The 54,546-nt window shown below is 56.9% G+C and carries 62 protein-coding genes and 2 tRNA genes; 38 read left to right on the forward strand and 26 right to left on the reverse strand.

Annotation, left to right across the window (positions count from 1 at the left end; genetic code table 11):
* Window positions 1-160: 160 nt before the first annotated feature.
* The 17 genes from BN874_RS14465 (at window position 161) to BN874_RS14545 (ending at window position 12,237) form a co-directional block, all read left to right on the forward strand.
* Window positions 161-1,399 carry a TonB-dependent receptor domain-containing protein gene (locus BN874_RS14465; protein ID WP_230314451.1) on the forward strand — a complete coding sequence of 413 codons (1,239 nt, stop codon included), beginning with the start codon at window positions 161-163 and terminating at the stop codon, window positions 1,397-1,399.
* A gap of 26 nt (window positions 1,400-1,425) precedes the next feature.
* On the forward strand, window positions 1,426-1,662 hold the full coding sequence (locus BN874_RS14470; protein WP_034434766.1) for a hypothetical protein: 237 nt from the start codon (window positions 1,426-1,428) through the stop codon (window positions 1,660-1,662).
* A gap of 124 nt (window positions 1,663-1,786) precedes the next feature.
* Complete coding sequence (locus tag BN874_RS14475) at window positions 1,787-2,056, forward strand: PIN domain-containing protein (RefSeq protein ID WP_154724958.1); 270 nt, start codon at window positions 1,787-1,789, stop codon at window positions 2,054-2,056.
* Window positions 2,049-2,255, forward strand: coding sequence for a hypothetical protein (locus BN874_RS14480; protein ID WP_034434768.1), 207 nt, complete (start codon window positions 2,049-2,051; stop codon window positions 2,253-2,255). The genes BN874_RS14475 and BN874_RS14480 overlap by 8 nt, the downstream gene beginning before the upstream one ends.
* 84 nt (window positions 2,256-2,339) lie before the next feature.
* On the forward strand, window positions 2,340-2,585 hold the full coding sequence (locus BN874_RS14485) for a hypothetical protein (protein ID WP_034434770.1): 246 nt from the start codon (window positions 2,340-2,342) through the stop codon (window positions 2,583-2,585).
* The gene (locus BN874_RS14490; protein ID WP_034434772.1) at window positions 2,582-2,794 is read left to right on the forward strand and encodes a type II toxin-antitoxin system HicB family antitoxin; all 213 of its coding nucleotides are present in this window, start codon (window positions 2,582-2,584) and stop codon (window positions 2,792-2,794) included. Before BN874_RS14485 ends, BN874_RS14490 begins: the two co-directional genes overlap by 4 nt.
* A gap of 48 nt (window positions 2,795-2,842) precedes the next feature.
* The gene (locus BN874_RS22750; protein WP_051497878.1) at window positions 2,843-4,963 is read left to right on the forward strand and encodes a CHASE2 domain-containing protein; all 2,121 of its coding nucleotides are present in this window, start codon (window positions 2,843-2,845) and stop codon (window positions 4,961-4,963) included.
* Between the two features lie 145 nt (window positions 4,964-5,108).
* Window positions 5,109-5,300 (forward strand): phosphatidylglycerophosphatase A family protein, encoded by a 192-nt coding sequence (locus BN874_RS14500; protein WP_034434774.1) that lies wholly within the window; start codon window positions 5,109-5,111, stop codon window positions 5,298-5,300.
* Between the two features lie 125 nt (window positions 5,301-5,425).
* Window positions 5,426-5,689, forward strand: a complete 264-nt coding sequence (gene rpsP / locus BN874_RS14505; protein ID WP_034434776.1) for a 30S ribosomal protein S16 — start codon at window positions 5,426-5,428, stop codon at window positions 5,687-5,689.
* A gap of 27 nt (window positions 5,690-5,716) precedes the next feature.
* Window positions 5,717-6,220 (forward strand): ribosome maturation factor RimM, encoded by a 504-nt coding sequence (gene rimM / locus BN874_RS14510; protein WP_034434778.1) that lies wholly within the window; start codon window positions 5,717-5,719, stop codon window positions 6,218-6,220.
* Between the two features lie 62 nt (window positions 6,221-6,282).
* Window positions 6,283-7,074, forward strand: coding sequence for a tRNA (guanosine(37)-N1)-methyltransferase TrmD (gene trmD / locus BN874_RS14515; protein WP_051497879.1), 792 nt, complete (start codon window positions 6,283-6,285; stop codon window positions 7,072-7,074).
* A gap of 4 nt (window positions 7,075-7,078) precedes the next feature.
* A complete protein-coding gene (rplS, locus tag BN874_RS14520; protein WP_034434781.1) occupies window positions 7,079-7,432 on the forward strand; it encodes a 50S ribosomal protein L19 in 354 nt (117 codons plus the stop codon).
* Window positions 7,433-7,512: 80 nt separating this feature from the next.
* A complete protein-coding gene (gene cysQ / locus BN874_RS14525; protein ID WP_034434783.1) occupies window positions 7,513-8,328 on the forward strand; it encodes a 3'(2'),5'-bisphosphate nucleotidase CysQ in 816 nt (271 codons plus the stop codon).
* Between the two features lie 49 nt (window positions 8,329-8,377).
* Complete coding sequence (locus tag BN874_RS14530) at window positions 8,378-8,875, forward strand: methylated-DNA--[protein]-cysteine S-methyltransferase (protein WP_195912199.1); 498 nt, start codon at window positions 8,378-8,380, stop codon at window positions 8,873-8,875.
* Entirely contained in the window at window positions 8,875-11,646 is a 2,772-nt protein-coding gene (locus BN874_RS14535; protein ID WP_034434785.1) for a class I SAM-dependent DNA methyltransferase, read from the forward strand. Before BN874_RS14530 ends, BN874_RS14535 begins: the two co-directional genes overlap by 1 nt.
* Before the next feature lie 46 nt (window positions 11,647-11,692).
* Window positions 11,693-11,935 (forward strand): type II toxin-antitoxin system ParD family antitoxin, encoded by a 243-nt coding sequence (locus BN874_RS14540; protein ID WP_034434872.1) that lies wholly within the window; start codon window positions 11,693-11,695, stop codon window positions 11,933-11,935.
* A complete protein-coding gene (locus BN874_RS14545; RefSeq protein ID WP_034434787.1) occupies window positions 11,935-12,237 on the forward strand; it encodes a type II toxin-antitoxin system RelE/ParE family toxin in 303 nt (100 codons plus the stop codon). The genes BN874_RS14540 and BN874_RS14545 overlap by 1 nt, the downstream gene beginning before the upstream one ends.
* A gap of 79 nt (window positions 12,238-12,316) precedes the next feature.
* Here BN874_RS14545 and BN874_RS14550 read toward each other — a convergent pair whose 3' ends face one another.
* Entirely contained in the window at window positions 12,317-12,931 is a 615-nt protein-coding gene (locus BN874_RS14550) for a Uma2 family endonuclease (RefSeq protein ID WP_034434790.1), read from the reverse strand.
* Between the two features lie 141 nt (window positions 12,932-13,072).
* On the opposite strand from BN874_RS14550, the gene htpG reads away from it, so the two are divergent.
* The 5 genes from htpG to BN874_RS14575 all read left to right on the forward strand — a co-directional run bounded on the left by htpG (window position 13,073) and on the right by BN874_RS14575 (window position 17,542).
* Entirely contained in the window at window positions 13,073-14,977 is a 1,905-nt protein-coding gene (gene htpG, locus BN874_RS14555; protein ID WP_034434793.1) for a molecular chaperone HtpG, read from the forward strand.
* A 148-nt stretch (window positions 14,978-15,125) separates the two neighbouring features.
* The gene (locus BN874_RS14560) at window positions 15,126-15,557 is read left to right on the forward strand and encodes a CBS domain-containing protein (protein WP_081756418.1); all 432 of its coding nucleotides are present in this window, start codon (window positions 15,126-15,128) and stop codon (window positions 15,555-15,557) included.
* A gap of 57 nt (window positions 15,558-15,614) precedes the next feature.
* Complete coding sequence (locus BN874_RS14565) at window positions 15,615-16,055, forward strand: YcgN family cysteine cluster protein (RefSeq protein ID WP_034434795.1); 441 nt, start codon at window positions 15,615-15,617, stop codon at window positions 16,053-16,055.
* Complete coding sequence (locus tag BN874_RS14570) at window positions 16,052-16,747, forward strand: MBL fold metallo-hydrolase (RefSeq protein WP_051497880.1); 696 nt, start codon at window positions 16,052-16,054, stop codon at window positions 16,745-16,747. The genes BN874_RS14565 and BN874_RS14570 overlap by 4 nt, the downstream gene beginning before the upstream one ends.
* Window positions 16,748-16,762: 15 nt before the next feature.
* The gene (locus BN874_RS14575) at window positions 16,763-17,542 is read left to right on the forward strand and encodes a class II glutamine amidotransferase (RefSeq protein WP_034434798.1); all 780 of its coding nucleotides are present in this window, start codon (window positions 16,763-16,765) and stop codon (window positions 17,540-17,542) included.
* Here the strand turns inward: BN874_RS14575 and BN874_RS14580 are convergent.
* On the reverse strand, window positions 17,539-18,126 hold the full coding sequence (locus tag BN874_RS14580; protein WP_051497881.1) for a C40 family peptidase: 588 nt from the start codon (window positions 18,124-18,126) through the stop codon (window positions 17,539-17,541). The genes BN874_RS14575 and BN874_RS14580 overlap by 4 nt on opposite strands.
* 130 nt (window positions 18,127-18,256) lie before the next feature.
* Between BN874_RS14580 and BN874_RS14585 the strand changes: the two genes are divergently transcribed.
* The 10 genes from BN874_RS14585 (at window position 18,257) to folE2 (ending at window position 26,017) form a co-directional block, all read left to right on the forward strand.
* The gene (locus tag BN874_RS14585) at window positions 18,257-18,736 is read left to right on the forward strand and encodes an FKBP-type peptidyl-prolyl cis-trans isomerase (protein ID WP_034434882.1); all 480 of its coding nucleotides are present in this window, start codon (window positions 18,257-18,259) and stop codon (window positions 18,734-18,736) included.
* 108 nt (window positions 18,737-18,844) lie between these two features.
* Window positions 18,845-19,558 carry a septum site-determining protein MinC gene (gene minC / locus BN874_RS14590; RefSeq protein WP_051497882.1) on the forward strand — a complete coding sequence of 238 codons (714 nt, stop codon included), beginning with the start codon at window positions 18,845-18,847 and terminating at the stop codon, window positions 19,556-19,558.
* Window positions 19,559-19,604: 46 nt separating this feature from the next.
* Window positions 19,605-20,417, forward strand: a complete 813-nt coding sequence (gene minD / locus BN874_RS14595) for a septum site-determining protein MinD (protein WP_034434800.1) — start codon at window positions 19,605-19,607, stop codon at window positions 20,415-20,417.
* A gap of 3 nt (window positions 20,418-20,420) precedes the next feature.
* Window positions 20,421-20,702, forward strand: coding sequence for a cell division topological specificity factor MinE (gene minE / locus BN874_RS14600; RefSeq protein WP_034434803.1), 282 nt, complete (start codon window positions 20,421-20,423; stop codon window positions 20,700-20,702).
* 1 nt (window position 20,703) lies between these two features.
* The gene (locus tag BN874_RS14605) at window positions 20,704-21,135 is read left to right on the forward strand and encodes an RNA-binding S4 domain-containing protein (RefSeq protein WP_051497883.1); all 432 of its coding nucleotides are present in this window, start codon (window positions 20,704-20,706) and stop codon (window positions 21,133-21,135) included.
* 148 nt (window positions 21,136-21,283) lie between these two features.
* The gene (locus BN874_RS14610) at window positions 21,284-21,766 is read left to right on the forward strand and encodes a phasin family protein (RefSeq protein WP_051497884.1); all 483 of its coding nucleotides are present in this window, start codon (window positions 21,284-21,286) and stop codon (window positions 21,764-21,766) included.
* A gap of 174 nt (window positions 21,767-21,940) precedes the next feature.
* On the forward strand, window positions 21,941-22,183 hold the full coding sequence (locus BN874_RS14615; RefSeq protein WP_034434805.1) for an exodeoxyribonuclease VII small subunit: 243 nt from the start codon (window positions 21,941-21,943) through the stop codon (window positions 22,181-22,183).
* 5 nt (window positions 22,184-22,188) lie between these two features.
* The gene (gene ispA / locus BN874_RS14620; protein WP_034434806.1) at window positions 22,189-23,076 is read left to right on the forward strand and encodes a (2E,6E)-farnesyl diphosphate synthase; all 888 of its coding nucleotides are present in this window, start codon (window positions 22,189-22,191) and stop codon (window positions 23,074-23,076) included.
* Window positions 23,077-23,144: 68 nt separating this feature from the next.
* Window positions 23,145-25,037 (forward strand): 1-deoxy-D-xylulose-5-phosphate synthase, encoded by a 1,893-nt coding sequence (dxs, locus tag BN874_RS14625; RefSeq protein WP_034434808.1) that lies wholly within the window; start codon window positions 23,145-23,147, stop codon window positions 25,035-25,037.
* Between the two features lie 146 nt (window positions 25,038-25,183).
* On the forward strand, window positions 25,184-26,017 hold the full coding sequence (gene folE2 / locus BN874_RS14630; RefSeq protein ID WP_034434891.1) for a GTP cyclohydrolase FolE2: 834 nt from the start codon (window positions 25,184-25,186) through the stop codon (window positions 26,015-26,017).
* Between the two features lie 81 nt (window positions 26,018-26,098).
* On the opposite strand, the gene BN874_RS14635 is transcribed toward folE2, so the two are convergent.
* The 8 genes from BN874_RS14635 to BN874_RS14670 form a co-directional block, all read right to left on the reverse strand.
* Window positions 26,099-26,173: transfer RNA gene (locus tag BN874_RS14635), tRNA-Val, on the reverse strand.
* A 62-nt stretch (window positions 26,174-26,235) separates the two neighbouring features.
* The gene (locus BN874_RS14640) at window positions 26,236-27,045 is read right to left on the reverse strand and encodes a S1C family serine protease (protein ID WP_195912200.1); all 810 of its coding nucleotides are present in this window, start codon (window positions 27,043-27,045) and stop codon (window positions 26,236-26,238) included.
* Between the two features lie 13 nt (window positions 27,046-27,058).
* Window positions 27,059-27,538 (reverse strand): transcription elongation factor GreA, encoded by a 480-nt coding sequence (gene greA / locus BN874_RS14645; protein WP_034434810.1) that lies wholly within the window; start codon window positions 27,536-27,538, stop codon window positions 27,059-27,061.
* Window positions 27,535-30,759 (reverse strand): carbamoyl-phosphate synthase large subunit, encoded by a 3,225-nt coding sequence (gene carB / locus BN874_RS14650; RefSeq protein WP_034434812.1) that lies wholly within the window; start codon window positions 30,757-30,759, stop codon window positions 27,535-27,537. The genes greA and carB overlap by 4 nt, the downstream gene beginning before the upstream one ends.
* Before the next feature lie 33 nt (window positions 30,760-30,792).
* Window positions 30,793-31,932: a glutamine-hydrolyzing carbamoyl-phosphate synthase small subunit gene (gene carA, locus BN874_RS14655; RefSeq protein WP_034434814.1), complete on the reverse strand. Its 1,140-nt coding sequence runs from the start codon at window positions 31,930-31,932 to the stop codon at window positions 30,793-30,795.
* Between the two features lie 150 nt (window positions 31,933-32,082).
* On the reverse strand, window positions 32,083-32,886 hold the full coding sequence (gene dapB, locus BN874_RS14660; protein WP_034434816.1) for a 4-hydroxy-tetrahydrodipicolinate reductase: 804 nt from the start codon (window positions 32,884-32,886) through the stop codon (window positions 32,083-32,085).
* A 140-nt stretch (window positions 32,887-33,026) separates the two neighbouring features.
* Window positions 33,027-33,100 (reverse strand) — tRNA-Gly (locus tag BN874_RS14665).
* A gap of 116 nt (window positions 33,101-33,216) precedes the next feature.
* Window positions 33,217-33,549 (reverse strand): H-NS histone family protein, encoded by a 333-nt coding sequence (locus BN874_RS14670; protein WP_154724959.1) that lies wholly within the window; start codon window positions 33,547-33,549, stop codon window positions 33,217-33,219.
* 228 nt (window positions 33,550-33,777) lie between these two features.
* Here BN874_RS14670 and trmB point away from each other — a divergent pair, with 228 nt between their 5' ends.
* Together trmB and BN874_RS22755 are read left to right on the forward strand one after the other, a co-directional pair.
* Complete coding sequence (gene trmB, locus BN874_RS14675) at window positions 33,778-34,488, forward strand: tRNA (guanosine(46)-N7)-methyltransferase TrmB (RefSeq protein WP_051497886.1); 711 nt, start codon at window positions 33,778-33,780, stop codon at window positions 34,486-34,488.
* A 66-nt stretch (window positions 34,489-34,554) separates the two neighbouring features.
* Complete coding sequence (locus BN874_RS22755; RefSeq protein WP_051497887.1) at window positions 34,555-35,925, forward strand: D-alanyl-D-alanine carboxypeptidase; 1,371 nt, start codon at window positions 34,555-34,557, stop codon at window positions 35,923-35,925.
* Window positions 35,926-36,088: 163 nt separating this feature from the next.
* Here the strand turns inward: BN874_RS22755 and BN874_RS14685 are convergent, their stop codons facing one another.
* From BN874_RS14685 to BN874_RS14720, 8 genes are all read right to left on the reverse strand, one after another.
* Window positions 36,089-36,385 (reverse strand): hypothetical protein, encoded by a 297-nt coding sequence (locus tag BN874_RS14685; RefSeq protein WP_034434819.1) that lies wholly within the window; start codon window positions 36,383-36,385, stop codon window positions 36,089-36,091.
* 27 nt (window positions 36,386-36,412) lie between these two features.
* Entirely contained in the window at window positions 36,413-36,676 is a 264-nt protein-coding gene (locus BN874_RS14690) for a hypothetical protein (protein WP_034434821.1), read from the reverse strand.
* Between the two features lie 583 nt (window positions 36,677-37,259).
* Window positions 37,260-37,847: a chemotaxis protein CheB gene (locus BN874_RS14695; RefSeq protein ID WP_034434823.1), complete on the reverse strand. Its 588-nt coding sequence runs from the start codon at window positions 37,845-37,847 to the stop codon at window positions 37,260-37,262.
* Window positions 37,848-38,173: 326 nt separating this feature from the next.
* Complete coding sequence (locus BN874_RS14700) at window positions 38,174-38,431, reverse strand: hypothetical protein (protein ID WP_034434825.1); 258 nt, start codon at window positions 38,429-38,431, stop codon at window positions 38,174-38,176.
* 125 nt (window positions 38,432-38,556) lie between these two features.
* On the reverse strand, window positions 38,557-39,771 hold the full coding sequence (locus tag BN874_RS14705; protein WP_034434828.1) for an ABC transporter permease: 1,215 nt from the start codon (window positions 39,769-39,771) through the stop codon (window positions 38,557-38,559).
* The gene (locus BN874_RS14710) at window positions 39,771-40,529 is read right to left on the reverse strand and encodes an ABC transporter ATP-binding protein (protein WP_034434830.1); all 759 of its coding nucleotides are present in this window, start codon (window positions 40,527-40,529) and stop codon (window positions 39,771-39,773) included. Before BN874_RS14710 ends, BN874_RS14705 begins: the two co-directional genes overlap by 1 nt.
* A complete protein-coding gene (locus BN874_RS14715) occupies window positions 40,526-41,845 on the reverse strand; it encodes an efflux RND transporter periplasmic adaptor subunit (protein ID WP_051497888.1) in 1,320 nt (439 codons plus the stop codon). The genes BN874_RS14710 and BN874_RS14715 overlap by 4 nt, the downstream gene beginning before the upstream one ends.
* Window positions 41,842-43,329: an efflux transporter outer membrane subunit gene (locus BN874_RS14720; protein WP_081756419.1), complete on the reverse strand. Its 1,488-nt coding sequence runs from the start codon at window positions 43,327-43,329 to the stop codon at window positions 41,842-41,844. Before BN874_RS14720 ends, BN874_RS14715 begins: the two co-directional genes overlap by 4 nt.
* A 345-nt stretch (window positions 43,330-43,674) precedes the next feature.
* Here BN874_RS14720 and BN874_RS14725 point away from each other — a divergent pair, with 345 nt between their 5' ends.
* On the forward strand, window positions 43,675-43,938 hold the full coding sequence (locus tag BN874_RS14725; protein ID WP_034434832.1) for a hypothetical protein: 264 nt from the start codon (window positions 43,675-43,677) through the stop codon (window positions 43,936-43,938).
* A 31-nt stretch (window positions 43,939-43,969) separates the two neighbouring features.
* Window positions 43,970-44,128 carry a DUF3309 family protein gene (locus BN874_RS23780; protein WP_034434835.1) on the forward strand — a complete coding sequence of 53 codons (159 nt, stop codon included), beginning with the start codon at window positions 43,970-43,972 and terminating at the stop codon, window positions 44,126-44,128.
* A gap of 205 nt (window positions 44,129-44,333) precedes the next feature.
* Here BN874_RS23780 and BN874_RS14735 read toward each other — a convergent pair whose 3' ends face one another.
* Entirely contained in the window at window positions 44,334-44,621 is a 288-nt protein-coding gene (locus BN874_RS14735) for an encapsulin-associated ferritin-like protein (protein ID WP_034434837.1), read from the reverse strand.
* A 303-nt stretch (window positions 44,622-44,924) separates the two neighbouring features.
* Here BN874_RS14735 and BN874_RS25795 point away from each other — a divergent pair, with 303 nt between their 5' ends.
* Together BN874_RS25795 and clcA are read left to right on the forward strand one after the other, a co-directional pair.
* The gene (locus BN874_RS25795; RefSeq protein WP_230314452.1) at window positions 44,925-45,005 is read left to right on the forward strand and encodes a hypothetical protein; all 81 of its coding nucleotides are present in this window, start codon (window positions 44,925-44,927) and stop codon (window positions 45,003-45,005) included.
* Window positions 45,006-45,127: 122 nt separating this feature from the next.
* Entirely contained in the window at window positions 45,128-46,738 is a 1,611-nt protein-coding gene (clcA, locus tag BN874_RS14740) for a H(+)/Cl(-) exchange transporter ClcA (protein ID WP_195912201.1), read from the forward strand.
* Between the two features lie 73 nt (window positions 46,739-46,811).
* On the opposite strand, the gene BN874_RS14745 is transcribed toward clcA, so the two are convergent.
* From BN874_RS14745 to BN874_RS14770, 7 genes are all read right to left on the reverse strand, one after another.
* Window positions 46,812-47,546 carry an amino acid ABC transporter ATP-binding protein gene (locus tag BN874_RS14745; RefSeq protein WP_034434839.1) on the reverse strand — a complete coding sequence of 245 codons (735 nt, stop codon included), beginning with the start codon at window positions 47,544-47,546 and terminating at the stop codon, window positions 46,812-46,814.
* Window positions 47,539-48,495, reverse strand: a complete 957-nt coding sequence (locus BN874_RS14750; RefSeq protein ID WP_034434841.1) for an amino acid ABC transporter permease — start codon at window positions 48,493-48,495, stop codon at window positions 47,539-47,541. The genes BN874_RS14745 and BN874_RS14750 overlap by 8 nt, the downstream gene beginning before the upstream one ends.
* 7 nt (window positions 48,496-48,502) lie before the next feature.
* Window positions 48,503-49,306 (reverse strand): transporter substrate-binding domain-containing protein, encoded by an 804-nt coding sequence (locus BN874_RS14755; protein ID WP_034434842.1) that lies wholly within the window; start codon window positions 49,304-49,306, stop codon window positions 48,503-48,505.
* Between the two features lie 125 nt (window positions 49,307-49,431).
* Window positions 49,432-49,587, reverse strand: coding sequence for a hypothetical protein (locus BN874_RS25170; RefSeq protein WP_195912202.1), 156 nt, complete (start codon window positions 49,585-49,587; stop codon window positions 49,432-49,434).
* A 15-nt stretch (window positions 49,588-49,602) separates the two neighbouring features.
* Window positions 49,603-50,826, reverse strand: coding sequence for an aspartate aminotransferase family protein (locus tag BN874_RS14760; RefSeq protein WP_034434843.1), 1,224 nt, complete (start codon window positions 50,824-50,826; stop codon window positions 49,603-49,605).
* A 57-nt stretch (window positions 50,827-50,883) separates the two neighbouring features.
* Complete coding sequence (locus BN874_RS14765; protein WP_034434845.1) at window positions 50,884-52,767, reverse strand: SWIM zinc finger family protein; 1,884 nt, start codon at window positions 52,765-52,767, stop codon at window positions 50,884-50,886.
* A gap of 15 nt (window positions 52,768-52,782) precedes the next feature.
* Window positions 52,783-54,372: an aldehyde dehydrogenase family protein gene (locus BN874_RS14770; RefSeq protein ID WP_034434848.1), complete on the reverse strand. Its 1,590-nt coding sequence runs from the start codon at window positions 54,370-54,372 to the stop codon at window positions 52,783-52,785.
* Window positions 54,373-54,546: the final 174 nt, after the last annotated feature.

Raw genomic sequence — 54,546 nt, forward strand, 5'->3', positions numbered from 1 at the left:
CTGAAATCATTAATCGACCTATTAAAAAGTGGGTCTAAATAAGGAGAGCGGGAATTGCTGCTTTTCCTACAGTTTGGGGCAGTTTCATTACCAGAGTGACGGGTTCCGCCCTAATAACGATGTTCAGCATGACCTCTATGATCTGTTTGTCCAAGCCGCCGTGACCCCAGAATTGAATCTCCAGGCGGAATATCGTCATCGAGAAACCGATCAGGGTGATTTAAGCTTAAACTTTGATGGCCGCTTTGCCCCCCAGGATCGAAATGGTGTTGATCAAAAAACGGCCCGGATTGGCGCTCGCTATTCGCCATCGCCACAAAACAGCATCATCGCTTCGTTCATCGATGCGGAACGAGATCAGTTACTGGATTTTTTTAATAACGGTAATGAAGCACAAATTCTTTCTAAAGCCCAAAGTCATCAGATAGAAGCCCAGTGGCTTTATAAAGGTAATCGCTTTAATACAATCACCGGATTGAGTATTTATAGGACTCAAACGGATGATTATTACTTTGGCAATCTGTTTCTGGACTTTCCAACTAAGCAAGATAATTATTACGGCTACACCAATATCAATTTTCCTGAAAATATCACCTGGACCTTGGGTCTTAGCGCTGAGTCCTATGATCTGCAAAACTTCAGCTTGAATCAATTGAACCCAAAGCTTGGGTTGCGATGGAGCATCACCGATCAACTGGTTCTGCGCGCCGCCGCGTTTGAAGTGATCAAGCGGGATCTAGTCGTTAATCAAACCATTGAACCCACCCAACTTGCCGGTTTCAATCAATTTTTTGATGATGCTAACGGAACCGACTCTAAAAACTATGGGATTGGCCTTGACGCGCACTTGAGCCAGAAGGTTTGGGGGGGCATTGAGCTTTCAAGGCGTGATTTGGAAATCCCGATTGGGATTGGCGGGCCTTTTGAGATTGAGGAGGATCAGGAGGATTTGTATCGTGCCTATCTATACTGGTTGCCGAGTCGCAACTGGTCGGTAACGGTGGAGTATCTTTATGAGGGATTCAAGATGCTGGACGGTCAATATCGTCGGACGAGCTTTCCAACCCAACTTGAAACCACCACCGTGCCCCTCAATGTCCGCTACTTCAGTCCGTTGGGATTTTTTGCTGGGGCGGGCGTTACTTACGTTGATCAGCGGGTGAATTATGACCCAGAGGCCACCGCGACCGCTTCCGGCAGCGATGATTTCTTTTTGTTTGATGCGACCGTGGGCTATCGCCTTCCCAAGCGCTATGGAATTATTGCACTTGAAGCCAGAAATCTGCTTGATCAGCAGTTTCAATTTCAGGACTACAGTTTTCAGACGGCGAATAACAGCACGGATCCGCGTTTTCTTCCTGAACGAACCTTTCTGGCTCGAATCATTCTCAACTTTTAATCCTATATGCAGAGGAGTATGAAACAATGGCAACATTCAAAACGACCACTACGCTTGAACTCGAAGAAGATACACCCTTCGAGAACCTGACCCAGATTGGCTCAAATACCGTTCTGATGATTGTGTCGGATGGAGTAGGAAATAAACTGTTTCTAAAATTGAATACGGATGCAATCAAGGAAAATCAAACCATTATTTGCAATACGGAAGCTGATCTGTGTTTGAAATTAATCAATGGAGTATGGATGTGGGTGCCTTGTTAAACGGGCACGGGTAAGGCTCTGCATTGCATACCCTACTCGGCTTTGTGTCTCGCGGCTGGTCTGGCAGGAATGTGCAGCGGGTGATCCCGCTGCTGCGGAAAGACGGCTAAGTGTACTCGAAGGTTTGAGTCTTTTGGTTTTAAGCGAGCAGGCGGTGGCGATTGCAAAAGATTTAGTGACTGAGAATATCTTGCCAAGGAAAGCAGTTGAAGATGCGCTGCATATTGCTGCCGCTACTGTCCACGGTATGGATTTCTTATTGACATGGAATTGCAAACATATTGCTAATCCTATTATTCAGGAGAGTATCGCTGCTTATTTAGCACCGAAAGGGTTGTTTCTACCTTTCATTTGTACACCGGAAGAATTGCTTGGAGCCGATAACGATGAATGACGAAATTATTGATGAGGTCCGTGCTATCCGTGAAGCTCATGCAGCCCGATTCAATTACGATTTGAAAGCCATTTTTACGGATATCCAGCGCGGCGAGGCAGAACTGGAAAAGCAGGGATTTAAGCTGATCATCCCTCCCACCCATCCTGCCGACTTGCCTGAATCTTCATTAAAACGGATTCGTTTTACTCGCGGCTGAATCAATACCTTTAATTGTTTTCTTTGTTCCATGAGTTAAAGTTTTGCCAAAATAAAAATGCAAGAACATGGAGCAAGATTAGCTATGACACGGCGCGATAAAAGATTAGCGGCTATCCGCCGTAACCCAAAGGCAGTTCGGTTTGATGATGCATGTGTAGCAGCAGAATCTATTGGATTCTGCTGGAAAGGGGGAGAGGGTTCGCATCGGGTTTATGCTAAAGAGAATGAACCTGTGATTCTTAATTTCCAGAATCGTCAGGGTCTACTGGCTGAATATCAGGCTAAACAATTGATCGCCCTGTTGGATAAGTACAGGGAGGAAACATGAATGACTATCATTACCCGCTAGAAGTGTTTTGGGATGAGGGAAGCCATGCGTTCATCTGTATTGCGCCGGACTTGCCGGGATGTAGTGCAATAGGCGATTCGCCACAAGAAGCCGTTCAGGAAATGGAAATTGCCATGCGGCTATGGTTAGACGCGGCTCAATCCATGGGACGCCCGCTACCCGTTGCAAGATTGCGAATTGCCGCTTGAATTTAACTGAAGCGATTGCCGGCTCTCATTACTCCATGAGTTGACGCCTTGCCGAACTTCAAAGCTCCCTTGATCCTGCCGGCAACCCTTGTTGCGGTCGTGGTCTTTGGGCTGATGCTCCTTATCGCTAATCTGTCCTTTTTTTCCTTCATGGAACTCAAAGGACTCGATCTGCTATTCACCTTGCGCGGGACTTTATCTGCGCCTGAGTCCATAGTCATTGTCGCCATTGATGAAACCTCGATGGCTGAAATCGGAAAACAATGGCCGTGGCCGCGCAGTCTTCATGCCCAATTGATTCGGCAACTCAATCAGGCCGGGGCTAAAGTCATTGGCTTCGACATTCTCTTTTCCGAACCCTCGGAGCCAGACCAGGATCAGGTTTTTGCCCGCACCCTGCATGACGCCAAAAACGTGGCATTGGTCAGCGCCTTGTCAGTGGTCAATGATTCGCTGTTCCGCCACACCGTTCGGATCGATCCGGTGCCGGCTTTTCGCGAGGTCGCTACGGTGGGCGGCCCCTTTGTCAGTATTGATGGTGATGGCATTGTGCGGCGGGCGCGGCTGCTGGCCCCGGATATGCCGTCCTTTGCGCTGCAAATCGTCCGGCGCTATCTGGAGTCGCTCACGCCGGCCAGCGTAGCTGCCCCGCACTCCAAGCGCTTCAATCAAAAAGAGTTATTGCAGCAGGACGTGCTGATTCATTACTTAGGGCCACCGAAAACCATCAAAACAGTGTCGTACTATCAGGCGCTTGACTATGAACGGATGCTGCCGCCCGGCCTTTTTTCGGGCAAAATCGTATTGGTAGGCCGAGCGCTGGAAGCGATCCCCGAACCGCAACGGCTGGCGGGTGATACCTTTCTCACCCCGTTCTCCTGGATCGCCGAAGAGCCTTCGGCAGGCGTCGAAATTCAGGCCACCCTGATCCATAATTTGCTGGAAGGGCATTTTGTGACCGAACTCAGTCAGTCGGGGAAGTTCATGTTGTTGCTGCCGCTGCTATTCGCCACCAGCGTGCTGCTGATCCGGCTCAAGCCGCTGATGGGTTTGATCGCTATTACCGGTTTAGCCGGTTTGTTGTTTGCAATTGCGTGGGAGGTCTTTGTGCAAACCAGTTTATGGCTTCCTGTTTCTTCAGGCATCACCGCATTGATTCTGGTCTATAGCGGCCATCTGCTGACTCGATCATTGCTGGCCGAGCGCGAACGCCGCCGCTTACTGGAAGAGATTAACCGCGATCTGGAAGCTAAAATCGCAGCGCGCACCCAAGATCTTTCCGCCGCTAATCAGGAACTTTATCAGCGCCACCAGCAGATTGAAGCGGCCTACCAGGAATTGGCGCGCACTCAGGATCAACTGGTTCACTCGGAGAAGATGGCCTCATTAGGTTTATTAGTGGCGGGCGTCGCCCATGAGTTGAACAACCCGATCAGTTATGTCCATAGCAATCTGGAATTTATCGAAGACTATACCGAACGTCTGGTAGGGATTATCGAAGCGTATTCAACCGATGCGGGACAATCGTATGATCAGGCTCATTGTCGCGGCGATGAAAAGAAACAAGCCGTCCGCTTTGAAACAACGTTAAAAACCTTGCGTGAATTGATTGCCAGTTGCAAAGAGGGCGCGGAACGAGTGAAAAAAATCGTGCTGGATTTGCGGGTTTTTTCGCGCACCGATGATGTTGGTTTGGTACGGGCTGATTTGCGCGAAGGCATTGAATCCACTTTGAATCTGCTCACTAAGGAATATCAGGATCGGATTACCATTCACCGCGATTACGGCTATCTGCCACTGGTGGAATGCTATCCGGGCCAAGTTAATCAGGTGTTTATGAATGTGCTGCAAAACGCCGCGCAAGCGATCCCCCATCAAGGCGATGTCTGGATTACCACCGAGTCGGACAGCGGATGGGTTCGGATCATCATTAAGGATAACGGCATTGGCATTACGGAAGAGAACTTGACCCACATCTTCGATCCCTTTTTTACCACTAAGTCAGTGGGTGCGGGAACGGGATTAGGACTCAGCATTAGTTATGGGATTATCGAAAAGCAGGGTGGGAAAATTTCGGTGATGAGCAAAGTCGGCGAAGGAGCTGAATTTACTATTGAATTACCAGTAACTCCTCAGATCACGCGATTTACCGGTGGTCCTGCAAGGTAGCGATACAAAAATGGTCCTTCGAGGGTTTCTTGTGGAGGCTAGGCGAACTTGAGAATTATCGTGACCAGGCCCCACAAAAAACCGGAAACCGACCGCCGCATTCCTGCCGAACGGCTCGACCTGATCGAAACCAAAGGTCGGAAATATGAGTGCCGCGCCGCCGGATGGGCGGTGGATCGCGGTCGGTTTTGTGCTGTTCCGGCGGTTCGATATTCTCAAACCGTGGCCCATTCAGCAGGCCGATCAGCGGGTGGGTGGAGGGTTCGGGATTCTGTTCGATGACCTGCTGGCGGCGGTTTACACCTGGATAGTGCTGCAAAGTCTGGCGTATTGCTGAGAGATCGGCTGCGCCAGCGGTTTCAAATCTGCAAATTTTCCGGTAGCATCTCGCGTTTCGTTCGGCTGCCTTAAATGGGGTCGCCTTATTTCTGTCCGAATTCGTTATGAGGTATTTGCAAGCGCATGGTTACCATCCGTCTGTCTCGCGGCGGCGCTAAGAAGCGCCCCTTCTACACCGTAGTCGTTACCGACAGCCGCAACCGGCGTGACGGTCGCTGTATCGAACGGGTTGGCTTCTTCAACCCCATTGCCAGTGGCAAGGATGTCCGGCTGAGCCTGGATCAGGAACGCCTGCAATACTGGATCGGACATGGCGCACAGACCTCCGAGCGGGTGGCCAGCCTGATGAAGGAACATTCCCGCCAGCAGCCAGTTCAGGTTCAATAGCGCCCAGCGGGCAAACGAATCGCCGCGATGATGAGCGACTGGGTGGTGCTGGGGCGAGTGTCCGGCCTGTTCGGAGTGAATGGCTGGGTGCGGGTGTTTTCCCATACCGCCCCGCGTGAAGGCATCACTCACTATGACCCGGTATTTCTGAACCAGAAGGGTGAATGGCGCGAGCGCAAGATTGAAGCCGGTCGCACCCATAACGCAGGAGTGGTGTTGAAGTTCGCCGGTTGTGATGACCGCGATCAAGCCATCGCCCTGCTCCAATCCGAGATTGCGGTGCGCCGGGCCCAACTGCCGCCGCCCAGTCCCGGTGAATATTACTGGACCGATCTGGAAGGGTTGCGGGTGGTGACGCTGGACGGGGTGGAATTGGGCATCGTAGCCTCTCTGTTCGCCACCGGCGCTAACGATGTGATGGTGGTGAAAGGGGAACGGGAGCGGTTGCTGCCGTTCGTGAAGGGTTCAGTGATCGTTGAGATCAATCTCGAACAACGCCTGCTGCGAGTGGACTGGGACCCGGATTTCTGAGCGTCAGCTTCTATCCCCCCAACCCTTCTTGCGGTGGGTAAGAGCCGCTAAGGATCGCCGTCGTGCGCGTGGATGTTGTCACCCTGTTTCCCGAAATGGTCGAAACCCTGTTGCGCTTTGGAGTCACTGGTCGCGCCGTAGAGCGTGGTCTGCTGCAAGTGGCAAGCTGGAATCCCCGCGATCAGGCCCACGACCGCCACCGCACCGTGGACGACCGGCCTTACGGCGGCGGGCCGGGGATGGTGATGAAAGTGCAGCCGTTGCGCGATACCTTGCGCTGGGTGCGACAGGCGGCGGGGCCATGCGGCAAAACGATTTATTTGAGTCCGCAGGGTAGGCCGCTGACTCAGTGCGGAGTACGGGAACTGGCACAACAGCCGCGCCTGATCCTGCTGGCAGGTCGCTATGAAGGGATTGATGAGCGGCTGATTGAGGCGGAAGTGGACGAAGAATGGTCCATCGGCGATTACGTTCTCAGCGGCGGTGAATTAGCGGCGCTGGTGGTGATTGATGCGGTGGCGCGGTTGCTGCCGGGAGCGCTGAACGACCATGAATCCGCTGAACAGGATTCGTTCATGGACGGTCTGCTGGACTGTCCGCATTACACCCGCCCGGAACAGCTCGATGGGCAACCGACGCCGGCAGTGTTGTTGAGCGGTGATCACGCGGCGATTGCGCGTTGGCGGCGGCGCGAGTCGTTGGGGCGAACCTGGCTGCGCCGCCCGGAATTGCTGGCGCGGCGCGGGTTGAAAGCCCAGGATCAGGCGCTGTTGGATGAATTTATTCGCGAATATCAACAGAAAACGGGGAACGCCGGCGTCGCCGGACATCACCCAGAGCAACGTGGAGCGTAGTGCAATGAGCAAACTGATTGAAGAATTCGAGCGGGAACAAATGAACCGCGAAATCCCGACCTTTGGTCCTGGCGATACCGTGGTGGTGCGGGTCAAGGTGAAAGAGGGCAACCGCGAACGCTTGCAGGCTTTTGAGGGTGTGGTGATCGCCAAGCGCAATCGCGGCCTGAACTCGGCGTTCACCGTGCGCAAAATTTCCCACGGCGAAGGAGTGGAGCGGGTGTTCCAGTCCTATAGTCTGGCGATTGCTGATATTACGGTGAAACGCCGGGGCGATGTGCGCCGCGCCAAGCTGTATTATCTGCGCGGTCTGGAAGGCAAGGCGGCGCGGATCAAGGAGAAGCGCGCCCATTCCTGAGCGGGGTGGCGGTATGATCAGCAGGGTGATCCTCTATTCAGGGTCGCCCTTTTTTATTGGGGATCGCAGCGAGGCATGAGATGAGCGATGAATGGTGGGCATGGCTGGAACCGGTGCGGATTCTAGCGGTGGAGGCCAGCGCACAGATTCTGGGAATTTACGCGACGGCGTTCGGGGTGACGGTCAAGGACGATGACAGCCCGCTGACCGCTGCCGATTTAGCGGCACATCAGGTCATCGTTGCGGGGCTGCAACGGCTGACGCCGGAGATCCCGGTATTGTCCGAGGAATCGGCCAGCATTCCCTTTGCCGAGCGCTCGCAATGGCAGCGCTACTGGCTGGTCGATCCACTGGATGGCACCAAGGAATTTGTCCAGCGTAACGGCCAGTTCACCGTCAATATCGCCTTGATCGAGAATCACCAACCGGTGCTGGGCGTGGTACGGGTGCCGGTGACCGGGCTGTGCTACTCCGCCGTGCGCGGCTATGGCGCGTTTCGCGAGGAACCCGGCCAGCTACCGCAACCGATCACAGTGCAGCCGTTGCAACCTGATACGCCAGTGCGGGTAGTCGGCAGCCGGTCGCATGGTGGGCCGGGTCTGCAAGCTTTCGTTGCCAAGCTGGGCGCCTATGAACTGGTTACTACCGGCAGTTCGCTCAAGTTTTGCCAGGTGGCGGAAGGCACAGCGGACGTGTATCCACGGCTCAGCCCGACTTCAGAATGGGATACGGCTGCTGCCCACGCGATTGTTGAAGTGGCCGGCGGTCGGGTGGTATCCGCAGAAACCGGCGAATCACTGCGTTACAACACCCGCGAGTCGTTGCTGAATCCGCATTTTATCGTTTACGGCGATGCCGGCCGCGACTGGTTGAGTTGTGTTCCGCGCCAGGGTTAAAAAAGTGCCCCTCGCCCGGTGGGAGAGGGGCTGGGGTGAGGGTGGTTTTATGGTGATAACAAATACTTATCAGGCGGTTATTACTACGCCAGTAGGCCGGATCGGCCTGCGTATGGTTGGGGAAGCGGTGAGTGCGCTGGATTATCTGCCTGCCGCTGCGCCCGAACAACCGGCGACAGATGCCGCGACCGAGACGGTTGTGTCGCAGTTGCAAGTCTACTTTCGCGATCCGGGCTACCGGTTCTCGATGCCGTTGGCAACAACCGGGACGGCCTTTCAGCAGCGGGTGTGGGCGGCGTTGCAGGCGATCCCGCCCGGAACGGTGCTGAGGTATGGAGAACTGGCGCGGCAGTTGGAAACCGCCGCCCGTGCTATCGGTGGTGCTTGCCGTACTAATCCGCTGCCGATCCTGATCCCCTGTCATCGGGTGGTGAGTCGGCAAGGTTTGGGAGGCTATGCGGGTGCAGTGACCGGCGATCCGCTGGCGCTCAAGCGCTGGCTGTTGCAGCATGAAGGTGTAGATGTGGCAAGCAAAAAGGTGAATTGATGCCGCTGTCGTGGAATGAGATCAAAGACCGTGCTCTGAAATTTTCCAAAGTTTGGGCGAATGAAACTTCAGAGAAGGCGGAGGCCAAAACCTTCTGGGATGAGTTTTTCAACATCTTCGGCATGTCGCGCAAGCGGGTAGCGACCTTTGAAGCGAAGGTCAAGAAGCCAGGCGGTCAGGACGGCTACATTGATCTGCTCTGGAAAGGCATCCTGCTGATTGAGCATAAATCACGCGGCAAGGATTTGGATCGGGCGTATACCCAGGCTAAGGACTATTTCCCCGGTATTAAAGATCGGGATTTGCCGCGCTATATTCTGGTGTCCGATTTTGCCCACTTTCGCCTGTACGATTTGGAAGACGGCACCCAGCATGAATTCCCGCTGGAGGACCTATACCGGCAGGTGCGGTTGTTCGGCTTTATCGCCGGTTATCAGACCACGGCTTATAAAGAACAGGACCCGGTTAATATCCAAGCTGCCGAGCGGATGGGGCGACTGCATGACAAGCTCAAAGAGATTGGCTATGAAGGCCACCCCTTAGAGCTTTATCTGGTTCGGTTACTGTTTTGCTTGTTTGCCGAAGACACCAGCATTTTCGAGCGTCGCCAATTTCAAGACCTGATCGAACAGCGCAGCAGCGAGGACGGCGCCGACCTTGCGCAATGGTTGTGTAGCCTGTTCCAAATGTTGAATGCCCCGCAGGAGAAGCGCCTGAAGAAGCTGGACGAGCAGCTTGTAGCGTTCCCCTATGTCAATGGCAGCCTGTTTGCCGAGTTATTGCCACACGCCGCCTTTGATAACTGTATGCGTCAGCTTTTGCTGGATTGTTGCGCGCTGGACTGGAGCCGGATTTCTCCCGCTATTTTTGGCAGCCTGTTTCAGTCGGTGATGGAGAGTACGCTACGGCGGAACCTGGGCGCGCACTACACCAGCGAAAAGAACATCCTCAAGCTGATCCAGCCGCTGTTTCTGGATGAACTGCGGGCGGAATTCGAGCGCTTGAAAAGTCAGCCACGCAAACTGGCCGAATTTCACCAACGCCTGGCCCAACTTAAATTTCTCGACCCAGCCTGCGGCTGTGGCAATTTTCTGGTCATTGCCTATCGGGAGTTGCGCTTACTGGAATTGGACGTATTGCGCGCGTTGCATGGGGAACAGAAAACTCTTGGCGTTGAGGCGTTCGCCATCCTTTGCGACGTGGATCAGTTTTTCGGCATTGAGATCGAGGAATTCCCCGCCCAAATCGCCCAAACCGCTTTATGGCTGATGGACCACCAGATGAATCTGCGAGTGTCGGAGGAATTTGGCCGCTACTTTGTCCGCCTGCCCCTGCGCAAAGCCGCCACCATTGTTCACGGCAACGCGCTCCGTACCGACTGGCGGGAAATCGTTAAGCCGGAGACGTTAAGTTACATTCTGGGCAATCCGCCGTTTGGCGGTTCAAAGTTTTTGCTGGATAGCCAACGCGCCGACGTTGACCGTGTTTTTCATGACATTTCAAGCGCCGGACTGCTGGATTTTGTTTCTGCATGGTATCGGAAAGCCGCCGATTACATGGCAGGCAATCCGGCGATCAAAACTGCTTTTGTGTCCACCAACTCGATCACCCAAGGCGAACAGGTGAGCGTGTTGTGGTCTGATATGCTCAAGCGAGGCATCAAAATCCACTTTGCACACCGCACCTTTCAATGGTACAGCGAGGCGCGAGGCAAAGCCGCCGTGCATTGCGTGATTATCGGTTTTGCCCTGCATGACGCCGAGAATAAGCGGATTTTCGACTATGAGAAACCACAGGCCGAGCCGCATGAAATCAAGGTCAGTAGAATCAATCCCTATCTGTTAGATGCGCCTGATATTTTGGTTCAGGCCAGAAGCACCCCGCTTTGTGGCAGCCCAATCATGATCAACGGCAGCATACCTGCGGATGGTGGAAACCTGATACTCAGTCCAGATGAAAAAGCCAGCCTTCTCGCCAAGGAGCCGCAAGCCCAACAATGGATTCGTCCCTTTATCGGAGCGGATGATTTTATCAACCGATTAGAGCGTTATTGCTTATGGCTGGCGGACTGCCCGCCCGACCAGTTACGGCAAATGCCGCTTATTTTGCAACGTATTGAAGCCGTGCGCGTGATGCGCCTTGCGAGTCAAAAAGCTGCAACTCAGGAGAAAGCCAAAAGTGCGTCTTTGTTCACTGAAATCCGGCAACCAAACAGCGGTAATTATCTCGCTTTTCCTCGAACATCGTCAGAAAACCGCGCTTATATCCCTATTGGTTTTGTACCAGCCAGCACGATAGCGGCTAATGATATTCAAATGATTCCAGAAGCCGGAATCTACGAGTTTGGCATTCTTACCAGTTCTATGCACATGGCATGGCTTCGGGCTACTTGTGGCCGTCTTAAAAGTGATTACCGTTATTCTGCAAAACTCACTTACAACACTTTCCCGTGGCCACAAGCCCAGACTAAAAAACAGAAACAAGCCATCGAGGATTCGGCGCAAGCGGTTCTGGACGCACGGGCGAAGTTCCCGAATGCCTCGCTTGCTGACCTTTACGACCCGTTGACCATGCCAGAGGCGTTGAGCAAGGCCCATCACAAGCTGGACGCGGCGGTAGATGCGGCCTATGCCAAACGGAAATTCACCGGCGATAGCGACCGGATGGCGTTCCTGTTTGAGCTTTACCAGCAGATCACCAGTCCGCTCGAATCCGGGAAGGTGCCGCGCCGGAAACGGGTGAAAGCTGATATTGAAAATACCAGCAAGTAGTTTACTTTGTTACTTTAAGAGCTTCAGCAGGAGGATACCGATGCAGATGCAGAAAAACACCAGTGTTACGCTTGACGCGCACTTCGAGAATTTCATCGGGCAGCAGGTTTCGGAAGGCCGCTTTGGTTCGGCGAGTGAGGCGATTCAAGCAGGCTTGCGACTTCTCGAAGAGCGGGAAATCAAACTGGCCGCTTTGCGACAGGCGCTCAAGGCAGGAGCGGAGAGCGGAAAAACCGATTATTCCCTCAAGGGGTTGCTGGATGAGCTTGATAAAGAAGGTCCCAACTAATGGCCGGTTTCCATCTCACCCAAGCCGCCAAGGCGGATTTGAAAGCCATTGGCCGATACACTGAGAAAAAATGGGGTCGGCTGTTGCGGAATACCTATCTGACGATGTTGGATCAGTGTTTTTATGACCTGGCGGATGAATTCCTGAAAGGTCAGGACTGGAACGAAATCTGCCCCGGTTACCGAAAACACAGCGCGGGAAGACACCTCGTTTTCTATCGCCAGATACCCGCTGACGCCGTTGAGATTGTCCGAATCCTTCATGACCGCATGGATGTAGAACGGCAAATCTCGGAATCCTAAAGCCGGTTTCTTCCCGGCCACCTGAGCTTTTCAAACCTTGCCGGGTTTATTGCGGTGTAGTAGACGGATCACCATCCGCTCAATCCGCATCCTCCTTGGGTAAGCGCCAATCGCCGTCATCTTCGCCTGCCGGGAGTACAACATCTTCATACAGCGCCTCAAAGGTCGTGCTGAAGTCCAGACTCAATAATTCCACTGTTTCGCCTGAACCGTAAGCCCGCAATACCCAGCGGTCGTGTTCATCGCGGCGGAAACATTCGACGCTCATTCGGCCCTGCTCGATCAGCACATATTCCCGCAGGCTCGGCAATTGCCGGTAAATCTCAAACTTCCGACCCCGGTCGAACGCGGCGGTCGAAGCCGACAGCACTTCCACCACCAGCGTCGGCTGGCGCTTGACAAGCGGCGCGGCGCGATCTTCCGGGGAGCAAGTAACCAGTACGTCGGGATAAAAAAAGGCATCGGCGGTTTCCACCCGCAGTTTCATCTCCGCCATGTACACCCGGCAGGGTCGCCCACGAATATGGGCGCGCAGCAGGGTAAACAAATTGCCGGTGATGGTGACATGAGCGTCGGTGGCACCCCCCATGGCGAAAATTTCGCCGGCGAGATACTCATGCTTGCTGGGGCTGCGTTCCTCCCAGGCCAGATAATCTTCGGCAGTGAAAGCAGTTTTGGCGCGAGGCAGGGACATGGTAAACCTCTTGATGAATAACGAAATATCCGAGCAGTTTAGCCGAATCCGAAGGGTTGGGAAACGCACCGGCTTGAAATCCCGTCGAGCGCCCGCATATCCGGCTGCAACCTATGAATCCCACCCAGGAGTTTGTCATTCATGACTGTTGAAGCCCATAAGGAAACCCTTGGTTTTCAGGCCGAGGTGCAGCAACTGCTGCGTTTGGTTGCCCACTCACTGTATTCCCATAAAGAAGTCTTCCTCCGCGAACTGATCTCGAACTCCTCCGATGCCTGCGACAAACTGCGCTTCGAGGCGCTGACCGACAACGCGCTGTACGAGAGCGATCCCGATCTGCAAATCCGGGTCAGCTTCGACAAGGACGCCCGCACCATCACCGTCGCGGACAACGGAATCGGCATGGATCGGCAGGAGGTGATTGACAACATCGGCACCATTGCCCGCTCCGGCACCCGCCAGTTCATGCAAAAGCTGAGCGGTGATCAGACCAAAGACGCCAATTTGATCGGTCAGTTCGGCGTCGGTTTTTATTCCAGCTTCGTCGTCGCCGATAAAGTAGTGCTACTCACCCGCCGCGCCGGGATGGGACCGGAGCATGGGGTGCGTTGGGAATCCAATGGCGAGGGCGAATACACTCTGGAAACGGTAGACAAGCCGGCCCGCGGCACCGAGGTGATTCTGCATCTGCGCGAAGACGACGCGGATCTGCTGAATGAGTGGCAGTTGCGCACGATCATCACCAAGTATTCTGATCACATTACTTTGCCGGTGATGATGCCGGTGCAGAAGTTCAGTGAAGACAAGGATGCTCCGCCGAAAATCGAAGAAGAGCGGATCAACCAGGCGGCGGCGCTGTGGGCGCGGCCCAAACAGGAGATCAAGGAGGAGGAATATAAGGAGTTCTACAAGCACGTCAGCCATGATTTTGAAGAACCCTTGGCCTGGACCCACAACCGGGTCGAAGGCAAGCTGGAATACACTTCGCTGCTGTTTATCCCGGCCCGCGCACCGTTCGATTTGTGGGATCGCGAGCAGAGCCACGGGGTCAAGTTGTATGTGCAGCGGGTGTTTATCATGGATGACGCGGAGCATTTGATGCCGCGCTATTTGCGTTTCGTGCGCGGGGTGATTGACTCTAATGATCTGCCACTGAATATCTCCCGCGAGATTTTGCAAGGCAGCAAAGTCGTCGACGGCATTCGCGCCGGTTCGGTGAAAAAGGTGCTGAGCCTGCTGGAAGATTTGGCTGGGAACGACGCCGGGAAATATGCCAAGTTCTGGAAAGAATTCGGGCGGGCGCTCAAGGAAGGGCCGGCGGAGGATTACGGCAATCGTGACCAGATCGCCAAGCTGCTGCGCTTTGCTTCAACCCACACCGACAGCGCCGAACAGACGGTTTCACTGAGCGATTACCTCGGGCGGATGAAGGAAGGGCAGGACAAGATTTATTACATCGTCGCCGACAGCTTCGCTGCCGCCAAAAACAGCCCGCATCTGGAAATTTTCCGCAAGAAAGGGCTGGAAGTGCTGCTATTGACGGACCGGGTGGACGAATGGCTGATGTCGCACCTGAACGAGTTCGAGAGCAAGTCGCTCCAGTCGGTCGCCAAGGGCGCGCTGGATCTGGACCAGATCGCCTCGGAGGAGGAAAAGCAGGAGCAGAAACAGGCTGAGGATCAGTTCAAGGAGTTGCTGGCGCGGGTCAAAACCGTGCTGGGCGACAAGGTCAACGAAGTGCGCATTTCCTCACGGTTGACGGATTCGCCGGCCTGTCTGGTGGTAGATGAACACGCACTCAGCGCTCATCTGGAACGGTTGTTGCGCGATGCCGGTCAGAGTGTGCCGATGAGCAAGCCGTATCTGGAACTCAACCCCCATCACCCGCTGATCACCCGCCTGAAAGACGAACCGGATACCGGGCGCTTCGGCGACTGGACCCATTTGCTGTTCGAGCAGGCGGTATTGGCTGAAGGCGGGCAATTGGAAGATCCAGCCAGCTTCGTTAAGCGCCTGAATGGCTTGTTACTGACCATAAGCGGCTGAAACCTCTACACTGAAGGGCGGGGTTTGGCGTGGCTCGATGTAGCCATTCCAAACCGCGCTTCAACATAAGCTATAGCTAAAACCGACAAGTTTGCTAGATTATTAGCGGTCACCCATTTCGATAATTATTTTTAAGGAGCGCCTATCCATGATGCGACTGAAGGAAGTGTTGGAAAGCAAAAAGGGGGATCCGGTCACCGTGCTGACAACAGCCACCGTTGCCGACGCCATCCGCGCCATGAGTGAACGCCGAGTCGGTTCAGTGATGGTGCCTTACGCCGACGGGTCGCCGGCGGGTATCTTCACTGAGCGCGACGTGCTGCGCCTGTGCGCTGAGGGCAGAACCGATTTTGCCAATATGTCGATTCGGCCTTGCATGACCTGCGATATCACTACCGGCCAGCCCGGCGATACGGTCAGCGAAACTCTGTCCACCATGACCGCCAAGCGATTTCGCCACATGCCGGTGGTGGAGAACGGTAAGCTGGTAGGTGTGGTCTCCATCGGCGATCTGGTGAAGGCCAAGCTGGAGGAAACCGCCCAGGAAGCGCAGGCTCTGCGTGAATATATCCATTCCTGATCCGGTTGCGGGGGTGTCCATGGTATCTCCGCCGATCCTGATTTCGCCTGCCCGCATATGACCGCAGAATCTCTATTTTGGGAAACGCGGTCCTTGGCCGACCTGACTTTGGCTGAGTGGGAAGCGCTGTGCGACGGCTGCGGCAAGTGCTGCCTGCACAAGCTGGAAGACGAGGACACCGGCGAGTTATTTCATACCAATGTTGCCTGCCGGTTGCTGGATTTAACCACCGGTCGTTGCAGTCGTTACGCCGACCGCATCCGCTTTGTCCCTGATTGTGTCCAACTGACGCCCGCCGAAGTGCAGCAGGTCAACTGGTTGCCCCGCACCTGCGCGTATCGGCTGCGGGCAGCAGCACAGCCGTTACCGGATTGGCACCCGCTGCGAACCGGCGATCCAGCTTCGGCCCGGCGTAACGGGATGAGCGTATGCGGCTGGGCCGTGCCGGAACGACGCGCCAAACGGTTGGAAGATCACATCATCGAGTATCCACCATGAATATCCACTGCCTGACGCTGGGCGCATTTCAGGTCAACGCCTATCTGCTCGAAGATCCCGCTACCGCTGTGTTCGCGGTGGTGGATACCGGCGACGATTCCCAGCTCGCAAATGCGCTGGCGCAGATGGAACCGCGCCCGGACTTGCGAGCTATTCTGCTGACTCACGCCCATTTTGATCACGCGGGTGGACTGACGGATGTGCAGCGGGAATTTCCCGAGGCGCTCACCTATCTGCCGGCGCTGGAGCGGCCGATGTTCGACGCGCTACCGCAACAAGGGTCGCTGCTGTTCGGGATGGCCGATTTCGACCGGCCCTGCGGACGGGTGGATCGGGAAGTGCGCGATGGCGATATCATCGAGGTCGGTGCAATGCGGTTCCATTTCCTGTCTACACCGGGGCATACGCCCGGCCAGGGCTGCTACTACGACGATAGCTATATTTTCGTCGGCGATACCCTGTTCGCCGGCAGCATTGGCCGCACCGACTTTCCCCTGAGCGATCCAGAGTTGATGCAGGCCAGCCTGCGGCGGTTGCTGGAGCTGCCGGGAAAACTGATGGTGTGCAGCGGCCACGGTCCGTTGACTACGCTGGAGCAGGAATTACGCACCAATCCGTTTCTGGAACCGATCCGTCGGGCACGAGGTCTGGCTGAACCTGGCCGGTCGCCGGTGGGATCGCGCTGGAGCTGATTCAGGAGTTCGATGATGTGCGAGTTGCTCGGGATGAGCGCCAATGTTCCTACCGATATCTGCTTCAGCTTCACCGGCCTGATGCAGCGCGGCGGTCGAACCGGGCCGCATCGGGACGGCTGGGGCATCGCCTTTTACGAGGGGCGCGGCTGCCGGACGTTTCACGACCCCAACCCCAGCGCCGAGTCGGAAATTGCCCGGCTGGTACAGCGCTACGCCATCAAAAGCCGGATCGTGGTGAGTCACATCCGCCGCGCCAATCGCGGCCGGGTTTGCCTGGAAAACACCCACCCCTTCCATCGTGAACTGTGGGGACGGCATTGGGTGTTTGCCCATAACGGCCAGTTGCGCGGAGTAAAACGACTGCCGCTGGACTTTTACCAGCCCATCGGCACTACTGACAGCGAATACGCTTTCTGCTGGCTGCTGGGCCGGATCCGTGAGCAGTTTCCCCACGCTCCACACCGGCCACAAGCACTGTGGCGTCATGTCCACGCCCTAACCCAGGAACTGAACCCGCGCGGTGTGTGTAATTTTCTGCTCAGCGACGCCCGCTATCTGTACGCTCATTGCAGCACCCAATTGTCGTGGCTGACCCGCCGGGCACCCTTTGGCAAGGCCCAGTTGATGGACGCCGACATGACCGTGGATTTTGAGGCGGAAACCACGCCCAACGATATCGTGACTGTGGTGGCGACCCGGCCGCTGACCGATAACGAGCCGTGGACGGTGATGCGCCCCGGTACGCTGGCGATCTTCGGCGCCGGAGTTCCGATTGCCGTGTTCGGCGCTTAGCTATTCGGGCTGTCGGTCGCTGGTCTGCGCCGGGTGACCGGTGGATTCCCCATGCCCAGGAAGGTTGCGCCCCCGACCATCCGCTGTTGCCAGTAGCGTTGGTTCAGACTGACCTTGCGCACCTGACCGCTGCTGGACGAGGCGTGGATCATCTGGCCTTGGCCGGCGTAGATGCCGACATGAGAAATGTTGCCACTGGCATCAGTGCGGAAGAACAGCAAATCGCCCGGCAATACCTGGCGTTGGGATTGCCCGGCCTGGAATTGTTCGATGGTAGTGCGCGGTACCCGGATGCCCGCCTGGCGGTAGGCGTATTGCACCAGGCCGCTGCAATCCACTCCGTCCGGCGATTCGCCGCCTAATACATAGGGTGTCCCGACCATCCGTTCAGCCGTACCAACAATGCGCTGGCGAGCGGCGGTCTGCGGATCGCGTGAAGAGGCCGGCGGGGTCGCGCAGCCACCCAGCCAGAGCAGACAGGCCAGCAGCCACAATGCCATGAGAATTCGAGGGGCATGGGATGGGAGGATCGGTGGCATGGCCGGAGCTTTCTTGTGGAGTTGACCGATCAGGCGTGGATGCATGACAGTGATTCCAGCCAAGGAGACCAGCGATTTGAGGAAAGTGGCAGCGCACTCGCCCGTGTGGTCTTTGGCAGATGGGTGCGGGATGTTCTATAGTAACGCCAGTTTCAATCCAATTTTAGGTGTTCTCATGAAAGCAACCCATGGCAGAGTCGTTTCTCTGCATTACACGCTCACCGACGATCTTGGCGTTCTACTTGACACCAGCCGTGGGCAGGAATCGTTTAGTTATCTACATGGTTACGGCAACATCGTTCCGGGTTTGGAAAGTGCACTGGAAGGCTGCGTGGCTGGTTTCAGTTCGGCGATTCAGGTGGCGCCCGCCGACGGTTACGGCGAATATAATCCCCAAGCTGTGTTCGAGGTACCGCGTGAGCAGTTCCCACCCAGCGAGGATATCCAGGTCGGGATGCAGGTGCAGGGTGAGGGCGAGCACGGGGTGATGAATTTCACCGTGGTCGGTGTCAACGACCAGGCGGTGACGCTGGATGCCAATCACCCGATGGCGGGCAAAACCCTGCATTTCGAGGTCGAGGTGCTGGAGGTGCGCGATGCGACGGAGCAGGAACAGGCTCATGCGCATGTTCATACGCACGGTCATGACCACTGAGGGTTCTCCATTTTCGCCGCCCGGATCGCGAGTATGTTTCTCTGTCACGGTTGATGTGTAGAATAGCGCGGAAAATCAAGCATTCAGCCCGAGGTCTCCCGTATCGTCATGTTGCTGCAATCTCCCCGTTTTACCGGCGAGGATAACCCGCCTTTCGAGCTCAAGGGCAGCCTGTTCACCTTGACCGTGCTGCATCTGTTTCATCCCGACCGAGCTGCCATCGAACGGCATCTGGTGGAGAAGATCAAACAGGCTCCCGGCTTTTTCAGCAATACCCCGGTGGTGATTGATCTCGATGGGGTAGTGAACTCGCCGGATGGAGTAGATTTCAGCGGGCTGTACGAACTGTTGCGGAGGCATGGTATGGTGCCGGTCGGTATCCGCAACGGTAGCCCCGAACTGCAAACCAGCGCTCGCCAAGCCGGCTTGCCGACGTTACCTGAAAGTCGCGCCACCGGCGCAACCAGGAAACCGGAACGGGTCGAGCCGGTACACAGCCGGATCTTCAGCCATCCGGTGCGCTCCGGCCAGCAGATTTACGCACCGGACGGTGATCTGATCGTGCTGGGCACGGTCAGCGCCGGTGCCGAGGTTATCGCCGACGGCAATATTCACATCTACGGTGCGCTACGTGGTCGTGCCTTGGCGGGGGTCAAGGGCGATGTTGAACCCCGGATTTTCTGCCAGAGTCTGGAAGCCGAACTGGTTTCGATTGCGGGCCGCTATCGCATTAGTGAACAGATTGATCCGGCTGATCGCGGTAAGGCCATGCAGATTCACCTGGTCGAAGATCGGCTGATCATCGAGCACCTGACCCGTTGATCGGGATTCTTTCCAATGTCCAATAACAACTTCGTGGGATAACCGCTTGGCAACCGTTATCGTTGTGACCTCCGGTAAGGGAGGTGTGGGTAAAACCACTACCAGCGCCAGCTTCGCCACCGGACTGGCCCAGCGTGGCTACCGGACCGTAGTGATCGATTTCGACGTTGGCTTGCGCAATCTCGATCTGATCATGGGTTGTGAGCGGCGGGTGGTGTATGACTTTATCAATATTATCAATGGTGAAGCCAACCTCAATCAGGCGTTGATTCGTGACAAGCGGGTGGAGAGTCTCTACATCCTGCCGGCCTCGCAGACCCGCGACAAGGAAGCATTGACCAAGGAAGGAGTCGAACGGGTGTTGAACGATCTCAAACAGAGTTTTGAATATATCGTCTGCGACTCGCCGGCCGGTATCGAGCGGGGTGCGCTGATGGCGTTGTATTTCGCCGACGAGGCGCTGGTGGTGACCAATCCCGAGGTGTCGTCGGTGCGTGATTCCGACCGCATCCTCGGCATTCTGGCCAGCCGCTCGCGTCGCGCTGAGCAGGGTGAACCGCCGGTTAAAGAGCATCTGGTTCTGGCCCGCTATGCCCCGGAGCGCGCTGATCGTGGTGACATGCTCAGCGTGGAGGATGTACTGGAGATTCTGGGTATTCCGCTGTTGGGAGTGATCCCGGAATCGCAAAATGTTTTGCAGTCGTCGAATGCCGGTGTCCCGGTGATTCTGGAAGATGGCAGCGACGCGGGTGCCGCCTATGGCGATCTGGTGGATCGCTTTCTGGGCAAAAATCTGCCGCATCGGTTTATTACCAGCCAGAAGAAGGGATTTCTGAAGCGTTTGTTTGGCGGGAGTTGAACCATGGGTCTGTTCGATAACTTCTTTGGCACCTCTACCAATAAATCGGCTGCGCTGGCTAAGGAGCGGCTGCAAATCATTGTGGCTCACGAGCGGGGGGGGCGCCGTGGCAGCGGTCCTGACTATCTACCGGCGCTCAAGAAAGAGTTACTGGAGGTAGTCCGCAAGTATGTGCCGGTGGATCAGAGTCAGATCAAGGTGCATCTGGATCGTGAAGGCGGCTATGAAATTCTGGAACTGAATATCACCCTGCCGGATGAGGAACCTCGGTCGGGGCGCAGCTAGGATGGCGGTTACCCAGCGTGACGACCGGCTAGCGGTTGATGCCGACTCGGTGGTTCGGGTTCGGCTCGATCAGTGGCTGTGGGCGGCGCGTTTTTTCAAGACCCGCGCCTTGGCCGTAGAGGCAGTCACCGGTGGCAAAGTTCATGTGAGCGGCCAGCGTAGCAAACCCTCACATGCCATTCGTTTGGGCGAGATGCTGCGAATTCAGCGCGGTACTGAAGAATATGTGGTTATGGTCAAAGGCTTGAGTAGCCGGCGTGGCCCTGCCAAGGAAGCGGTTCTGCTTTATGAAGAGGCCGCTGAAAGCCGCCAGCGGCGTGAGGAGATTAATGAACAGCGCCGTCTGCAACCCCCCGTTTCACCCTCGACTGCCGGTCGCCCCACCAAGCAGGATCGTCGTCGCATCGTCCGCTTTACCCATGGGAACGATTAAGCGGTTGTAACGTAGCATTGGCTTCTAGCCCGCTAAGCCCGGCTCAAAGCCGGTTCCGTTTCACAACGGTCAGGTTAGTATGCGTGCTCTAATTTTACTTGCTAATGTTTTAACCAAGAACGATTAGTGACACAAAGAGGCGCCAGCCATGAAAGCAGGACTGTTTGAAAAGCAACTGACTCATAATGTTCGGGACTTTGCGCGTCAAATCTGGCTGGCAGGTCTTGGAGCTTTCGCCAAGTCACAGCAAGAGGGCGGCAAGTTTTTTGATGCTTTGGTTCAGGAAGGTCAGGCGGTGGATTTGCAAATGAAGCAGGCCGCCGATGCAAAGGCTTCGCAGATGAAGAGCGGGGTTGATGTTTTGAAGAACAAGGTGGAAGCCCTTCGGGGTAGAGCAACCGGTACATGGAACAAGCTGGAGCAAGTCTTCCAGACACGAGTGGCGCACGCCCTGCGCCAGCTCGGCGTTCCCACCCGGGAGGACATCCAGCAGTTGTTCGAGCAGATGGATCGATTGAGCCAGAACATTCAGGAACTGGCCGATGCGACAGCAGCAGACGCCAAGGCCAGAAAAGCTCGTATCATCAAGGCTCCCGCTGCGGCTACCCGGATTGCCGATCCAGTCGCTTGAATTCTGGCGAGGGTGGAATACCCGGTGATCCCCGGTCAACCCGGGGCATTGCAAGCTAAACAACGGCCAGCGATGGCCGTTTCGCGTTTTTCTGTTCCCTGTGGGTAGTGTGTGAAATTGACCGTTTGGCGACTGCAAGGTAACGTAGGCGCTTACTGAAACGGATTAGCAGGCATGACGGTCAAGAAAAATCCCCCGATTCCTTTTGAAGCGGCGTTGGCGGAACTGGAGAGTTTGGTCGGGCGACTCGAACACGGCGAACTGGCTTTGGAAGATGCTCTACAACACTTTGAACGTGGCATCGCCCTGATGCGGAACTGCCAGAGTGCCCTGCGCCAAGCTGAGCAAAAAGTGGAACAGTTGATCGAACGCAACGGTCAACTGGAACCCACGCCGTTTGACTCAGCGGCGGGTTGACGCATATGGCGGCGGAACTGATCCGGAGCTATCAAACCCGCGCTGATCAGGCGCTGGATCGGCGTTTGCCATCCACCGATCTTCATCCCAGCGATTTGCATCGAGCCATGCGTTACGCAGTACTGGGCGGCGGCAAGCGCATCCGTCCGGTACTGGTTTATGCGACCGGTGCTGCGGTCGGTGCCTTACCCGATGCGCTGGACGGTTCCGCCTGCGCGGTGGAATTCATCCATGCCTATTCGCTGATTCATGACGATCTACCGGCGATGGATAACGATGATCTCCGCCATGGTCAGCCGACGTGTCACCGGGCTTTCGGCGAAGCACTGGCGATTTTGGCTGGTGACGCCCTGCAAGCGCTGGCGTTTCAGGTGTTGGGACAAGACGCAACCCTGATTGCAGATCCGGTCATCCGGCTGCGGATGCTGGGGGTGCTGGCGCAGGCGGCCGGTTCCCGTGGCATGGTGGGTGGGCAGGCGATTGACCTGGCGGCGGTTGGACGGGAATTGACGTTGGCTGAACTGGAGAACATGCATATTCACAAGACTGGTGCCCTGATTCGTGCCAGCGTACTGCTGGGGGCGCTGAGTCAGCCGACCGTTGAATCTGCAGTGCTGGAGCGGCTGGATCACTATGCCAAATGTATTGGTTTAGCCTTCCAAATCCGCGATGACATCCTCGATGTGATCGGTGATACCACAACGCTTGGTAAGCCACAGGGTTCCGACCGGGCGCTTGCCAAACCCACCTACCCGGCACTGCTGGGGCTGGACGGCGCTCGTGAACATGCCCGTCTGTTGCACCAGGAAGCGTTGGCCAGCCTGCAACCGCTCGGATCGAAGGCCGAAGCGCTGCGCTGGATCGCGTCCTATATCGTGGAACGCGCATACTGAGCGTCAATGTTTTACTACCCCTCTGATCCCACCGCTCCCGCGAACTGGCACGGACTTCCCTACCCACGATGATAACCGGACCTGTCTTTCCGCTGCTGGAACTGATCGATACGCCCCTGGATTTGCGGTGTTTGCCGGAAGCAAGGCTGCCGGCACTGGCGCACGAACTGCGCGAGTTTCTCATCCAGACCGTGGCCAGGACCGGCGGCCACTTTTCCGCCAATCTGGGTACGGTGGAACTGACCATCGCCCTGCATTACATCTTTGATACCCCCGATGATCGGCTGATCTGGGATGTCGGTCATCAGACCTATCCGCACAAGATTCTGACCGGTCGTCGCACTCGCATGGACACCCTGCGCCGCAAGCGAGGTATCGCTGGTTTTCCCAAGCGTTGCGAGAGTGTCTACGATACCTTCGGGGTCGGCCATTCCAGCACCTCACTCAGTGCGGCGCTGGGTATGGCGATTGCTGCCGAACGAGCGGGTAGCGACCGCAAGATCGTGGCGGTGATCGGCGACGGGGCGATGACCGCTGGCATGGCGTTCGAGGCGCTTAACCACGCCGGCCATTTGAAAAGTGACCTGCTGGTCATCCTCAACGACAACGATATGTCCATTTCGCCCAATGTCGGTGCGCTGTCGGCGCACTTGACCAAGTTGCTGTCGGGCCGCTTTTTCTCCACGGTGCGCGAAAGCGGCAAAAAAGTGCTGAGCCATGTGCCGCCGGTGCTGGAAGTGGCCCGCCGCGCTGAGGAACACGTCAAGGGCATGTTTGCGCCCGGCGGTACTCTGTTCGAGGAATTGGGTTTCAACTATTTTGGGCCGGTGGACGGCCACGATTTGCCCACTTTGGTACAGACGCTGCGTAACCTGCGGGCGCTCAAGGGGCCGCGTCTGCTGCATGTCGTCACCCGCAAGGGCAAAGGTTATCCGTTGGCGGAGGATGAGCCGGTGGGTTATCACGGGGTGGGCGTGTTCGACCCGACGCAGGGTTTGAAGCCGGCCAAATCCGACGGGGGGCCGACCTACACCCAGGTGTTCGGCGAATGGCTGTGCGATATGGCCGAGCAGGACGAACGGCTGATCGGTATCACTCCGGCGATGCGTGAAGGTTCCGGGCTGGTGGAGTTCGCTGAACGCTTCCCGGAGCGCTATTTCGATGTCGCCATCGCTGAACAGCACGCGGTCACCCTCGCTGCGGGCATGGCCTGCGACGGCTTGAAACCGGTAGTGGCGATTTATTCCACCTTTCTGCAACGCGCCTACGATCAGTTGATTCACGATGTCGCGCTGCAAAACCTGCCGGTGCTGTTTGCCATTGATCGCGCCGGCCTGGTGGGACCGGATGGACCGACCCATGCCGGCAGTTTCGATTACAGCTATTTGCGTTGCATTCCCAATCTGATCGTTATGGCGCCGGCAGACGAAAATGAATGCCGGCAAATGCTTTATACCGGGTTTCAGCTCAATCAACCGGCGGCGGTGCGTTATCCGCGCGGCAAGGGATCGGGCGTGAAGTTGGAATGGGAGATGCGGGCACTGCCCATCGGTCAGGCTGAAATTCGGCGTAGGGGTAACGGATTGGCGCTGCTGGCGTTTGGCAGCATGGTCGCAGTCGCCGAGGAGGTGGCGGAGCGGTTGGATGCTACGGTAGTGAACATGCGTTTCATCAAGCCACTGGACGAGGCGCTGGTGGCGCAACTAGCCGCTGCGCATCGCGGGTTGGTAACGCTGGAGGAGAATGTCATTGCCGGTGGTGCGGGCAGCGCGGTGAACGAATGTCTGGCAGCGCGAGGCATTGTCATACCAGTTCGCAATATTGGCTTGCCGGATCGCTTTGTGGAGCAGGGTGAACGTGGGGAACTGCTGGCCGAATGTGGCTTGGACGCAGCAGGGGTACTGCGGCAACTGGCGGAGTGGCGTCTGATCATCGCCGCGCCGGTGCCGACCGATACTTGAGCAAAAGTGTCGGGAATTTACCGGCAAATTAATCATCCAATCATGGCGATTGACACTTCGGGACCCGTTAAAGTGGCCCAATGGATCGAGTCTAAAACGAAAGGCGTGTGTGCGCCGCTGAGAGGATTGCAATGAAGCCATTGATGATGAGTTCTGCGGCCACGTCTACAGTGGTCCATATCCCCGATGTGCAAAACAGCGCCGATACCCGTCGTCTGGCGATCAATAAAGTGGGGATCAAGGATATCCGCCATCCGGTCCGGGTGCGCGACCGTAGCGGCGGCGACCAGCACACCATCGCCATGTTCAACATGTATGTGAATCTGCCCCATAACTTCAAGGGCACGCACATGTCGCGCTTCGTGGAGATTCTCAATGTACCGGGGCGGGAAATCTCAGTGGATTCCTTCAAGGAGATGCTGGCAGAAATGACCGGGCGATTGGAAGCGGAAGCCGGGCATATTGAGATGAGCTTCACCTATTTCGTGGATAAGGCCGCCCCGGTTTCGGGGGTGCGGAGTCTGATGGATTACGAGGTGACGTTTATTGGCGAAATTCGTGACGGCCAGCCGACCATGAATCTCAAGGTGGTAGTGCCGGTGACCAGCCTGTGTCCCTGCTCGAAGAAAATTTCCAAATACGGGGCGCATAATCAGCGCTCGCATGTCACGGTTAATGTGCGGGTGCATGGTTTTATCTGGATTGAGGATGTGATTGATCTGGTCGAAAAAGAAGCATCCTGTGAGCTGTATGGTTTGCTCAAACGGCCGGACGAAAAATATGTGACGGAGCGGGCCTACGAAAATCCCAAGTTTGTCGAGGACATGGTGCGCGATATTGCCGCCAAGCTGAACCAGGATGATCGAGTGACAGCGTATGCGGTGGAATCGGAGAATTTTGAATCGATCCATAACCACTCGGCCTACGCCATGATCGAATGTGATAAAGAAGCTAAAGGAAACTGCGGTTGCGGAGAGTAGATTTGACGATTAGCGTGCAGATCGCGCTGGGCAATAAAAATAAAAAAGCCGTTCGCGATGAACGGCTTTTTTATTGGAATCTGGTGGGCGATGCTGGGTTCGAACCAGCGACCCCTGCCGTGTGAAGGCAGTGCTCTACCGCTGAGCTAATCGCCCGTTAAACGGGATGCGAAGTATAAAGACTCCGCTCCCGCTTTGACAAGCCTTGATACGGATCTTCACTGGGCCAACCCCTTGACCTGTTTCAGCAGCGCCTGGGCATAGCGGATCGGAATTGCGTAAGTGATGCCGCTCGGTCTCTCCAACAGGGTTTCCTTGCTTTCCTGCACAAATACCTTGTTGATGACGCCGATCACTTGACCGGTGTGCGGTTCATACAGAGGGCTGCCGCTATTGCCGGGATAGGCGGTCGCATCCAGTTGCAGCACTTCAAACGGTTCGCCTTTCAGGCGCTTCAGCGTTATGGCGTCTAATTGCCCGGCTGCCGGAACCGGAATGGCGACTGGGCTGATGGCGGAAATGATGCCGGTATGCGTGACTGGAAACAGGCCCAGTACGACGCCGATAGGGAACCCGGTGAAGGCGATGCTCTGCCCTTCACGCAGGCTTTGCGATTCACCCAGCCGCAGTGGCGGCAGCGGCGCACCTTCGATTTCCAATACAGCCAGATCGTGGCTGGGATCGGTTGCAACCTTGGTCGCCAATCGCGACTCGACTTTTTTACCCTGGCCGATGAATACCGCCAGCGTTTCCTTGTTTTGAGTGTCGAGGAAATCCGGCAGGGCGTGGGCGTTGGTGATGATGTGGCGACCCTGCGCGACTACAAAACCGGTGGCCTGGAATTTAGCCGCCGGTCGCCGGGCAGGTTGCACCGTACCGATGGCGACAATGCTGGCTTTCACCTTATCAACGGTATCCGCCAAATCGGCCGCCTGGGCTACGACGGGAGGCATGGCCAGTATGAAACTACTTGCCAGCAGGATCGCCCGCATTCGGCGGCAGAAAAACAGTAAACAGATTTTGATCATGGTGACTCCGAGTTTAGAGGTATTGCACGTCCCTGATCTCGTAGGTCTTGATGCCACCCGGCGTTTGCACATCAACTACATCATCGGTAGATTTTCCAATCAGCGCCCGGGCAATCGGTGAACTGAAGGAAATCTTGCCTTCTTTGATGTTGGCCTCGTCCTCACCGACAATCTGGTAGCGCCGCTCCTCCTCACTGTCTTCCGCCCGCAATAGTACGGTGGAACCAAATACCACTTTGTCCGAGGCCGGCAGCGTGGTGACGTCAATAATCTGGGCGCGAGCCAGTTTCGATTCGATCTCAGCGATCCGGCCCTCGGCGAAGCTTTGCTGTTCGCGGGCAGCGTGATACTCGGCATTTTCCTTTAAATCGCCGTGGGCGCGAGCCTCGGCAATCGCAGCGGTAATGCGCGGGCGGGCCACCGTCTTGAGTTCCAGCAGTTCAGCGCGGAGTCGGGTCGCGCCAGTCACAGTCATCGGTACTTTTTGAGTCATGAGTGTAATTCCCGGTGCAGATCCTGAAGGCAGTTCACGGTTCCGTTATCAAGTTCGCGCAGGGCTTGGCAAGTAGCCCGGGCGGCGGCGAGGGTGGTGGTATAGCTGACCTTGTGCATCAAGGCCTCGCGGCGGATGGAAAAAGAATCCGCGATGGCTTGCTTGCCCTCGGTAGTATTGACGATTAACGCGATCTGGTCGTTCTTGATCAGATCCACGATATGTGGCCGGCCTTCGCCGACTTTGTGAACGGTTTCGCAATTGAGACCGTGGCTGCGCAGAGCCAAGGCGGTGCCCTTGGTCGCCACCAGACCGAAGCCCAGTCGTTCCAGTTCACGGGCAATCTCGACTGCTTTTGCCTTATCGGCATCGCGCACACTCAGGAAGGCTTGGCCGCTGCGGGGCAACTGATCGCCCGCGCCGAGCTGGGCTTTGGCGAAGGCCTCGCCGAAAGAGCGCCCGACCCCCATCACTTCTCCGGTGGATTTCATTTCCGGCCCCAGCAGTGGGTCTACCCCAGGGAACTTGACGAAGGGAAACACCGCTTCCTTGACCGAATAATAGGCGGGAATCACCTCGCCGGATACGCCCTGCGCAGCCAGACTGCGCCCCACCATGCAGCGGGCAGCGATTTTGGCCAGCGGTCGCCCGGTGGCTTTCGAGACATAGGGCACGGTGCGGGAGGCGCGGGGGTTGACTTCAAGCACATAAACATCGTCGCCCTGAATGGCGAACTGGGTGTTCATCAATCCGATCACGCCCAGCTCCAACGCCATGGCCCGCACCTGGTTGCGCAGCCGATCCTGAATTGCCGGACTCAGCGAGTAGGGTGGCAGCGAGCAGGCTGAATCACCGGAATGAACACCGGCTTCCTCGATGTGCTCCATGATCCCGCCGATGATGACTTCACGGCCATCGCAGAGGGCGTCCACATCCACCTCAACCGCGTTATTGAGAAAGTGATCCAGCAGCACCGGCGAGTCGTTGGAGACTCGCACCGCGTCGCGCATGTAGCGGCGCAAGTCTTCTTCCTGGTGCACAATTTCCATCGCCCGCCCACCGAGCACATAGGAAGGTCGAACCACCAGCGGATAGCCGATTTCCCGCGCCAGCCGCACTGCTTCTTCGGGTTCACGGGCGGTGCGGTTCGGCGGCTGCAATAAACCAAGCCGGTGGATCATCTGTTGGAAGCGTTCGCGATCTTCAGCCTGATCAATCGCATCCGGGCTGGTGCCGATGATCGGCACACCGTTGGTCTCCAACGGACGAGCGAGTTTAAGCGGGGTCTGACCGCCGTACTGGACGATCACGCCCTGGGGCTGTTCCTTGCGGACGATTTCCAGCACGTCTTCCAAGGTCAGCGGCTCGAAGTACAAGCGGTCGGAGGTGTCGAAGTCGGTGGAGACGGTCTCCGGGTTGCAGTTAACCATGATGGTTTCGTAGCCGTCTTCGTGCAGGGCGAGCGCGGCGTGAACGCAGCAGTAGTCAAATTCGATGCCTTGGCCGATGCGGTTGGGACCGCCGCCCAGCACCATAATCTTGGCACGGTCGGTCGGCTCGGCTTCGCACTCCTCCTCGTAAGTCGAGTACAGGTAAGCGGTACCAGTGGCGAATTCGGCGGCGCAGGAATCCACCCGCTTGTAGACTGGATGGATGTCCAGCTCATTTCGCAACTGGCGGATCTCGTTCTCAGCGGTGCCGGTCAAGGTTGCCAGCCGGCTGTCGGAAAAGCCCTTGCGTTTGAGCGCATACAGCCGATCCCGATCATGCAGCGCGGCCAAACCCTGAGTACGCGCTTCGCCGGCGATCTGGACCAATTCCTCAATCTGAGCCAGAAACCAGGGATCAATTTTAGTCAGTTCGTAAAGGGTCTCAACCGAATAACCTAGTCGGAACGCCTCGGCAACGAACCAAATCCGTTGCGGACCGGGCACCCCCAATTCTTGCTTGAGTATGGTGTGCGGATCCGAGCGCCGATGATCGAGGACTTCAGTAAAGCCATCAACGCCGATTTCCAGCCCGCGCAACGCTTTCTGCATGGACTCCTGAAAGGTGCGGCCAATCGCCATGACCTCACCGACTGATTTCATCTGGGTAGTCAAGCGCGGATCGGCTTGCGGGAATTTCTCGAAGTTAAAGCGCGGAATCTTGGTAACAACGTAGTCAATGCTCGGCTCGAACGAAGCCGGGGTGCGGCCACCGGTGATCTCGTTTTTTAACTCGTCGAGGGTGTAACCGACCGCCAGCTTGGCTGCCACCTTGGCGATAGGGAAGCCGGTGGCTTTGGAGGCCAGCGCCGAGGAACGGGATACCCGTGGGTTCATCTCGATGATCACCATCTGCCCGTTATCCGGGTTGATCGCGAACTGGACATTGGAACCGCCGGTTTCGACCCCGATCTTGCGCAGTACCGCCAGTGAGGCGTTGCGCATGATCTGATATTCCTTATCCGTCAGGGTTTGTGCTGGGGCAATGGTGATGGAATCGCCAGTATGCACCCCCATCGGGTCGAGATTTTCAATGGAGCAGATGATGATGCAGTTGTCGGCGCGATCCCGCACTACCTCCATTTCAAACTCCTTCCAGCCCAGCACCGATTCTTCCAGCAGCACTTCACTGGTCGGCGACAAATCGAGACCACGCTCCAAGATTTCCACCAGCTCTTCACGATTATAGGCGATGCCGCCGCCGCTGCCGCCGAGGGTGAAAGATGGGCGAAGGATGGTCGGGAAGCCGATTTGGTGATGTTGCGCCAGTGCTTCCTCCAGGCTGTGCGCGATCACCGAGCGTGGGGTTTTCAGACCGATCTCGTGCATGGCCCGGCGGAACCGATCGCGATCTTCAGCCATATTAATAGCGTCGGGCGAGGCGCCAATCATCTCTACTCCGTACTGTTCCAACACCCCATGGCGGACCAGATCCAGCGCGCAGTTCAGCGCCGTCTGTCCACCCATGGTCGGTAATACAGCGTCGGGCCGCTCGCGGGCGATGATATGGGAAACCGTCCGCCAGTGGATCGGCTCGATATAGACGGCATCCGCCGTGCCGGGGTCGGTCATAATCGTGGCCGGATTGGAGTTCACCAGAATCACCCGGTAACCCTCCTCCCGCAGCGCCTTGCAGGCCTGGGTGCCTGAATAATCGAACTCACAGGCTTGGCCGATCACGATGGGACCGGCGCCGATAATCAGGATACTTTGCAAATCGGTACGCTTGGGCATGGCTCTACCTGGCAAATGATGAGGGGCGCGGCGCTAGGAACGGGGGGCATGTGCCGCCATGAGGGCGATGAACCGGTCGAATAGCGGCGCTACGTCATGCGGGCCAGGGCTGGCTTCAGGATGACCCTGGAAACTGAATGCAGGCCGGTCAGTGCGGGCGATGCCTTGCAGCGAACCGTCGAACAGCGAGCGGTGGGTGGTGCGTAACGTAGTCGGCAGGGTGGACTCGTCCACCGCGAAACCGTGGTTCTGGCTGCTAATCATCACCCGACCGCTGTCCAGATCCAGCACCGGATGATTGCCGCCGTGATGACCGAACTTCATCTTGACGGTGTGTGCGCCGCTGGCCAGTCCCAGTAGCTGGTGGCCGAGACAAATCCCGAACAGCGGAATATTAGCCTCCAGTAGTTCGCGGATAGCGGCAATAGCATAGTCGCAGGGTTCGGGATCACCGGGGCCATTGGATAGAAACACGCCGTCAGGTCGCAGCGCCATGACTTCTTGGGCAGACATCTGCGCCGGCGCGACTGTGACTCGGCAACCGCTCATAGCCAGCATCCGCAAAATGTTGCGCTTCACGCCATAATCGTAGGCGACAACGTGGTAACAGGTATCGCGCACGGCTGGGAAATCATTGCTGTCCAGTTGCCAGACGCCTTCATACCACTCGTAAGGTGTCGAGGTGCTAACCACCTGCGCCAAATCCATGCCCTTCAGCCCGGGAAATACACGGGCCAGCTTCAAGGCCAAATCGGTATCGAGACCTTCACCCGCCATGATGCAACCATTCTGGGCACCCTTTTCCCGTAGCAACCGGGTCAAGCGCCGAGTATCAATGTCCGCAATAGCGACTACGCCGCACTCGCGCAGATACTGATCCAACGGTTGCTGGCTGCGCCAGTTGCTGGCGACGCGGGGGCAGTCGCGCACTACCAGGCCGCTGGCGTGGATACGGGCTGCTTCCGCGTCGCCCCGATTAGTGCCGACATTGCCGATATGCGGATAGGTCAGGGTGATGATCTGCTGGCAATAGGACGGATCCGTCAGGATCTCCTGATAGCCAGTGATCGATGTATTGAAAACGACTTCGCCCTGGGCATGACCATCGGTGCCGATGGATTCGCCCCGGAACACGCTACCGTCTTCCAGGGCCAGAAGCGCGGGTTTCCTCAAGGGAGCCTCCAGAACAGACACGCACAATAAAAGAGCGGCGAGAAGGCCGCTCCGGGAAAGGGGTTGCGAAACGGGTGGATCAAAATGAGCGCAGAGTCTACCAAATCACGCCGCGCTGCTCTAGCGGCAAAGAGGGCGGCAGGTAGAGATTCAGCGCAGGCCAAGGACGTCCTGCATGTCAAAAAGACCGGAATCACGCCCAGCCAGCCAGCCAGCGGCGCGCACCGCACCCTTGGCAAAGGTCATTCGGCTGGAGGCGCGGTGGGTGATTTCAATCCGCTCGCCCAAGTCGGCAAACAGCACGGTATGATCGCCCACAATATCGCCGGCGCGGATCGTGGAAAAACCAATCGTGGCGCGGTCACGTTCGCCGGTAATGCCTTGCCGCCCGTAAACAGCGCAGTCTTTCAGGTCTCGATCAAGCGCTTCAGCGATGACTTGGCCCATCGCTAGCGCAGTTCCGGAGGGCGCATCCATCTTATGCCGGTGGTGGGCTTCGATGATTTCGATATCCACACCGTTGCCCAACGCCCGCGCCGCCATATCCAGCAGCTTGAAGCAGAGATTGACACCAACGCTCATATTTGGCGCGAACACAATAGGGATGTGCTGCGCGGCACGGCTGATTTCGGCTTTCTGTTCAGCCGAGAGGCCAGTCGTGCCGATGACCATGGCCTTACCAGCGGCTTGACAGATATGCAAATGATTAAGGGTCGCCGCCGGACGGGTGAAGTCGATCAGCACATTGAAGCGGTCGGTCAGCGGCGCCAGGTCAGCGGTGATAGGCAGGCTTAACCGCCCGATCCCGGCGAGTTCGCCGGCATCGGCGCCCATTAATGGGCTATCGGGATGTTCTGATGCCACTGTGCAGCGCATACCCTCAGTCTGATGGCAGGCATCGATTAAATAGCGGCCCATGCGACCGGCTGCGCCGGTGATTGCAACATGAATCATGGCGGGTTCCTCATCACTGAGAGTGTGAAACAGGGTGCGGCTACCACCTCAAACTGGCATCGGGATAATTCCGGCAAGTTTCAACGAAGCCAAAAGATAACAATAAAAAAGGGTTACGCCATGACGTAACCCTAGTGTTTTGGAGCGGGTGATGGGAATCGAACCCACGCTATCAGCTTGGGAAGCTGAAGTTCTACCATTGAACTACACCCGCGATGCAACTTCATTCTTTCAGGTAGCCCAGCGGGCTGGCTAGACTAGAATCCTAACGATAAAATGCGCCCCCTGCAAGAAGTGGATTCCAGGCAAGGGGCATAAAACAGGTGAAGATCATTCAGGGATACGAAAAGCTTCGATATCCGCGCCGTTCTCAAGCGCTTGCTTCATCCAGCCTGGTTTTTTGCCATGCCCAGTCCAGGTTTGCCATGGGCTATTCAGATTGCGGAACTTCGCTTTACCGGAAGACCGTTTTTTGCGAGTAGAGTACGCAAGGATACCTTCGGGTGTCATATCAACCTGATTGGCCATCTGTACCATCTGCTCGCGGATGGCTTGGATTTCACCCGCCTTTTTTAATTCGATTGCATCCTCAGCGCTCTTGATCAGCGCCTTGAGTTGCTCGATGGAAGAGGCTTCGATGATCACTTCAAGGGGATTGCTCATGGTTATGTATTTACCGTCGTTATCGTTTCGGAAAAGTTCCGTGATCAGGACCACACAGCTATTCTAAAGCATTTTTTTCTATTCGCAATAGTTTCAATCATTGTTTAGTTTGATCTATTGGCCTAAGACATCCAGTCATCACATGAGTCAATGCATGAACATTCTTGGCTGCACCGACTGTGTTCTTGACCGGTTCGATGAAATACTACGAGAAGCTCATTGAGAATCATGTCTATTGTTGATGAATGGAAGGTGGGCGCCGATTCGCCGCTGCGAATCCGCAGTTTTGTTTTACGCGAGAGTCGAATGACCCGTGCCCAGCAAAGGGCGTTGACCGAGTTGTGGGAGCGGTTCGGGATCGAGTCCGGTAACACACCATTGGCTATCGTGGAATTATTTGGCCGTCGGGCGCCGCTGGTGGTGGAAATCGGTTTTGGCGATGGCGAGTCGCTGGCGGTCATGGCCAACGCTGATCCAGAAGTGAATTATCTGGGCATCGAAGTCCACCGTCCCGGCATTGGGCATTTGCTGTTGCGCGCCGAGAAATTGGGATTGACCCATCTTCGGGTCATGCGTGCCGATGCTGTGGAGGTACTGGAGCGGCGGTTACCGGATGAATCCATTGACCGCATTCAGATTTTTTTTCCTGACCCTTGGCCCAAGGCGCGACATCACAAACGCCGTCTCATTCAATCGTCCTTCGTCGCACTGTTGGCGCGTAAACTCAAATCAGCAGGACAATTGCACATTGCTACTGACTGCGAGGACTACGCTCGTTCTATTCTGGATTTACTGAACGCTACACCAAGGTGGGTTAATAAGGCTCCAGACCAGGGATTTACACCGCATCCTGCCGATCGTCCGCTGACCAAATTCGAACAGCGTGGCCGACGTTTGGGGCACGAGGTGTGGGAATTATTGTTCATGCGTTGTGAGTGATGGGTTACAGCATCAATTTCTGCCGTAACGAACCCTAGCCGATGGGATCATTTTCGCCCAAAATGAATGATCGCATTTTCCAGCGCGAATCAGACTACGGGGTTGCCACCGCTGCGCACTCTGGGCGGATTGGCCTACACTCAAGACGGCGATGAGGTCAACAACATGTCTTTACAGTTCTTTTTTGATGTGTTCCGCAACGGGCGTCCGCAATTCTGGATGCTGATCACGATCCTGATGATAGGAGTAAAACCCGTATTGGGGCAGGAAGGGCAGGGAGGGCAGGGAGTGTCTGTGCAACCCGGGATTGCCGCACGCTCTGCGGTGCTGATGAATCCAGCTACGGGTGAGATCCTGTTTGCCAAGGAACCCCACTTGCGCTTGCCACCAGCCAGCACCACCAAGGTGTTGACTGCGCTGGTGGCGTTGGAACACCTTGATCCCAATACACGGTTGTCGGTCAGCCCACAGGCGGCCAGCGTATCTCCAAGCCGTGTCGGGTTACGAGCAGGCGAGGCTGCTGCGACGCAGGATCTGTTATACGGTCTGCTTTTGAAGTCAGGCAACGATGCGGCTGAAACCCTGGCTGAGGGAGCGGGTGGTTCGATTTACGGGTTCTCCGAGTTGATGAATGCCAAGGCGGGGCAGATCGGCGCCCGCGATAGTCATTTTATGAACCCGCACGGCTTACCCAACGATGAACATTACTCCACAGCCTACGATCTGGCGCTGATTTTCCGGCAGGCGATGAATCACCCAATGTTCGCGGATATCGTGCGTACTCGCAGCGCGGCACTGCGGATCGAGTCAGGGCAAGGTTCGTTTGATGACTGGCGGATGGTGCCGGTACTCAATCACAATCGGCTATTGGCCTCTTATGAGGGCGCACGTGGCGGCAAGACCGGTTTTACCCTTAAGGCTCGGCGCTGCTTCGTTGGCGAGGTGGATCGCGGCGGTGTCCGGTTGATCGTAGCGATTCTTAATAGCCCCAACAGTGGTACGTTGTGGCAGGATGCCCGCACCCTGCTGGATTACGGTTTTGCCCGTTATGGTCTGGCGCCGCCCCCGCCGATGCCATCAGAGTCATTGCCGGTTCTGGTTCGACAAACGCCGGCCGTAGTGCCAACCGTGGCACGAGTAGCGGCCAAACCTCCGGTTGCCAAGTCAGTGGTTTCCACCAGATCAGTGGTTTCTACCAAGCCCGTAGCGCCGTTCACCCGCGCCAAGATAACCGTCAGAAACAATACTATCGCCCAGAAAACGATAGTGACCACCAAGCCAGCAGTGTCCAGGACCGGCAAAGCACCTGCTGTTGCGGCAACTAAGTCAGTGACTGGCAAAGCGGCTGCCAAGGCGGAGAAGCGGGAGGTCACCAAGGTGGCGCGGGTTGACCCAGCCATAAAGCCAAATCAGAGGGCTGTCAAACCACGGAGTTAGGTGGAGGTGAAGCATTAACCCTGTCCAGGTCGTCAAAAAAGGTGATTCAAACGAGTCGCCTTTTTATTCGCGAATCACTTAACCGCGAAACTTACAGCTTACGGATGCACGTCCAATGGGTTTATGGAGCAATCCTAATTCTACTTTGCCAGAACACATGTCACTATTCGTTAAGTTGCTGTTTGCGGTGGGTGGAATCGATAGCCGCCTGCCGTTTGCGGTGGCGCACCTCCCTCTGGCGGAGGGCCTCCTCCAAGGTCGTATCCCGGCGGGGAAGGAAGTGGTTGAGCAACGCCCGAATGTCGGTACTGCTTAACAGCGGTCGGGGCTGCTGGTGAAGCCGACGATCTTCCAATCCGAACCGCATCGCCCTCATGACCAGCGCCAGATGAGGGTGCCAGCCCCGCCAGCCCCGGACCTGGTAGTCGCCCAGTCCGACGTCCTGTTTGCCCTGTTGCAAGGCGCGTTCGATCCAGTAGCGTTGCCCTTACATGAACGCCAAGCGGGGCGCCGGCGTGTCGTCTGGGGCGTTGCTGAGGCTGTACTTGAACTCAGTCGGGGTGTCGATCTCCCGACGCACGATCAGATGCCACGGCCGGGCCTGGGCTTCTTCGCCATCCCACAGCCACACCCGCCGATGCAGAATTTCCACCCGCAACGGGCCTTTCGTACCGGCGCGCAAGGTCGGTTTTACGCTGAAAGCCCCGCTGAGCCACGGGAATGTCCGCCGCCTGACCGCGCGCCGGGTCACTCGTCCACGCCTCGGGCAAAAATAACCGTTCGTCCATCAAAGGGTTGACAGCTACTGAAAACTTTATTGACTTTCATGGGCTTTCATTTAAGAATCTTGGCCGTTCTCAGGAACCTACCGCCAGTTGGGCGGAAAGTAACGCTTGCAGAGAGGGCGTGAGACCTGGGGGAACATGCGGTCGCCTCATCAGCGTAAAGTTCCCCACCCGTGGGGAATTTGAGTGGCGAAAACCAAGCCGTACCCTTGGGCAACCTCGTTGAAGCAAGAAGTGAGCTATGGAATAAAAGACCATGGTTTACGCAACGGAACATTGACCACGGTGGGTTTGTCACAATGCGGCCAGACTCAGCACGGCGAGCAGTGCCGAAATCAGCATCGAACGGTTCATGAGGAATCCTTATGGAAGTGGCAAAGCGTGGCACTGAGGGTTGCGAGACATCCGCGAATAAGCCGCCGGTACGATTCGATAGGTCGCATTCGGTACATGAAAGCGTAGGCGTGTGCCATGCACAGTTCTGTGCGCTAGCGCACACAGTGGCAAAACATCTATTGCGTTGAGCGCCTACGCATAGCCGAGTCGGCCTTAGATATTCCCGTGAGCAATTCGAATGATTTCTTGGGCGATATCCTCAGGTGAAAGAATAAAATCGATACACCCGCTTGCTATTGCGCTTTCAGGCATATCGGGCTGCTTGGCTGTTTCAAGTTTCTGCGCGATAGTAATGCCCCCCACTTCTTTTATCCCGCACAGCGCCGCTGCCCCATCGCCATCATAGCCAGAGACAATGACAGCGATCAGTTTTCCGTCCCAGTGCTGGGTTAGGGAACGCAGAAAAACCGTAATCACGTCAGGCCATCCCCTCGGTTTTGATATCGGCTTTAGATGAAACTCTCCATCAAGAACGTGCAAATCACGTTGGCTCGGGATGACAAACACACGGTTGGGCTGAATGAGTAGTTTTTCCGTAATCAGTTCAACCGGCATCTTGGTGTAGCGTGGGAGAATCTCGTGGAGCAGAGTGGCTACGGTTCTCAGGTGATTGACGATGACGATAGCAACACCCATATCGTCCGGCAGATGCCGTAGTAACCGGGTATAGGCATCGAGACCACCGGCTGAACCGCCGACACAAACGATAGGAAAGTCTTCTGCAATACTATTGGCTTTCATTAACGACCACGCCGCTTCGGATTTTTTATTTCACTATAGCTTTATTAAAAAAAACCAAATTCATCTTGACGGAACACTAGAATCGCTTCTTATTTCTCTTCGCCGACGGAGAAGGTGCCAGCGCACCGGTCCAAAAACTGAGGATATCGTTATCAGTGGTCAGTCATCGTTGAATTATCGTATTGCAATTTCGGCCGCTTCTCGGGGACTCAGGCAGTCCGAGTATCACGCCACCTTCACGGTGGCGCGAAGGATATAAAAGTCCTCTTAAATTCTTTGAGTTCACCTGTAATTTACAGCGTCAAAAAGTAAAGACCCAGTGTCTGTTAGGCGGCAGCCAGATAGCCAAGACCCTCTTCCCATATCAGTTCAACACGGCGCGATTGTGGGACTACGGCCTTCGCGTGAGTGGCAAACAGGAAGCCTTCAGCATTGCGCCACCAACTGGCGCCGGTGGCAAGATCACCGTAAGTGGTCATCATTCCGCGTGATACTGCGGATTCGATAGCGTCGGCTACTTCGGATGTTGCGGAAAAGTCGAGGATTTTGGTAACGCTACTGGCCGAAAAAACTTGCTTGTTCATTTCCTTGCCTTGGGTGGGTTGCTACGTTTTCATAAGTATCACGAAGCTCAAGCTATCATCACCCAAGGGAAGCGTATGTGCGCTAACCAACATACTTACCGGATTTCCGAGCCAACAATAGAACCTTACTCGTGCCGCAGCGCCTCAATCGGGTCCATTTGCGCGGCGCGGCGGGCGGGGAAGTAGCCGAACACCACCCCGATACCCGCTGAGAACACAAAGGACAGCAGGTTAATGGTCGGATCGAACCGATAGGGCAAATCCATCAAGCCGGTTAGCACGATGGATGCGCCCATCGCGATGCCAATGCCGATGATGCCGCCCAGCGCCGCCAAGGCCACTGCTTCGATCAGGAATTGCAGCAGCACCTCGCGCTCCAGCGCACCAATCGCCAGACGCAGACCGATCTCGCGGGTGCGTTCGGTGACGCTGACCAGCATGATATTCATGATGCCGATGCCACCCACCAGCAGACTCACCGCCGCCACCGCGCCCAGCAACGTGGTCAACACCTGCGTCGTGCCTGACAGCGTTTCAGCGAGCTGCTGGGTATCGAAGATGTTGAAGTTGTCATCGTCGCTGTCGGCCAGCTTGCGCCGCTCGCGCAGCAATTGTCGCAAACTGGTTTTCAGCCGGGTGCTGTCGCTGCCGTCCTCCATTGACACCAACAAGGTATTCACCTTGCGGCTGCCGGTGACGCGGCGTTGCAGGGTGTACAGCGGCACGACCACACTGTCGTCCTGATCGCCCATCCCGCCTTGACCCTTGGCGACCAGGATGCCGATCACGTTACACGAGAACTGCTTGACCCGCAGTGGCTCGCCCAGGCCGGTCTGGCCGACAGTGCCGCTGTAGAGTTCGCGCCGCACCGTCTCTCCAATAATGCACACTGCCGCCCCGGCGTGCTGTTCGTCGGCGTCGAACAAGCGACCGCTGGCCAGTTTCCAATTGCCGGTCTCAAACCAGTCATTGTTGCTGCCGTAGATATTGGTGGCCCAATTGCGGCCGTTAGCGACTACGGTGAGGCTGGCGCGACCTTCGGGAGCCACTGCGGCGACGCCGCCGATTTGCGCCTGGATGGCATTCGCATCGGCCTCGGTGAATTGCGGCACCGACCCACCGCCGCCGCCCCGCCCGTGGCGTTGGCCGGGACGTATCAGCAGCAGGTTGGTGCCCAGACCCGCGATCTGCATTTGTACCGCTTGGGTTGCGCCGTTGCCGAGTGTCACCATCGTAATCACTGCGCTGACGCCGATCACGATGCCCAAAATGGTCAGGAACGAGCGCAGCAGGTTGCGGCGGATCGACCGCAGAGCAAGAAAGAGGGTATTGAACAGCATCAGCGACTCTCCACCGGATGCACCGGCAAGTCCAAAGCGATGGGGTGCGAATTCGGGGCGTCGCTGTCAATGTGACCGTCCACAAAATGCACCAGACGCCGGGCATAGGCCGCCATGTCCGGCTCGTGAGTCACCATTAACACGGTAATGCGGTGTTCCACGTTCAGCCGTGACAGCAGTTCCATGATTTCCTGACTGCGCTGGGTATCGAGGTTGCCGGTCGGCTCGTCGGCCAGCAGCACCGCCGGTTGGGTGACAATGGCGCGGGCAATGGCGACCCGCTGCTGCTGGCCGCCGGACAGTTCGGCCGGAGTGTGATGTTCCCAGCCGTCCAAGCCGACCGACTGCAAGGCTTTAGCCGCTGCCGCATGTCGCGCTGGCGTACTCTCGCCGCGATACAGCAGTGGCAATTCGACGTTTTCCTGGGCCGAGGTGCGCGCCAGTAAGTTGAAGCCTTGAAACACGAAACCCAGGTAACGCCGACGCAGCCGCGCCCGCTGGTCGCGTGACAGCGCTTCGACGTGAGCGCCCTTGAACAGATATTGCCCGCCGGTCGGGGTGTCCAGGCAGCCCAGAATGTTCATTGCAGTGGATTTGCCTGAACCGCTCGGCCCCATGATCGCCACAAACTCACCGGCGCTGATGTCGAGGTCAATGCCTGTCAAGGCGGTCAGCGCGACTGGGCCAACGCCGTACACCTTGGTCACGCCACGCAGGCGAATCAGTGGCGCCGCGTTGGGCAACCCAGCCGCACTCATTTCGCCGCCATTTTTTGGTCGGTGATCACTTGCATCCCCACTTGCAGATCGCCGCCGGTGATTTCGGTCATCCGGCCATCGCTGATGCCCGGCGTGATCGCTACCGATACGGCAGCGGCGCCACTCCCGTCGGGCAGCACCCATACCTCCTTGGAGGTAGCGGTACTGGCGCCGACAGCGGCCGATTTGCGGGATCTGCCGGGCATGCGCGGTATCAGGCTGGCGGTGATACTTTGCTTCGCGGTCCGGTCCGTATCGGCAATGGTCGGGGTAAAGCGCAGGGCGCTATTGGGCACCAGCAACACATCCTGACGCTGGGTCGCAGTGATCGTCGCGGTGGCGGTCATGCCGGGGCGCAGGCTCAAGTCGGTGTTATCCACATCCAGATAAGTCAGGTAAGTGACGACGTTATCGGTGATGGTAGAGCCATAAGCCACACGAGTGATCCGGGCTGGGTACGGGCGATTCGGGTAGGCACTGACGGTGAAGCGGGCCTCTTGGTCCACCTTGACCGCGCCCACGTCGGCCTCGTCAACGTAGACCTGCAAGCGCAACTGCGTCAGGTCTTCAGCCACGGTGAACAGCGTCACCGCTTGCAATGACGCGGCGACCGCGTTGCCGGGGTCTACCGTGCGGGTTAGCACCACGCCATCGGACGGCGCCCGGATCGACGCCTTTGAAAGGTTGATCTGGTCAGTGGACAGCGCCGCTTCAGCTTCATTGACGCTGGCGCGGGCGCTGGCCTCATCAGCGACAGCCCGTTCAAACATCGCCCGGCCGCTATCGAGTTCAGCTTTCGACGGCACCTTGCCGCCCGACAGCCGCGCCACCTCTTCGAGCCGCGCCAGGCTGGCCTTGGCTTCCTTCACAGTGGCAACGGTCTGTGCGACCTTCGCATTCGCTGCGGCCAGCGACGCTCGCGAGCGCAGAATCTGGTCACGTAACTTGGCGGTGTCGAGTTCAACCAGCACCTGGCCTTTCTTAACCCGATCATTGACGTCGACATAGACCTTCAACACCGTGCCCGAAAGTTCGCTGCCAATGTTGACCGAGCGAGTCGGCTGCAAGGTACCGTTGGCAGTGACGGTCAGCGTCAAGTTACCGCGTGCTACCACCTGGGTGGTGTAACTGGGTGCTGCGCTGGCCGTTTGACGTGCTTGCCAGTACCACCAGCCGATGCCTGCCAGTGCCAGCAGCAGCACGCCGGCCCACAACGCCGGGCGGCGATACCAGACTGGCAATGCAGGTTCAACGAGCAAGGTTGCAAGGTCGGTTTCGGGGGGCGGCATGATGGTGGCAGGGATCGGGATGCTCATGGTCGGTAAGTCCGGGATTCAGTAAGGGCTGCTGTTGCATCGCCGCCGTTGGGATTCCAGCCGCCACCCAGCGCCTTGTACAGGCGCACATGGTCGGCGCTCAAGGTAGCGCGAGCGGTAGCCACACTGTACTGAGTGTTGAGCTGAGTGCGCTGGGTGTCGAGTACGGTCTGGAAGTCAACCAGCCCACTGCCGTAGCGCTGGCGCGCCAGCAGCGCGGCATTAACGGCGGCCTCGGCGGCGCGCTGTAGGTACAACAGCCGTTCGCGGTCATTACGCAATGCGACCAGCGCATCCTCCACATCTTTGAGTGCCGTCAACACCGCGGCCTGATAGGCCATGTACGCCTGATCCAGCACCGCCTGCTGGGCACGCACTTGGGCACGTAAAGCGCCACCGTCGAACACCGGCAGCGACACGCTGGCCAGCAGCACACTGACGACCGATGCACCGTGGGTCAGCGCGCCCAGCGTCAGTGCGCTCAGCCCCAGCGAACCACCGATTTGAAAGTTCGGTGCGAGAGCTGCGTCGGCCTGCGCCACACGGGCTATCGCCGCCGTCACCTGGTCTTCCGCCGCCCGGACATCGGGTCGCTGACGCAAGGTCTCGGCGGGTAGGCTCAGCGCCAAGTTGTCGTCCGTCTGCGGCACCGGGCCGGACGCGGTCAGCACCGTCGACAAGGCTGCCGGCGGCTGGCCAATCAGCACCGCAAGGGCATAACGGCTCTGCTCGATGCTGGTTTGCAATACCGGCAACTGGGCGCGGGTCTGCTCGGCCTCAGTGCGCGCCTGTTCCACTTCCAGCGAAGTGACCAAGCCAGCCTGTAAGCGCCACTGGGCGATCTGCAAGGTCTCCAGTTGGCTGGACAGATTGTCATTGGCAATCGCCAACAGTACCTGGGCACCACGCAGCGCGATGTAGTCGAGCGCGATCTCAGCCGCTATCGATACCTGCACGTCACCCAGAGTCGCGGCACTGGCCAGCACCGTGGCATCGCTGGCATCCAGCGCACTCCGGTTAGCGCCGAAGAGGTCAAGTTCCCAACTCGCGTCCAAGCCGGCTTCAAAGCTGTTTACGGCGCTGTTGCTACCAACTTGGCTGCGCCGGGCCGATGCCGAACTACCGACCACCGGCAATAGCGCCGCCGCCGAGACATCCCGCAGTGCCCGGGTCTGTTGTAGAACAGCCTCAGCACTCTTAATGCTGGTATTGGCCTGCAAAGCTTGGCTCACGAGGTTGCTGAGCAGTGGGTCGTTGAAGCGCGACCACCACTGCACCAACGAGGATGAACCGTTCGGCGCAGCGATAACGACGGTAGACCACGCAGTCGGCACAGCGACGGCAACCGGAGCGGTAGGCTGAGGCGCTATCGCCGCGCAACCACACAGAGCCAGCGTCAGACAACCGACGATGGTTAGGTTACTTATCCACTGCGCAGCGTTCTTGCGGTGATCAGCATGAAGGTCGTTATGGTTAGCAAGCATCAGGCATCTATGAATCCGCAGGTGTTGGCGACTTGCCGTCATGGTGTTTGAGAACAACCCCACGTTGTAGAGCGCGAGGCATTGGTGTCACCTTTGCGGTGCAATCAACTCATGATGCGGGCTTGCCCCTGAGGCAGTCTGTTCGGTAGCGCACGGTACGCACGCCACTGCTGCCTACGGTCTCGAAATGGATGTTTATCATTGTGTTCGCCAGCGCACTGAACTATCCATAGTCCGCGCCTACCCTGCTCAAATACCGAGTGCGACCTGCCGAGCCGTGCTGGGTTGCCCGCAGACGGCTTACCGCTCTCCGTATCACGTTTTTCAACTTCCAAAGGATTCCCCATGAACCATTCAATGTTGATGCTCACACTGCTCGCCACGCTGGGTCTGGCCGCTTGTGACAGACCTACCGTTGTCAATAATCCCACCACACCCGTCGCTGTGCCCGGACCCGCAGGTCCGCCAGGTGCAACCGGCAGTCAAGGCAACAAGGGCACTACCGGTAATCAAGGTAACAAGGGCGAAACCGGCAAGCCCGGCGATAGCAGCACAGTCATCGTGACGCCGCCTGCGGCTCCCGCTCCGGCTCCAGTGCCAGCGAAGTAGATTTACTTCCCGCCACTGCGAGGAGAAGATCATGAGCTTGGGAACCATTCTGTTAATCATTCTGATTGTGCTGCTGATCGGCGCGATTCCGACTTGGCCGCACAGCCAAAACTGGGGCTATGCGCCCAGTGGCGGGTTGGGGTTGGTGGTGATCGTGATCATCGTGCTGCTGTTGCTGGGGCGGATTTGACGGGTCGTCCCCGCTTTGCGCTCGGGCGGGCGCGACTGCGCTCGAGCGCCCCCTGACTGGTGTGATGAACGAGCGCAACTGCGGCCAACATGGTGTGTAACCGCCCAGCGCGAATCAAAGGCCAATGAGAACGGCACCGGCGCGTTGAATGTTTGCATTCAACGGTCGCCGAAGGCGATCCGCTGTAACGAAGGGTTAGCGATCCTCACTGATGCGCAATAGGTTTTTCGGTGAACAGGTAGTCCTTGAGTTCCTTGGAAAACCTTGGATCTTTACGCCGAATCCACTCCAGTACCATGGAGGCATATTCTTTTTCCTCGTCTCGATTGTGTTCGAGGATGGCCTTGAGTTCTTGGTTCTTACATGCATCAGCTCGTTGGTTGTACCAATCGACCGCTTCTAACTCTTCCATCAGCGACACAATGGCTCGATGCATGTCGCGTGTTTCATCGGACAATTCCTCTATAGGTTCGTGATAACCAACACTGGACATTTCTTTCTCCTTCTTGGTTGGGGGTTGGTTTTTGTCGAAAACAGTCTGATGTTCAGCATGAGTGGACTACAACAGCTTGCCACTGTGAGTCTGCTCGGTAAGAATTGGTCCTGTAAATTTTCCTGTGATGGCGGGGGTTGGTAGCGTCAGGCTAGGGCGTTGACTGAATCCAACCAATTGATCTAAATAGGTGATGTTCATTTTATCTGCCTGCCCCACAGTTCCGATCACAGGAAAATTTACAGGAGGAACTATTTTACCCATCGCTTCACGACGAGTATTATTGAGGGAATTAACAACTCCATAAAAACAGTGAAACGCATGGGCTACGGTTTTCGCAACTTTTCCAACTTTAAGCAACGGGTGTTAATGTATTTTGCCTAGCTCCACAAGAACCCTCGAAGAACCAAAAATTTTTCTGTTAAATCAGTTATTGATAATATCTACTGAAGTGTTCGAGAGGAGAGAAAGATATTACTTTAAAAAAAGTAGATGCCGAAGCAGCAATGTCTGATGAGACGCAAAACGAAATCACGCCCAGTGTCGTATCCAGTGAGGTGCGCGATTTTGTCCGCGCGCATGAACGGCGGCGGCGGCAGTTTCCGCGTGCGGCATTGGTCGGATTGCTGGCGGGCTTACTAGCCGTAGCCTTTCGCTATGCTCTCGATGGGGCGGATAAATTGCGTGACAGCCTCATTGCCTTGGGCCATTCCTATCCTGCTTGGGGGTTTCTGATTCCCATCGCATTCGGTGCATTAGGGAGTGGCATTGGCGTGTTTTTAGTCCAGCGGTTCGCGCCGGAAGCGTCCGGCAGCGGCATTCCTCATCTTAAAGCGGTGTTGCACCGGTTGCGGCGCATGGCGTGGCGGCGAATCCTCCTAGTGAAATTTTGCAGTGGCGTATTCAGCATAGGGGGCGGGCTGGCGCTGGGGCGCGAAGGGCCGACTATTCAAATGGGTGGGGCGATCGGGCAGATGGTCAGCCAGTGGTTTAAGAGCACCGCACGCGAACGCCAAACCCTGATTGCAGCGGGCGCTGGGGCCGGTCTGGCCGCCGCTTTTAACGCGCCGCTGTCCGGGGTGATCTTCGTGCTGGAAGAAGTGCAGCGCGATTTTTCACCCACAGTCTTTACCGCAACTTTCGTAGCCTGTGTCATCGCCGATGTTGTGGCCCGGTTGCTTTCCGGGCAACTACCGGCGTTTCACGTTGACTACCATCCGCTGGCGTCGCTGGAAAGTCTGCCTGTTTTTCTGGTGCTGGGACTCCTCGCTGGAGTGTTAGGCGTTGCTTTCAACCGCGCGCTTCTGGCCAGTCTGCGCTTGTTCGCACGCGCCGGTCATTGGCCTCGTGGGGTGACGGGAGCCATCGTGGGCGCAGGCGTGGGGTGGGTAGGGTGGTTTCTACCCCAGGCGTTGGGCAGCGGGCATTACCTGGTTGAACAAACGCTGGCAGGGCAGGGGACTATCAGTTTTTTGCTGCTTTTTTTCGCGCTGCGTTTCGGCCTAACGATGTTTTCTTACGGAACGGGCGCGGCGGGAGGCATCTTTGCGCCGCTCTTGGTGCTGGGTGCGCAAATCGGCCTGCTGACCGGATTAGTTGCCGGTCACTTTTTCCCCTCTGCCGCGCCGGAGCCTACCATGTTCGCGGTGGTGGGTATGGCCGCTTACTTTACGGCGATTGTGCGCGCTCCGCTCACGGGCATCGTCTTGATCGTCGAGATGACCGAAAGTTACTCGCTGATGCTGCCGTTGTGTGTCGCTTGTTTCTGCGCCTATGCCATCGCCGATTTGCTGGGCGATAAACCCATTTATGAGGCGTTACTGGAGCGTGATCTACTGCGAAGTCAGGATGTTCCCAAACTGGAAAGCAACCTGTTACTGGAGCTACTGGTACAACACGGTGCGCCTTTTGAAAACAGGCGCATCGGCAATTTAATGTTGCCCGCTGGCTGCCTTATCATCACGGTTAAGCGCAGCATGTACAGTCATGTCGCCGAGCCGGGCATGGCTCTTCAGGCCGGCGACCGAATAACTGTAGTTGTTTCGCCACAGGCTGCGGCTGCGGTGGCTTTGTTGCGTGAAGGAGTGTCCAACAGGTTTGTCCACCACACGCCCTGAGCATCGTTTTTGATGGATAGTACTTGAAAGGGGACCAGATGAAAGAACTCCACCCAGCGGAAAAACCGTGGAATCACAGAACTTGCCGGAGAAACATCTGCGCCCTGGGTTCTTTGGGGGCAGTGAAGAATTGCTCAGGTGGTGAATCCTCCAGAATCCGCCCGGCATCCATGAACAGCACCCGGTCGGCGACTTCGCGGGCGAAACCCATTTCGTGGGTGACCACCGCCATGGTCATCCCTTCGCCGGCCAGTTGCTTCATCACATCCAGCACCTCCCCAACCATTTCCGGGTCCAGCGCACTGGTGGGTTCGTCGAACAGCATGATCTTGGGGTCCATCGCCAAGGCGCGGGCGATGGCGACCCGCTGTTGTTGCCCGCCGGACAGTCGCGACGGGTATTCCTGCGCTTTCTCGGCGATGCCCACCTTGATGAGCAGTTGCATCGCCCGATCTTCGGCTTCAGCGGCTTTGCGCTTGCGCACCACCCGTTGCGCCAAAGTGACGTTCTCCAGTACGGTTTTGTGCGGGAACAGGTTGAAGTGCTGGAACACCATTCCGACTTCACGGCGTACTGTATTGAGGTTGGTCTTGCTGCCGGCGATGTCGATGCCGTCAATAACCACTTGGCCGTCGTCAAATTCTTCCAGCCCGTTCAGGCAGCGCAGAAAGGTGGATTTGCCGGAGCCGGACGGGCCGATAATTACCACCACCTCACCTTTGGCAACTTCGGTGGACGCATCGTCTACCGCCCGCACCGTCTGACCGCGCCCGGTGAATACCTTGACCAGATTCTTGACCTTAATCACTGCGGGCAAACCTCCGCTCCAGCCAGAACAACAGTTGCGATAGTACCGAAGTCACCAGCAGATACAGCAGGGCGACGGTGAACCAGATTTCAAAAGTGGCGAAACTGGAGGTAATGATCTCCCGCCCGCTCTTGGTCAGATCGGTGATGGCGATGACCGATACCAGCGAAGAATCCTTGATCAGGCTGATGAACTGTCCAGCCAGCGGTGGCAACACCCGCTTGAAGGCTTGCGGCAGCACGATGTAGGCCATGGTCTGGAACGGGTTCATCCCTAGTGACCGTGCCGCTTCGGTTTGCCCCTTGTGAATCGACTGAATGCCGGCGCGGATGATCTCGGCAATATACGCGCCCACAAACAATGCCAGTGCGCCGATGCCGGCAACCGTCCGATCCAGATTCAGCACGGTGCCGATGAAGAAGTAGAAGATGAAAATTTGCACCAGCAGCGGGGTGCCACGGATCAGTTCGATATAGAAAATCGCCAGCCCGCGCAACGTGGGATTACTGGACACGCGGCACAGCCCGGTAATCAGGCCAATGAACAACCCGAACAGGCCGGAGATGAAGGAAAGCCAGATGGTGACCCATAACCCTTGGGTCAACGGCCCAATCCGCCACTCGAACTCATCGCCAACCGGATCGCCCTCCGCCACGGTATCACCGACTGCGACTTTGGATTTTTCCACCGTCACCGTGACCGGAGTGCCCTCGTTATCAGGCGCAATGACAATGTGGCTTGACGTTCCAGCAAGCGTGATGGCGCTGATCCGTCCGGCGACCGGGGAATCCTGCGGCAGTTCCGCCCGATAGGCGAAGTACTGCGGCACCCGGTCCCAGCGCCACTCGTAGTTGATACGTTTGGTGGCGATCCACAAACTCGCCGTCAGCCCGATCAGGATGACGGCGAGCAACAGGTGCCAAGGCCAAGTGCGGCGTTTTAGCGGCACGGCGGGCCTACTGCACGTCTTTCAGCCAATCGGTATTTTTGAACCACTTCTGATACAGCTTCTCGTAAGAGCCATCCTTCTTGACCTTGACCAGAAAGCCGTTGAGCCACTTCATAAATTCAGGATTGCCCTTGCGCATCCCCCAGCCCAGCGGCTCGTCGGTAAAGGGTTTATCGAGGAACACCAGTTTCCCTTCGCCGCGCTGACCGATAGCGACCGCGTTGTAAGGCGAGTCATAAATGAAGGCATCGGCCTTGCCGTTGACCACTTCCATCAATCCTTCCTGCTCGGTCTCGAAGGAACTGTAGTTGGCCTTGGGCAGGTATTTCTTGGCGGCGATTTCGCCGGTGGTGCCGAGTTTCGAGGTGATCTTGTACTTGGGATTGTTCAAATCCTTATAGGACTTGACCTTGTCGGCTAAATCCTTGCGCAGCAGCGCAGTTTGCCCGATCACCATATACGGATTGGAAAAATCGATCTTCTGGGCGCGTTCTTCAGTAATTGTCATCCCGCTCATGATCAGGTCGCATTTCTCCGTGAGCAGGGCAGGGATGATGCCATCCCAGGCGGTGCTGACCAGCTCCAGCTTGACGCCCAGGTCCTTGACCATCAGTGTGGCCAAATCCGGGTCGAAGCCGACGATTTCGCCGCGCTTGTTGGTCAGTTCAAACGGCATGTAAGCCGGCTCCAGACACACCCGCAACGCGCCACGTTTCTTGATGTCGCTGAGCACATCGGCGTGGGCGGGGATGCTGAGCAGGGTGAACAGGACGCTGAAGGCGAGGCCAAGCGCAATCAGAAATTTTTTCATACGAATTATTTTCCTTGAGGTGGTTTTTATGGGTGTGACAGCAAACCGGCGGTTTAACGCCTGGCTGTCATCATATAGAAATAATTTCCGGCTTAATACCTGAACGCCCGCCTGATCGGGGGCGTTCAGGTGGATTTACCCTCGTCGAGCAGTTCCTTAATGAACATTTCAGTTCCACATTCCGGGCAGCGCGGCATTGTCTCAATCGGAATATAGATGATCTCGGTATGGCGGCAGCGTGGGCATTCCACCTGCACCGGTTCGGTTTTATCGCGTTGCATGAGCCAGCTCCTTGCCTACTGGGTGGTTTGGGAGACTAAATGGGCAATCGCCTGCTCGAAGCGCTGCAAGCCGTCCTCAATCACATCATCGGGAATAATCAGTGACGGGGCGAGTCGGATCACGTCCGGCCCGGCCACCAGCACCAATAACCTCTGATCCAGAGCGGCCTTGATAAAATCGCGGCTGCGACCGTGCCAGGCCTCGGTCAACTCGCAGCCGAGCAATAAACCCTTGCCGCGCAATTCCCGGAACACGCCGAAGCGCTGATTGATCCGGTGCAATCCCGCCATGAAGACCGCATGTTTATGGCGCACTCCGGCTAACAGTTCAGGGTCGCTGATGATATCCAGCACCGCGCCAGCCACCGCGCAGCCCAATGGATTGCCGCCATAGGTGGTGCCGTGGCTACCGACGCTGAGACTTCGGGCGATTGCGGCGGTAGTGAGCATGGCGCTGATCGGAAAACCGCCGCCCAGTCCTTTGGCGGTGGTCAGGATATCCGGGGTGACGCCGTAAGCCATGTAGGCGTAGAGATGACCGCTGCGCCCGTTGCCGCATTGCACCTCGTCAAAAATCAGCAGTGCCCGATGTTGGTCGCAGAGTTCGCGTACCCCTTGCAGAAATTCAGGCGTAGCGCTGATCACGCCACTCTCACCTAGCACCGGCTCCAGAATCACCGCACATGTCCGTTCGGAGATCGCGGCGGCGAAGGCGGCCAGATCGTTAAACGGGACATGGGTGATACCTTGCGGCAATGGTTCGAAGCCCTCGGTGTACTTGGGTTGACCGCCGACGGTGACAGTGAACAGGGTGCGGCCATGGAATGATGGAGTGAAGGCGATGATTTCGCGCTTATCGGAGCCGAAATAATCGGCGGAATACTTGCGCGCCAGCTTGAGCGCCGCTTCATTGGCCTCGGCTCCGGAATTGGCGAAAAACACCCGTTCGGCGAAGGTGAGTTCGCACAGCCGACGAGCCAGGTTGAGCGCGGGTTCATTGGTCAACACATTGCTGACATGCCAGAGTTTTTTCGCCTGTTCATTCAGCGCTGCGACCAGGCGCGGATGGGCATGACCCAGTCCAGTGACGGCGATGCCGCCCGCAAAGTCAATGTAGTCTCGTCCGTCCTGATCCCACAGCCGCGAACCTTCGCCGCGCACCGGAATGATCGCCGCCGGGGCGTAATTGGGCACCATAACATCGTCGAACAACTGGCGGGTGACAGAGAGTTGGTTCATTGGGGCGATTCTGAAAAGTGGATCAAAAGAAGTGGGACAGATCGAAAAGGACTCGAATCATAACATTCTCAGTAACGGCATCAGCTTGTATTTACGCTGGTGTTTTTCACACAACGCGCCGAGGTAGGTTCGCCACTCCGTTTTTTGGCCGAGCGCTTCATACGCCTGTTTGGCTTTACGTAGCCATTTGGCTGCGTCTTCGTAGTGAGCGGATTGACCGCCGTCCATAATCGGTTCTGCTTGCTGGCGCGCTTGGGCGATCACCCATTCGGGCCGCTGCTTGATGGCGGCATCCATCACCCGTGCCAGCGTTTCGGACGCGGTGTAATGGCTCTCAACCGCCTGGATGGCATCGTCAAGCAGGGTTTCGCGTAGAAAAATTTCAACCTTGGTTTCGGTGCTGGCACAAGTGGCGGTGCGCAGAAATTCCAGCAGCTTCAGCTGGAGATCCGGCCAGCCCGCTCCGGCCAAAGTTTCCAATTGTCGATAAGCGGTGGATCGGGGGATTTCACGGAAGGCGATGATTCCGGCAGCCAGCGCTCGCTCGGTCTGCCCTTGTTCGATAGCCCGGTCGCGCACCCAGGCGGACAGTGCGCCTTGAGGGTACGAATCGCATAAATCAAAGTCGTCCATTTGCTCCGCAACCCTCGAAAACAGCGGATCTTTCATCGCCACCGCATCGCTTTGTTGCAAGCCCTGCTCGGCGACCTGGAACGCCGCCTCAATCTCGCCGCGTTGATACAGGGCTTGGGCGAGTTCCAACCGTTCACCCTGGTCGAGCGGTTGCTCCAGCCCGACCGCTATCGCTTCCTGAACCCGATCCAGTTTCAGCAGGTGTAGAGCGTAGAGATCGTGATGCTTCTCGGCTCTGGACAGATTCAGATACGCCTCATCCTGACCGGTTCGCGCCAGAATCCGCAGCCGGGCTTGGGTGATGTTATCAGCATACTGCGGCTGCTCGTCGCCCCACAGACCACCGGGAACGGTTTCTCCCTGAAGAATGCGGTTCAGGGCTGGATCATCCCAACCTTGTTGAGCGGCTGCTTGCGCCGCTGCGATAAAGTAGGAACCCTCGCTGTTAAAGCTTTCTTCCCAAGCGGCCAGCGTTTGTATCCAGCGCTGGCGTTCCTCGGCGCTCAAAGCGGGATCAAGCAGTGCTTCAACCCAGAACGAGGTAATTTCATTAACAAAATCGTAGGGTTGCAGCCCAACTTCTTCAAGGACGTCCCAGCGCTTGCGAACTTCGTCGGTCACGGCTTCCAGAATATCCAGAGCGGCGCGGCCATCACCGGCATCCAGAAAGGGCCGGGACTGTTCCACCAGTTCCATCAGATCGGGGCTGACGACATCTTCTTCATTGTCGTAGCCGTTATCCCAGTGGCCGCTCTGCGAACGCAGCAGGTTATGCGTCTGTTGGCGAAGCGCCCGGATATTGACCGGGACAGGTGGACGTGGCGTTGTGCCGGTGGTGGCGTGATTGACCGACCTGGAATTGGATGCCAGGGTGTCTGGCGCCCGTTCCAATAATGTCAGTGCGGTTTCGACCAAATCCACCAAACGCGGCACTCTTTCGACCAGTTCCAGCACCAAGCTTTGCAGTTGCGCGCGCTCCAAGGCGGCGAGCCGTTGGATCAGCGGCGAACGGACTTCCACCTGATCCGGCTGTTCCGCATAGGTCAACAGAACGGCGATGATGTGCTTGCACCAGCCGCCGTAATTATAGGGACAGGAGCAACAGGCTTCAGCAACATCCTCGGCATTGAATTCAATCTCCACCCGATAGGGCCGGGGTTGACTGCCCGCGACATCCGCCTGCAACTGATGACCGCGCAACACCAACGCACCGACCGCGCCCTCCTGAAAATACTCCCGGCCCCGCTGGATCGACTGATTGGAGGCGTATTCATGTAACAGAGTGGTATCAAAGGTGGGTGAAGACATGACAACCTCAGTAGATTAGCTCTTGAACATTCTCGGAATCAGCGCCGCAAAATCCAGCAGACCGCGCCAGCGCTCGCCCAGAGTGCGCCCGTGCAACAGATGCAGCGCGCCTTTCAAACCTGCATACAGTTTAGCGTCGTAGGGATGCCAGAACAGGTTGCGTTTAGCGAAGGGCAACAGTTCGGTGGTGACCACCTGCGGCTGGGTCATCTCATCGAAGCCGAGTTCGCCATGGCTGCGGCCAATGCCGGATTGCTTGAAACCGCCCCACGGGGTTTCAGCCATGCCGTGGGTCAGCAGATGATCGTTAATCGTGATCACCCCGGCATGAATCCGCCGCCCTAATTCCACCGCCGTGCGAGTGTTGCCCGACCACACCGATCCGGTCAGGCCAAGACTGGAATCGTTGGCCAGTTGAATCGCCTGTTCCATATCGGTCACCTGCATGACCCCCAACACTGGCCCGAAGGTCTCTTCGCGCATCAATTCCATGGTGTGATCCACGTTGATCAAAATAGTGACCGGATAGAAGTTGGCTTGGGCATGGGTGGGATCAATCGGGACTTGAGCCAGAACGGTTGCGCCCCTGGCTAACGCATTGTCTACCTGGCGCTGAATGGTTTTAATCTGGCGCTCGGTACACATCGCGCCAATATCCACATTGTGCTGGGTATCCGGCCCCTGCCGCAGAGTTTCGACCCGTTGCTTGAGCCGTTGCATAAACGGCTGGTAAATCTCCCGGTGAACGTAGATGCGCTCGACTCCGCCGCAGGATTGGCCGCTGTTCTGCAAGCCGGCCCACATCGCACCATTGACCGCCCGTTCCAGATTCGCGTCCGGGCACACCAGCATCGCGTCATTGCCGCCCAGTTCCAGCGATACCGGAACCAGGCTTTCCGCAGCCTGGGCCATCAGGATTTTGCCGACCGGCACCGAACCGGTGAAAAACAGCTTATCCACATGATGTTCGGGTTCCAGCAAAATCTGACCAATGAGCGCGCCGGGCAGATTGAGATGGGTGAACACATCGTCCGGCAATCCGGCAGCCTGGATCATCGCCTCAATCGTGCGCCCGACCATTTGGGTTTCCGGGGCAGTCTTGAAGATCACCGTGTTACCCGCCAACAACGCCGGGATGATCTCGTGCATCGGAATACCGAGCGGATAGTTCCACGGCGCAATGATGCCGATTACGCCAAAAGGCTTGCGGTAAATCCGGCTGCGCTTGTTCAGGAACAGCAGTGAGCCGTTGCGCAGTTTGCGCGGTTTGAGAAAGCGCTTGGCATTTTTGCAGTAGTAATCCGTCGCCAGCGCACTGGTGAGTACTTCAGTCGCCAGCGCCTCAACCCGGGTCTTGCCCACATCCTTGGAGATGGTGTCGCTGACCGCGTCGGCGTGATCGACCAGATAGTCGCGGATGCGGGCAATGTAGCGTTGCCGCTCGGTCAATGGGAGCGCTGACCAGGCCGGTTGCGCGGCGCGGGCGCGGCGGAGGGCATCACGAGCTTCTTCGGGGGTATTTATCTGCGAATAGCCAATAATCGCGCCGGTGGCGGGATTGGTGCAGACGGTCTGGCGCAGATCAACGGTTAGGGGCGTACTCATAAGAGGATCCTTGTCAACTTGTTAAAATGAGTACCGATATAGCCGGACCTTGGCGGTGCTGGCTTGTAAGAGCTGGCTTTATGGAAGTGAATACTGGGTTTCCAGCCGGTTTTTCGGTTGATGGAATTTGCCCGTTGCGTCGATCACGGTTAGATTGCCTTATCTTCGACCGTG

The organism is Candidatus Contendobacter odensis Run_B_J11, assembly GCF_000531125.1.
GTDB lineage: Bacteria > Pseudomonadota > Gammaproteobacteria > Competibacterales > Competibacteraceae > Contendibacter > Contendibacter odensensis.

What these genes read in the sequence shown, in the direction of transcription:
- BN874_RS14640 (WP_195912200.1), bottom strand. Translation starts at nt 27,045, where the DNA reads ATGATCAAAATCTGTTTACTGTTTTTCTGCCGCCGAATGCGGGCGATC.
- BN874_RS14585 (WP_034434882.1), top strand. Translation starts at nt 18,257, where the DNA reads ATGAAAGCAACCCATGGCAGAGTCGTTTCTCTGCATTACACGCTCACC.
- dxs (WP_034434808.1), top strand. Translation starts at nt 23,145, where the DNA reads ATGATAACCGGACCTGTCTTTCCGCTGCTGGAACTGATCGATACGCCC.
- htpG (WP_034434793.1), top strand. Translation starts at nt 13,073, where the DNA reads ATGACTGTTGAAGCCCATAAGGAAACCCTTGGTTTTCAGGCCGAGGTG.
- minE (WP_034434803.1), top strand. Translation starts at nt 20,421, where the DNA reads ATGGGTCTGTTCGATAACTTCTTTGGCACCTCTACCAATAAATCGGCT.
- BN874_RS14695 (WP_034434823.1), bottom strand. Translation starts at nt 37,847, where the DNA reads ATGAAAGCCAATAGTATTGCAGAAGACTTTCCTATCGTTTGTGTCGGC.
- BN874_RS14755 (WP_034434842.1), bottom strand. Translation starts at nt 49,306, where the DNA reads ATGAAAAAATTTCTGATTGCGCTTGGCCTCGCCTTCAGCGTCCTGTTC.
- clcA (WP_195912201.1), top strand. Translation starts at nt 45,128, where the DNA reads ATGTCTGATGAGACGCAAAACGAAATCACGCCCAGTGTCGTATCCAGT.
- BN874_RS14670 (WP_154724959.1), bottom strand. Translation starts at nt 33,549, where the DNA reads ATGAGCAATCCCCTTGAAGTGATCATCGAAGCCTCTTCCATCGAGCAA.
- BN874_RS25170 (WP_195912202.1), bottom strand. Translation starts at nt 49,587, where the DNA reads ATGCAACGCGATAAAACCGAACCGGTGCAGGTGGAATGCCCACGCTGC.
- BN874_RS14710 (WP_034434830.1), bottom strand. Translation starts at nt 40,529, where the DNA reads ATGAGTGCGGCTGGGTTGCCCAACGCGGCGCCACTGATTCGCCTGCGT.
- BN874_RS14570 (WP_051497880.1), top strand. Translation starts at nt 16,052, where the DNA reads ATGAATATCCACTGCCTGACGCTGGGCGCATTTCAGGTCAACGCCTAT.
- folE2 (WP_034434891.1), top strand. Translation starts at nt 25,184, where the DNA reads ATGAGTTCTGCGGCCACGTCTACAGTGGTCCATATCCCCGATGTGCAA.
- BN874_RS14470 (WP_034434766.1), top strand. Translation starts at nt 1,426, where the DNA reads ATGGCAACATTCAAAACGACCACTACGCTTGAACTCGAAGAAGATACA.
- BN874_RS14770 (WP_034434848.1), bottom strand. Translation starts at nt 54,372, where the DNA reads ATGAGTACGCCCCTAACCGTTGATCTGCGCCAGACCGTCTGCACCAAT.
- BN874_RS14580 (WP_051497881.1), bottom strand. Translation starts at nt 18,126, where the DNA reads ATGCATCCACGCCTGATCGGTCAACTCCACAAGAAAGCTCCGGCCATG.
- BN874_RS14700 (WP_034434825.1), bottom strand. Translation starts at nt 38,431, where the DNA reads ATGAACAAGCAAGTTTTTTCGGCCAGTAGCGTTACCAAAATCCTCGAC.
- BN874_RS14605 (WP_051497883.1), top strand. Translation starts at nt 20,704, where the DNA reads ATGGCGGTTACCCAGCGTGACGACCGGCTAGCGGTTGATGCCGACTCG.
- BN874_RS14720 (WP_081756419.1), bottom strand. Translation starts at nt 43,329, where the DNA reads ATGCTTGCTAACCATAACGACCTTCATGCTGATCACCGCAAGAACGCT.
- BN874_RS14490 (WP_034434772.1), top strand. Translation starts at nt 2,582, where the DNA reads ATGAATGACTATCATTACCCGCTAGAAGTGTTTTGGGATGAGGGAAGC.
- BN874_RS22755 (WP_051497887.1), top strand. Translation starts at nt 34,555, where the DNA reads ATGATCGCATTTTCCAGCGCGAATCAGACTACGGGGTTGCCACCGCTG.
- ispA (WP_034434806.1), top strand. Translation starts at nt 22,189, where the DNA reads ATGGCGGCGGAACTGATCCGGAGCTATCAAACCCGCGCTGATCAGGCG.
- BN874_RS14535 (WP_034434785.1), top strand. Translation starts at nt 8,875, where the DNA reads ATGCCGCTGTCGTGGAATGAGATCAAAGACCGTGCTCTGAAATTTTCC.
- BN874_RS14550 (WP_034434790.1), bottom strand. Translation starts at nt 12,931, where the DNA reads ATGTCCCTGCCTCGCGCCAAAACTGCTTTCACTGCCGAAGATTATCTG.
- BN874_RS14545 (WP_034434787.1), top strand. Translation starts at nt 11,935, where the DNA reads ATGGCCGGTTTCCATCTCACCCAAGCCGCCAAGGCGGATTTGAAAGCC.
- greA (WP_034434810.1), bottom strand. Translation starts at nt 27,538, where the DNA reads ATGACTCAAAAAGTACCGATGACTGTGACTGGCGCGACCCGACTCCGC.
- BN874_RS14760 (WP_034434843.1), bottom strand. Translation starts at nt 50,826, where the DNA reads ATGAACCAACTCTCTGTCACCCGCCAGTTGTTCGACGATGTTATGGTG.
- BN874_RS14765 (WP_034434845.1), bottom strand. Translation starts at nt 52,767, where the DNA reads ATGTCTTCACCCACCTTTGATACCACTCTGTTACATGAATACGCCTCC.
- BN874_RS14735 (WP_034434837.1), bottom strand. Translation starts at nt 44,621, where the DNA reads ATGTCCAGTGTTGGTTATCACGAACCTATAGAGGAATTGTCCGATGAA.
- rpsP (WP_034434776.1), top strand. Translation starts at nt 5,426, where the DNA reads ATGGTTACCATCCGTCTGTCTCGCGGCGGCGCTAAGAAGCGCCCCTTC.
- BN874_RS14715 (WP_051497888.1), bottom strand. Translation starts at nt 41,845, where the DNA reads ATGAGCATCCCGATCCCTGCCACCATCATGCCGCCCCCCGAAACCGAC.
- minC (WP_051497882.1), top strand. Translation starts at nt 18,845, where the DNA reads ATGTTGCTGCAATCTCCCCGTTTTACCGGCGAGGATAACCCGCCTTTC.
- BN874_RS14480 (WP_034434768.1), top strand. Translation starts at nt 2,049, where the DNA reads ATGAATGACGAAATTATTGATGAGGTCCGTGCTATCCGTGAAGCTCAT.
- BN874_RS14725 (WP_034434832.1), top strand. Translation starts at nt 43,675, where the DNA reads ATGAACCATTCAATGTTGATGCTCACACTGCTCGCCACGCTGGGTCTG.
- BN874_RS23780 (WP_034434835.1), top strand. Translation starts at nt 43,970, where the DNA reads ATGAGCTTGGGAACCATTCTGTTAATCATTCTGATTGTGCTGCTGATC.
- cysQ (WP_034434783.1), top strand. Translation starts at nt 7,513, where the DNA reads ATGAGCGATGAATGGTGGGCATGGCTGGAACCGGTGCGGATTCTAGCG.
- rplS (WP_034434781.1), top strand. Translation starts at nt 7,079, where the DNA reads ATGAGCAAACTGATTGAAGAATTCGAGCGGGAACAAATGAACCGCGAA.
- trmB (WP_051497886.1), top strand. Translation starts at nt 33,778, where the DNA reads ATGTCTATTGTTGATGAATGGAAGGTGGGCGCCGATTCGCCGCTGCGA.
- BN874_RS14540 (WP_034434872.1), top strand. Translation starts at nt 11,693, where the DNA reads ATGCAGAAAAACACCAGTGTTACGCTTGACGCGCACTTCGAGAATTTC.
- BN874_RS14560 (WP_081756418.1), top strand. Translation starts at nt 15,126, where the DNA reads ATGATGCGACTGAAGGAAGTGTTGGAAAGCAAAAAGGGGGATCCGGTC.
- carB (WP_034434812.1), bottom strand. Translation starts at nt 30,759, where the DNA reads ATGCCCAAGCGTACCGATTTGCAAAGTATCCTGATTATCGGCGCCGGT.
- BN874_RS14615 (WP_034434805.1), top strand. Translation starts at nt 21,941, where the DNA reads ATGACGGTCAAGAAAAATCCCCCGATTCCTTTTGAAGCGGCGTTGGCG.
- BN874_RS14575 (WP_034434798.1), top strand. Translation starts at nt 16,763, where the DNA reads ATGTGCGAGTTGCTCGGGATGAGCGCCAATGTTCCTACCGATATCTGC.
- BN874_RS14565 (WP_034434795.1), top strand. Translation starts at nt 15,615, where the DNA reads ATGACCGCAGAATCTCTATTTTGGGAAACGCGGTCCTTGGCCGACCTG.
- BN874_RS14530 (WP_195912199.1), top strand. Translation starts at nt 8,378, where the DNA reads ATGGTGATAACAAATACTTATCAGGCGGTTATTACTACGCCAGTAGGC.
- BN874_RS14610 (WP_051497884.1), top strand. Translation starts at nt 21,284, where the DNA reads ATGAAAGCAGGACTGTTTGAAAAGCAACTGACTCATAATGTTCGGGAC.
- BN874_RS14705 (WP_034434828.1), bottom strand. Translation starts at nt 39,771, where the DNA reads ATGCTGTTCAATACCCTCTTTCTTGCTCTGCGGTCGATCCGCCGCAAC.
- BN874_RS14500 (WP_034434774.1), top strand. Translation starts at nt 5,109, where the DNA reads ATGAGTGCCGCGCCGCCGGATGGGCGGTGGATCGCGGTCGGTTTTGTG.
- dapB (WP_034434816.1), bottom strand. Translation starts at nt 32,886, where the DNA reads ATGATTCATGTTGCAATCACCGGCGCAGCCGGTCGCATGGGCCGCTAT.
- BN874_RS14485 (WP_034434770.1), top strand. Translation starts at nt 2,340, where the DNA reads ATGACACGGCGCGATAAAAGATTAGCGGCTATCCGCCGTAACCCAAAG.
- rimM (WP_034434778.1), top strand. Translation starts at nt 5,717, where the DNA reads ATGATGAGCGACTGGGTGGTGCTGGGGCGAGTGTCCGGCCTGTTCGGA.